General features: G+C 57.1%; 54 protein-coding genes and 1 riboswitch (2 of these 55 cut by a window edge). Of the genes, 26 read left to right on the plus strand and 28 right to left on the minus strand.

Annotated features, from left to right (window positions below):
• The 3 genes in view from bioF to bioD are tightly spaced (each overlapping or abutting the next) and all read left to right on the plus strand, a layout consistent with a single transcriptional unit that may run on beyond the window.
• Positions 1-720, plus strand: partial view of an 8-amino-7-oxononanoate synthase gene (gene bioF / locus LBF07_RS17840; RefSeq protein ID WP_094934365.1) — the 3' portion only. Its footprint begins 438 nt before the window's first position; the window shows 720 of its 1,158 coding nt (coding positions 439-1,158); its start codon lies beyond the left edge, outside the window; the stop codon is at positions 718-720.
• A complete protein-coding gene (gene bioC, locus LBF07_RS17845) occupies positions 704-1,459 on the plus strand; it encodes a malonyl-ACP O-methyltransferase BioC (RefSeq protein WP_206461976.1) in 756 nt (251 codons plus the stop codon). The genes bioF and bioC overlap by 17 nt, the downstream gene beginning before the upstream one ends.
• Positions 1,452-2,153, plus strand: coding sequence for a dethiobiotin synthase (bioD, locus tag LBF07_RS17850; protein ID WP_167818311.1), 702 nt, complete (start codon positions 1,452-1,454; stop codon positions 2,151-2,153). The genes bioC and bioD overlap by 8 nt, the downstream gene beginning before the upstream one ends.
• On the opposite strand, the gene LBF07_RS17855 is transcribed toward bioD, so the two are convergent.
• Positions 2,116-2,838: an ABC transporter ATP-binding protein gene (locus LBF07_RS17855; RefSeq protein ID WP_094934362.1), complete on the minus strand. Its 723-nt coding sequence runs from the start codon at positions 2,836-2,838 to the stop codon at positions 2,116-2,118. The genes bioD and LBF07_RS17855 overlap by 38 nt on opposite strands.
• Positions 2,839-3,591: 753 nt before the next feature.
• On the opposite strand from LBF07_RS17855, the gene uvrB reads away from it, so the two are divergent.
• The gene (gene uvrB, locus LBF07_RS17860; protein WP_029742168.1) at positions 3,592-5,607 is read left to right on the plus strand and encodes an excinuclease ABC subunit UvrB; all 2,016 of its coding nucleotides are present in this window, start codon (positions 3,592-3,594) and stop codon (positions 5,605-5,607) included.
• A 531-nt stretch (positions 5,608-6,138) separates the two neighbouring features.
• On the opposite strand, the gene yvcK is transcribed toward uvrB, so the two are convergent.
• Complete coding sequence (gene yvcK / locus LBF07_RS17865; RefSeq protein ID WP_039261383.1) at positions 6,139-7,047, minus strand: uridine diphosphate-N-acetylglucosamine-binding protein YvcK; 909 nt, start codon at positions 7,045-7,047, stop codon at positions 6,139-6,141.
• 225 nt (positions 7,048-7,272) lie between these two features.
• Positions 7,273-7,406, plus strand: a riboswitch (molybdenum cofactor riboswitch).
• Here yvcK and moaA point away from each other — a divergent pair.
• From moaA to LBF07_RS17895, 6 genes are all read left to right on the plus strand, one after another.
• Positions 7,394-8,383, plus strand: coding sequence for a GTP 3',8-cyclase MoaA (gene moaA, locus LBF07_RS17870; protein ID WP_094934361.1), 990 nt, complete (start codon positions 7,394-7,396; stop codon positions 8,381-8,383). (Overlaps the previous riboswitch by 13 nt.)
• Positions 8,384-8,407: 24 nt before the next feature.
• Positions 8,408-8,920 carry a molybdenum cofactor biosynthesis protein B gene (moaB, locus tag LBF07_RS17875; RefSeq protein WP_094934360.1) on the plus strand — a complete coding sequence of 171 codons (513 nt, stop codon included), beginning with the start codon at positions 8,408-8,410 and terminating at the stop codon, positions 8,918-8,920.
• Positions 8,921-8,923: 3 nt separating this feature from the next.
• On the plus strand, positions 8,924-9,409 hold the full coding sequence (moaC, locus tag LBF07_RS17880; protein WP_008501142.1) for a cyclic pyranopterin monophosphate synthase MoaC: 486 nt from the start codon (positions 8,924-8,926) through the stop codon (positions 9,407-9,409).
• Positions 9,402-9,647, plus strand: a complete 246-nt coding sequence (moaD, locus tag LBF07_RS17885; RefSeq protein WP_025757247.1) for a molybdopterin synthase sulfur carrier subunit — start codon at positions 9,402-9,404, stop codon at positions 9,645-9,647. The genes moaC and moaD overlap by 8 nt, the downstream gene beginning before the upstream one ends.
• A 1-nt stretch (position 9,648) precedes the next feature.
• Entirely contained in the window at positions 9,649-10,101 is a 453-nt protein-coding gene (gene moaE, locus LBF07_RS17890; protein WP_029742165.1) for a molybdopterin synthase catalytic subunit MoaE, read from the plus strand.
• A gap of 64 nt (positions 10,102-10,165) precedes the next feature.
• Positions 10,166-10,873 carry a Bax inhibitor-1/YccA family protein gene (locus LBF07_RS17895; protein ID WP_094934359.1) on the plus strand — a complete coding sequence of 236 codons (708 nt, stop codon included), beginning with the start codon at positions 10,166-10,168 and terminating at the stop codon, positions 10,871-10,873.
• A 105-nt stretch (positions 10,874-10,978) separates the two neighbouring features.
• On the opposite strand, the gene LBF07_RS17900 is transcribed toward LBF07_RS17895, so the two are convergent.
• The 3 genes from LBF07_RS17900 to LBF07_RS17910 are packed head-to-tail and all read right to left on the minus strand — an operon-like array spanning position 10,979 to position 13,937.
• Positions 10,979-11,941, minus strand: coding sequence for a YbhN family protein (locus tag LBF07_RS17900; protein ID WP_094934358.1), 963 nt, complete (start codon positions 11,939-11,941; stop codon positions 10,979-10,981).
• A complete protein-coding gene (gene clsB, locus LBF07_RS17905; RefSeq protein WP_033144984.1) occupies positions 11,941-13,179 on the minus strand; it encodes a cardiolipin synthase ClsB in 1,239 nt (412 codons plus the stop codon). Before clsB ends, LBF07_RS17900 begins: the two co-directional genes overlap by 1 nt.
• Positions 13,176-13,937 (minus strand): endonuclease/exonuclease/phosphatase family protein, encoded by a 762-nt coding sequence (locus LBF07_RS17910; protein WP_023334979.1) that lies wholly within the window; start codon positions 13,935-13,937, stop codon positions 13,176-13,178. Before LBF07_RS17910 ends, clsB begins: the two co-directional genes overlap by 4 nt.
• Positions 13,938-14,070: 133 nt before the next feature.
• On the opposite strand from LBF07_RS17910, the gene LBF07_RS17915 reads away from it, so the two are divergent.
• Entirely contained in the window at positions 14,071-14,481 is a 411-nt protein-coding gene (locus LBF07_RS17915) for a YbhQ family protein (protein ID WP_014883088.1), read from the plus strand.
• On the opposite strand, the gene LBF07_RS17920 is transcribed toward LBF07_RS17915, so the two are convergent.
• The 5 genes from LBF07_RS17920 to cecR are packed head-to-tail and all read right to left on the minus strand — an operon-like array spanning position 14,443 to position 20,083.
• On the minus strand, positions 14,443-15,549 hold the full coding sequence (locus LBF07_RS17920; protein ID WP_023310860.1) for an ABC transporter permease: 1,107 nt from the start codon (positions 15,547-15,549) through the stop codon (positions 14,443-14,445). The genes LBF07_RS17915 and LBF07_RS17920 overlap by 39 nt on opposite strands.
• A gap of 9 nt (positions 15,550-15,558) precedes the next feature.
• Positions 15,559-16,692: an ABC transporter permease gene (locus tag LBF07_RS17925; protein ID WP_087822210.1), complete on the minus strand. Its 1,134-nt coding sequence runs from the start codon at positions 16,690-16,692 to the stop codon at positions 15,559-15,561.
• Positions 16,682-18,421: an ATP-binding cassette domain-containing protein gene (locus LBF07_RS17930; protein WP_094934357.1), complete on the minus strand. Its 1,740-nt coding sequence runs from the start codon at positions 18,419-18,421 to the stop codon at positions 16,682-16,684. Before LBF07_RS17930 ends, LBF07_RS17925 begins: the two co-directional genes overlap by 11 nt.
• A complete protein-coding gene (hlyD, locus tag LBF07_RS17935; RefSeq protein ID WP_094934356.1) occupies positions 18,414-19,409 on the minus strand; it encodes a secretion protein HlyD in 996 nt (331 codons plus the stop codon). The genes LBF07_RS17930 and hlyD overlap by 8 nt, the downstream gene beginning before the upstream one ends.
• Positions 19,406-20,083, minus strand: a complete 678-nt coding sequence (gene cecR, locus LBF07_RS17940; protein ID WP_064672132.1) for a transcriptional regulator CecR — start codon at positions 20,081-20,083, stop codon at positions 19,406-19,408. Before cecR ends, hlyD begins: the two co-directional genes overlap by 4 nt.
• A gap of 207 nt (positions 20,084-20,290) precedes the next feature.
• On the opposite strand from cecR, the gene rhlE reads away from it, so the two are divergent.
• Together rhlE and dinG are read left to right on the plus strand one after the other, a co-directional pair.
• Complete coding sequence (gene rhlE / locus LBF07_RS17945; protein ID WP_033144989.1) at positions 20,291-21,676, plus strand: ATP-dependent RNA helicase RhlE; 1,386 nt, start codon at positions 20,291-20,293, stop codon at positions 21,674-21,676.
• A gap of 97 nt (positions 21,677-21,773) precedes the next feature.
• The gene (dinG, locus tag LBF07_RS17950; protein ID WP_094934355.1) at positions 21,774-23,951 is read left to right on the plus strand and encodes an ATP-dependent DNA helicase DinG; all 2,178 of its coding nucleotides are present in this window, start codon (positions 21,774-21,776) and stop codon (positions 23,949-23,951) included.
• Here the strand turns inward: dinG and LBF07_RS17955 are convergent.
• The 5 genes from LBF07_RS17955 to LBF07_RS17975 form a co-directional block, all read right to left on the minus strand.
• On the minus strand, positions 23,938-24,441 hold the full coding sequence (locus LBF07_RS17955; protein ID WP_094934354.1) for a fimbrial protein: 504 nt from the start codon (positions 24,439-24,441) through the stop codon (positions 23,938-23,940). The genes dinG and LBF07_RS17955 overlap by 14 nt on opposite strands.
• Entirely contained in the window at positions 24,438-25,430 is a 993-nt protein-coding gene (locus LBF07_RS17960) for a fimbrial protein (protein ID WP_047061877.1), read from the minus strand. The genes LBF07_RS17955 and LBF07_RS17960 overlap by 4 nt, the downstream gene beginning before the upstream one ends.
• Positions 25,431-25,450: 20 nt before the next feature.
• The gene (locus LBF07_RS17965; RefSeq protein ID WP_094934353.1) at positions 25,451-27,994 is read right to left on the minus strand and encodes a fimbria/pilus outer membrane usher protein; all 2,544 of its coding nucleotides are present in this window, start codon (positions 27,992-27,994) and stop codon (positions 25,451-25,453) included.
• A gap of 25 nt (positions 27,995-28,019) precedes the next feature.
• Complete coding sequence (locus LBF07_RS17970; RefSeq protein ID WP_087822216.1) at positions 28,020-28,694, minus strand: molecular chaperone; 675 nt, start codon at positions 28,692-28,694, stop codon at positions 28,020-28,022.
• A 68-nt stretch (positions 28,695-28,762) separates the two neighbouring features.
• Entirely contained in the window at positions 28,763-29,299 is a 537-nt protein-coding gene (locus tag LBF07_RS17975; RefSeq protein WP_033144993.1) for a fimbrial protein, read from the minus strand.
• 266 nt (positions 29,300-29,565) lie between these two features.
• On the opposite strand from LBF07_RS17975, the gene ybiB reads away from it, so the two are divergent.
• Entirely contained in the window at positions 29,566-30,528 is a 963-nt protein-coding gene (ybiB, locus tag LBF07_RS17980; protein ID WP_094934352.1) for a DNA-binding protein YbiB, read from the plus strand.
• A gap of 115 nt (positions 30,529-30,643) precedes the next feature.
• Here the strand turns inward: ybiB and ybiJ are convergent, their stop codons facing one another.
• From ybiJ to mcbA, 3 genes are all read right to left on the minus strand, one after another.
• Positions 30,644-30,904 (minus strand): DUF1471 family protein YbiJ, encoded by a 261-nt coding sequence (gene ybiJ / locus LBF07_RS17985; RefSeq protein ID WP_023310874.1) that lies wholly within the window; start codon positions 30,902-30,904, stop codon positions 30,644-30,646.
• A gap of 285 nt (positions 30,905-31,189) precedes the next feature.
• Positions 31,190-31,456, minus strand: coding sequence for a DksA/TraR family C4-type zinc finger protein (locus LBF07_RS17990; RefSeq protein WP_039261413.1), 267 nt, complete (start codon positions 31,454-31,456; stop codon positions 31,190-31,192).
• 122 nt (positions 31,457-31,578) lie between these two features.
• Positions 31,579-31,845, minus strand: coding sequence for a DUF1471 family periplasmic protein McbA (gene mcbA / locus LBF07_RS17995; protein ID WP_032661263.1), 267 nt, complete (start codon positions 31,843-31,845; stop codon positions 31,579-31,581).
• A 243-nt stretch (positions 31,846-32,088) separates the two neighbouring features.
• Here mcbA and rlmF point away from each other — a divergent pair, with 243 nt between their 5' ends.
• On the plus strand, positions 32,089-33,000 hold the full coding sequence (rlmF, locus tag LBF07_RS18000; protein WP_048976788.1) for a 23S rRNA (adenine(1618)-N(6))-methyltransferase RlmF: 912 nt from the start codon (positions 32,089-32,091) through the stop codon (positions 32,998-33,000).
• Positions 33,001-33,046: 46 nt separating this feature from the next.
• Here rlmF and ybiO read toward each other — a convergent pair whose 3' ends face one another.
• The 6 genes from ybiO to rhtA form a co-directional block, all read right to left on the minus strand.
• Positions 33,047-35,260, minus strand: a complete 2,214-nt coding sequence (ybiO, locus tag LBF07_RS18005) for a mechanosensitive channel protein (protein WP_094934350.1) — start codon at positions 35,258-35,260, stop codon at positions 33,047-33,049.
• Between the two features lie 124 nt (positions 35,261-35,384).
• Positions 35,385-36,107, minus strand: coding sequence for a glutamine ABC transporter ATP-binding protein GlnQ (glnQ, locus tag LBF07_RS18010; RefSeq protein ID WP_094934349.1), 723 nt, complete (start codon positions 36,105-36,107; stop codon positions 35,385-35,387).
• A complete protein-coding gene (gene glnP / locus LBF07_RS18015) occupies positions 36,104-36,763 on the minus strand; it encodes a glutamine ABC transporter permease GlnP (RefSeq protein WP_003858462.1) in 660 nt (219 codons plus the stop codon). The genes glnQ and glnP overlap by 4 nt, the downstream gene beginning before the upstream one ends.
• An 84-nt stretch (positions 36,764-36,847) precedes the next feature.
• The gene (gene glnH, locus LBF07_RS18020) at positions 36,848-37,591 is read right to left on the minus strand and encodes a glutamine ABC transporter substrate-binding protein GlnH (protein ID WP_023310880.1); all 744 of its coding nucleotides are present in this window, start codon (positions 37,589-37,591) and stop codon (positions 36,848-36,850) included.
• Positions 37,592-37,953: 362 nt separating this feature from the next.
• Positions 37,954-38,457, minus strand: a complete 504-nt coding sequence (gene dps, locus LBF07_RS18025; protein WP_010428924.1) for a DNA starvation/stationary phase protection protein Dps — start codon at positions 38,455-38,457, stop codon at positions 37,954-37,956.
• Between the two features lie 299 nt (positions 38,458-38,756).
• Positions 38,757-39,644 (minus strand): threonine/homoserine exporter RhtA, encoded by an 888-nt coding sequence (rhtA, locus tag LBF07_RS18030; RefSeq protein WP_023334998.1) that lies wholly within the window; start codon positions 39,642-39,644, stop codon positions 38,757-38,759.
• Positions 39,645-39,998: 354 nt separating this feature from the next.
• Here rhtA and ompX point away from each other — a divergent pair, with 354 nt between their 5' ends.
• The gene (gene ompX, locus LBF07_RS18035) at positions 39,999-40,517 is read left to right on the plus strand and encodes an outer membrane protein OmpX (protein ID WP_023310884.1); all 519 of its coding nucleotides are present in this window, start codon (positions 39,999-40,001) and stop codon (positions 40,515-40,517) included.
• Between the two features lie 157 nt (positions 40,518-40,674).
• Here ompX and LBF07_RS18040 read toward each other — a convergent pair whose 3' ends face one another.
• Both LBF07_RS18040 and mntS read right to left on the minus strand, forming a co-directional pair.
• The gene (locus tag LBF07_RS18040) at positions 40,675-42,258 is read right to left on the minus strand and encodes a phosphoethanolamine transferase (protein WP_064672137.1); all 1,584 of its coding nucleotides are present in this window, start codon (positions 42,256-42,258) and stop codon (positions 40,675-40,677) included.
• A 283-nt stretch (positions 42,259-42,541) separates the two neighbouring features.
• Positions 42,542-42,670, minus strand: coding sequence for a manganase accumulation protein MntS (mntS, locus tag LBF07_RS18045; protein WP_048979635.1), 129 nt, complete (start codon positions 42,668-42,670; stop codon positions 42,542-42,544).
• A 183-nt stretch (positions 42,671-42,853) separates the two neighbouring features.
• Between mntS and mntR the strand changes: the two genes are divergently transcribed.
• The 9 genes from mntR to LBF07_RS18090 all read left to right on the plus strand — a co-directional run bounded on the left by mntR (position 42,854) and on the right by LBF07_RS18090 (position 53,494).
• Complete coding sequence (gene mntR / locus LBF07_RS18050) at positions 42,854-43,327, plus strand: manganese-binding transcriptional regulator MntR (RefSeq protein ID WP_023310887.1); 474 nt, start codon at positions 42,854-42,856, stop codon at positions 43,325-43,327.
• The gene (locus tag LBF07_RS18055) at positions 43,324-44,433 is read left to right on the plus strand and encodes an anion transporter (RefSeq protein WP_033145002.1); all 1,110 of its coding nucleotides are present in this window, start codon (positions 43,324-43,326) and stop codon (positions 44,431-44,433) included. Before mntR ends, LBF07_RS18055 begins: the two co-directional genes overlap by 4 nt.
• 101 nt (positions 44,434-44,534) lie before the next feature.
• The gene (locus tag LBF07_RS18060; RefSeq protein WP_039261431.1) at positions 44,535-45,629 is read left to right on the plus strand and encodes an HlyD family secretion protein; all 1,095 of its coding nucleotides are present in this window, start codon (positions 44,535-44,537) and stop codon (positions 45,627-45,629) included.
• Complete coding sequence (locus tag LBF07_RS18065; protein ID WP_033145003.1) at positions 45,626-47,197, plus strand: DHA2 family efflux MFS transporter permease subunit; 1,572 nt, start codon at positions 45,626-45,628, stop codon at positions 47,195-47,197. Before LBF07_RS18060 ends, LBF07_RS18065 begins: the two co-directional genes overlap by 4 nt.
• Entirely contained in the window at positions 47,197-48,720 is a 1,524-nt protein-coding gene (locus LBF07_RS18070; protein WP_094934348.1) for an efflux transporter outer membrane subunit, read from the plus strand. The genes LBF07_RS18065 and LBF07_RS18070 overlap by 1 nt, the downstream gene beginning before the upstream one ends.
• Before the next feature lie 102 nt (positions 48,721-48,822).
• Positions 48,823-49,863, plus strand: coding sequence for an aldo/keto reductase (locus LBF07_RS18075; RefSeq protein WP_094934347.1), 1,041 nt, complete (start codon positions 48,823-48,825; stop codon positions 49,861-49,863).
• 148 nt (positions 49,864-50,011) lie between these two features.
• A complete protein-coding gene (locus LBF07_RS18080) occupies positions 50,012-51,388 on the plus strand; it encodes a glycoside hydrolase family 1 protein (RefSeq protein ID WP_045887588.1) in 1,377 nt (458 codons plus the stop codon).
• Positions 51,389-51,439: 51 nt separating this feature from the next.
• Positions 51,440-52,762 carry a PTS sugar transporter subunit IIC gene (locus LBF07_RS18085; protein ID WP_045355721.1) on the plus strand — a complete coding sequence of 441 codons (1,323 nt, stop codon included), beginning with the start codon at positions 51,440-51,442 and terminating at the stop codon, positions 52,760-52,762.
• A gap of 15 nt (positions 52,763-52,777) precedes the next feature.
• Complete coding sequence (locus LBF07_RS18090; protein WP_048976797.1) at positions 52,778-53,494, plus strand: GntR family transcriptional regulator; 717 nt, start codon at positions 52,778-52,780, stop codon at positions 53,492-53,494.
• Between the two features lie 42 nt (positions 53,495-53,536).
• Here LBF07_RS18090 and ldtB read toward each other — a convergent pair whose 3' ends face one another.
• Positions 53,537-54,457, minus strand: coding sequence for a L,D-transpeptidase (gene ldtB / locus LBF07_RS18095; protein WP_023310896.1), 921 nt, complete (start codon positions 54,455-54,457; stop codon positions 53,537-53,539).
• Positions 54,458-54,679: 222 nt separating this feature from the next.
• Here ldtB and LBF07_RS18100 point away from each other — a divergent pair, with 222 nt between their 5' ends.
• On the plus strand, positions 54,680-56,275 hold the full coding sequence (locus LBF07_RS18100; RefSeq protein ID WP_039261438.1) for an ABC-F family ATPase: 1,596 nt from the start codon (positions 54,680-54,682) through the stop codon (positions 56,273-56,275).
• 91 nt (positions 56,276-56,366) lie between these two features.
• Here LBF07_RS18100 and LBF07_RS18105 read toward each other — a convergent pair whose 3' ends face one another.
• Positions 56,367-56,744 carry the 3' portion of a glycoside hydrolase family 31 protein gene (locus LBF07_RS18105; protein ID WP_126327545.1) on the minus strand. It continues 1,986 nt past the right edge of the window, so 378 of the gene's 2,364 nt are visible here — the last part of the coding sequence; the start codon falls outside the window, past its right edge — the gene reads right to left on this strand; the stop codon is at positions 56,367-56,369.

The following is a 56,744-nucleotide window of genomic DNA, read 5'->3' on the forward strand; positions in this document are numbered from 1 at the left end:
CTGCGCCGCTTTGCCCATAACGATGCGGAGCAGCTCGCCGCGCTGCTGGATAAACCCTGCGACGGACAACAGCTGGCGGTTACGGAAGGGGTGTTCAGCATGGACGGCGACAGCGCGCCGCTTGCCGCGCTGCACGAGGCAGCAAAGCGGCAAAACGCCTGGCTGCTGGTCGACGATGCCCACGGCATTGGCGTAATGGGCGACGAAGGTCGCGGCAGCACATACCAGCAAAACGTGAAGCCCGAGCTGCTGATCGTCACCTTCGGCAAAGGCTTTGGCGCCAGCGGCGCCGCCGTGCTGTGCAGCGAGTCCGTCGCTGACTATCTGCTGCAGTTTGCCCGACACCTGATCTACAGCACCAGCATGCCCCCGGCGCAGGCCGTGGCTCTGTCTGCGTCGCTGGCGGTGATCCGCAGCGCAGAAGGGGATGAACGTCGTCAGCGGCTGGCAGAGCATATCTCCCGCTTCCGCAAGGGGTTAGCGGCGCTGCCCTTCCACAGTCCCGATTCGCAAAGCGCCATCCAGCCGGTGATTGTCGGCGAAAACGGCCGCGCGCTGGCGCTGGCACAGGCGCTGCGCGAGCGCGGCATGTGGGTGACCGCCATTCGCCCGCCAACGGTCCCGCCGGGTACCGCGCGGCTGCGTTTAACCCTGACGGCGGCGCATGACGCTCGGGATATCCAGACGCTGCTGGAGGCGCTCCATGACGCCGGTGAATAAGCAGGCCGTCGCGGCGGCATTTGGTCGGGCCGCGCAGAGCTATTCTCAGCACGATGAACTGCAGCGTCAGAGCGCGGAGGGGCTTCTGGCCGCGCTTGGCGACAACCGCTTTCCGCAGGTGCTGGACGCGGGCTGTGGTCCCGGCAGCAACAGCCGCTACTGGCGCGGGGCGGGAAGCCAGGTCACGGCTATCGACCTCTCGGACCAGATGCTCGACGAGGCGCGACAGCGGCAGGCAGCGGACCATTATCTGCTGGCGGATATCGAGGCGATCCCGCTGGCGGATGCGCAGTTCGATCTGGTCTGGAGTCATCTGGCGGTCCAGTGGTGCAGCAGCCTGCCGCAGGCCTTGCGCGAGCTTTATCGCGTGGCGCGACCGGGCGGGAAGGTGGCCTTTACCACCCTGCTGGAAAGCTCGCTGAAGGAGCTGAATCAGGCGTGGAAAGCGGTGGATGAGCAGCCTCACGCTAACCGCTTTTTATCGCATGAGCAGGTGATGCAGGCGCTGGCAGGCTGGCGTTACCGCAGCACGGTGCAGACCATCACCCTCAATTTTGGCGATGCGTTCAGCGCTATGCGTTCGCTGAAGGGCATCGGCGCCACGCACCTGCACGCCGGACGGGAGAAAAAACCGCTGACCCGGGGCCAGCTGCAGCGTCTGGAGCTGGCCTGGCCGCAGCAGCGGGGACATTTCCCGCTCTCTTATCAACTTTTTCATGGGATTATCGAACGTGACTGAACGTTATTTTGTTACCGGCACGGATACGGAAGTGGGCAAAACGGTGGCCAGCTCGGCGCTGCTGCAGGCGGCACGACTGCTCGGAAAAAACACCGCCGGATATAAGCCCGTTGCTTCCGGCAGCGAGGTGACGGCGGAAGGATTACGCAACACCGACGCGCTGGCGCTCCAGCGTAACAGCACCCTTGAACTCGCCTATTCAGCGGTCAATCCGTACACCTTTGCCGAACCGACCTCGCCGCACATCATCAGCGCTGACGAAGGTCGTCCGATTGATTTCACCGTGCTGTCAGCCGGGTTACGGACGCTGGAAAGCCAGGCCGACTGGGTGCTGGTGGAAGGTGCAGGCGGCTGGTTTACGCCGCTTTCGGACACGCAGACGTTTGCTGACTGGGTGCAGGCCGAGCAGCTTCCGGTCATTCTGGTCGTCGGCGTCAGGCTGGGCTGCATCAATCACGCCATGTTGACCGCGCAGGCCGTACAGCAGGCCGGGCTGACGCTGGCTGGCTGGATAGCCAACGACGTGGTTGCGCCGGGTAAACGACATCAGGAGTATCTGGCGACGCTCAGGCGCGTACTGCCCGCCCCGTGCCTGGGGGAAATTCCCTGGCTTGCTGAGGGTGCGGAAAATGCCGACACCGGGCGTTATCTCGATCTCAGCGTCTTGCTTCCCGCGACATCCAGTGCGCGATAAGCTCGTCATCCAGTTCGTTAACGTGGCCCTGCGCCACGTTACGCCCGCGATAGAGCATGCAGAAACGGTCCGCAACCCGGCGGATAAACGACAGCTGCTGCTCCGCTAGCAGCACCGTCATACCTAACTCCCGGTTTAAGCGCACCAGCAGCTGCCCCAGCTTCTGGGCGAAGCTGTGTCCTGCGCCGTGCAGGGGCTCATCGAGGATCAGCAGGTTCGGGCGGTTCACCAGCGCGTTAGCCAGCGCCAGCTGATACTGATCGTCCGGAGAGAGCGTATTGGCGCGGGCCTGCCGCAATGCGTAGAGCGCCGGAAACAGGTCGTAAACGTCACTTTTCGCCTCCGGGTTGGGTTTCCCCATCGCCCGCATGGCGATATGCAGATTCTCCTCAATCGTTAGCTGGGAGAAGATCCGCCTGTCCTGCGGGACATAGCCTATCCCCGGTCCTGAACGCTGTTCTGGCGGCAGGTTAAGCAAATCGCGCGGCGGCGCGCCCGCCTCGTGCCAGATGATGCTGCCGCTTTCAACGGGCACTCTCCCGGCGATGCAATTCATGAGGGTGGTTTTCCCCATCCCCGGCAGGCCAACGACGCCTGTACACATCCCTTGCGGAAAATCCAAATTCACGTTCCATAGCGTATGTTGGCTTCCGTAAAACTGATTCACAGCACGCAGACTCAACATCTTTTTCTCCTTAAAAATGTGTGTAGGTGAGGCTCATGTTTGAATCTGCAAAACCCCTGCCAGAAACCGAAAAGTGTTCAAAAAAACGGCTTTTTTAGGAATGAATCACCAGAAAGCGGTTTTATAAAAAACCGGATTGCACAGCGACGGTGCTGGAAGTGGTGAGTTGTGGTGCAGAACCCAAAATGATGAAAATGTGAGCAAGATCCCATCGGCTGGTTATGAATGACGCAACTGTTAATCATCAAAAAATAGCTATAAAAATTTTTTACTGCCGTCTCGTGGGAAAAACCGGGAATTTGCCGAGCGCCAGTCTGTATGGGCTGGAAGCAGTTATCCACTATTCCTGTGGATAACCATGTGCATTAGAGTTAGAAAACACGCGATAAGCGAGAGAAGACGCGGCTTACGCCCAAATTGGCGCGAAACGCGGCTTTAGAAAATATCGTTTATTATTTAATTGCTTAGATAAAAGCAATTCCCGTCATGAAAGTGTCACTCGTTGCCACAAAACTATCATTACCTGGCTTGACAAATGTTAAAAAAGAAAAAGTTCTGGGGATAACCTGACCTGACTGGTGTTTTATATTGTCACAGTCCAAATTTTGGCTGTTATCCCACTTATCATTCAGGCGCTATGCTAAATATCCTGACATGCCACTGGTTTTTCATCCAGTGTTTTTTACTGGCATTCCTGGCAACAACGAGTAAAATTACTCACCTGCCGCTTATAACGTCATCAGGTCGTCGCCCATGAGTAAACCGTTCAAATTGAATTCTGCTTTCCGTCCATCTGGCGATCAGCCTGAGGCGATCCGTCGTCTGGAAGAGGGGCTGGAAGACGGGCTGGCGCACCAGACGCTGCTGGGGGTAACCGGCTCGGGTAAAACGTTCACTATCGCCAACGTGATTGCGGATCTCCAGCGTCCAACGATGGTGTTGGCACCCAACAAAACCCTGGCCGCACAGCTTTACGGCGAGATGAAAGAGTTCTTCCCGGAAAACGCGGTGGAGTATTTCGTCTCCTACTACGATTACTACCAGCCTGAAGCCTACGTACCGAGCTCTGACACCTTCATCGAGAAGGATGCCTCGGTGAACGAACACATCGAGCAGATGCGTCTGTCGGCCACGAAGGCGCTTCTGGAGCGTCGCGATGTGGTCGTCGTCGCGTCGGTGTCCGCGATCTACGGTCTGGGCGATCCGGATCTCTATCTCAAGATGATGCTGCACCTGACGCAGGGGATGATTATCGACCAGCGCGCCATCGTCCGTCGTCTGGCAGAGCTGCAGTACGCCCGTAACGATCAGGCGTTCCAGCGCGGCACCTTCCGCGTACGCGGAGAGGTGATCGACATCTTCCCGGCGGAATCGGACGATATGGCGCTGCGCGTCGAGCTGTTTGACGAAGAGGTTGAACGCCTGTCGCTCTTCGACCCGCTGACCGGACACGTTGAGTCAGTGATCCAGCGCTTTACCATCTACCCGAAAACGCACTACGTGACGCCGCGCGAGCGTATCGTGCAGGCGATGGAAGAGATTAAAGTGGAGCTGGCCGAGCGCCGTAAGGTGCTGCTGGCGAACAATAAGCTGCTGGAAGAGCAGCGCCTCAGCCAGCGCACCCAGTTCGACCTTGAGATGATGAACGAGCTCGGCTACTGCTCCGGCATTGAAAACTATTCGCGCTTCCTCTCCGGGCGCGGGCCGGGCGAGCCGCCGCCGACGCTGTTTGATTACCTGCCGGCAGACGGTTTGCTGGTGATCGACGAATCCCACGTCACGATCCCGCAGATCGGCGGGATGTACCGCGGTGACCGGGCGCGTAAAGAGACGCTGGTGGAGTACGGCTTCCGCCTGCCGTCGGCGCTGGATAACCGTCCGATGAAGTTTGAAGAGTTTGAGGCATTAGCGCCGCAAACCATTTACGTCTCGGCCACGCCGGGCAACTACGAGCTGGAGAAATCCGGTGAAGACGTTGTCGATCAGGTTGTGCGTCCGACCGGGTTGCTGGACCCGATTATCGAGGTGCGTCCGGTGGCCACGCAGGTGGACGACCTGCTCTCGGAAATCCGCGCCCGTTCCGCCATCAACGAGCGCGTGCTGGTCACCACGCTCACCAAGCGTATGGCGGAAGACCTCACTGAATATCTCGAAGAGCACGGCGAGAAGGTGCGCTATCTGCACTCGGATATCGACACCGTGGAGCGCATGGAGATTATCCGCGATCTGCGTCTGGGCGAGTTTGACGTGCTGGTGGGGATCAACCTGCTGCGAGAAGGTCTGGACATGCCGGAAGTCTCGCTGGTGGCAATTCTGGATGCGGACAAAGAGGGCTTCCTGCGTTCTGAACGCTCCCTGATCCAGACCATCGGCCGTGCGGCGCGTAACGTCAACGGTAAAGCGATTCTGTACGGTGACAAAATCACCCCGTCGATGGCGAAAGCGATTGGCGAAACGGAGCGCCGCCGCGAGAAACAGCAGCGCTACAACGAAGAGCACGGCATTACCCCGCAGGGGCTGAACAAGAAGGTCGTGGATATTCTGGCGCTGGGTCAGAACATTGCCAAAACCAAAGCGAAGGGTCGCGGCAAAGCGCGTTCAGTGGTGGAAGAGGATACCGTCGTGCTGACCCCGAAAGCGCTGCAGCAGAAAATCCACGAGCTGGAAGGGCAGATGATGCAGCACGCGCAGAACCTGGAGTTCGAAGAGGCGGCGCAGATCCGCGACCAGCTTCATCAGCTGCGGGATCTTTTCATCGCGGCATCGTGAGTAAAGCGTTGTTTTCTCCCTCTCCCGGTGGGAGAGGGATCCCCAGTAATTTTTGAACAGAAGCAATAATGTTGTTTCAGAGCGATTGAAGGCTATCAGCGATGCTCTGGTCCGGCTGTAAATCGCTGAGGCGTTTCCTGCAGGCCGGGGCGAGGCGCAGGGATGCGCCGAGAAGGGACGTTACCTCCGCCCGTACCCGATAAGCCGGAAGGAATAAGCCGATGACAAAATTGCCGGGAGCAATTTTGGACAGCGCTTGCGCTGGCCCCGAAGGGGTGAGCCCCAGGGATGGGGCGAACAATCCGCGCAGCGGCGATTTACCGCCGGGAGCCCGGGTCGCCAGGGTGGTGGCGATTGAGCCACCCTGGCACGTTCACCGGTCATGTCGTTACAGAGTAGCAAGGAACATAAAGTGAACGGAATGACCACCAGAGTCGTATGTTCCCCCCTCACCCCAGCCCTCTCCCTCAAGGGAGAGGGGGTCGTCCGTGCGGGCATTATTATGAGGGCATCAGGCCGCACAAAACGAACCTAGCCCAGCGCCTGAATCGCCTTCTCCAGCGCCTCGCGCAGCAGGTGACGGTCATGGCGATATTTAATATCACTCGCTTCTAGCGGCTCCTGCACCACCAGACGATTGCCAATCCCTGACACATCCACTTTTGGGCCCACGACTACGCCGTCAATGATTTTCTTGCCGACGTAATGCTCCATTAATTCCAGTTTGTCCGCCAGCGACAGGCTCGCCGCCGCCGGGCTCAGCTCACGTCCCAGGTTACCGATGTAAACCATCGGGGCAGGAGTGCGGCGCAGCGCCTGCGCCAGCTCTTTTACCAGCAGAATGGGCATCAGGCTGGTGTAAAAACTGCCTGGGCCGATCAGGATAAGATCCGCTTCCCCGATGGCCTCCACCGCTTCTCGCGTGGCGGGCACGCTCGGATAGGTCATTAACTCCGTTGGCGGCAGGATGAGCTGGTCGATATTCACCTCGCCGTAAACTTCATGCCCTTCGGCGTCGATGGCCATCAAGTCTACCGGTTGTTCTGACATGGGGATCAGGAATGCGTCCACTTTGAGCAGATTACGGATTAAGTTGATGGCTTCCAGAGGCCGTACGCTCAGGTGATCGAGCGCCTTTAACATCAAATTTCCGAGGTTATGCCCGGAAAGTTCGCCATTACCGCCAAAACGGTACTCAAACATCGCCGACGCGACGCTCGGCTCGGTAATTAACTGGTTCAGGCAGTTGCGCATATCTCCCCAGGCAATGCCGCCTTCGGCACGTCGAATGCGCCCGGTTGAGCCGCCGTTGTCGGTGGTAGTTACTATCCCTGTCAGCCTTGAGCCGAGTGACGACAAAGAGGACATAACCCGGCCTAAGCCGTGTCCTCCGCCAAGAGCGACCACTCGGTCAAGATCCGCAAAAGTGCGATTGCGCATACGTATTCCTTATCACGTTCGATCGCGTAACAGTAACCTAACTACCCCTAAAAGACGATGCCTCACCCCATGCAAAATGACGTATATCAATGTGAAAATGCGGTTTTTAGGTATTCTGTAGCGAAAATGCAGGAACGATTCGCTATATAGATAATTATATAGCGTGAAGCGATAATGGCGTCGTCAGAATTTCCGCGCTACTATCGCCCTAACCACGTTTTCAAAATTGAAAACATACACTCTAGCCCTTGTGCCTGTGTCGAAAGATATGGCGCTCTGGCCGTGGCGAATTTGCCACCAGGGTACAGAAAGAAATGACTGTGCCTCCCGATCTGGAAAGGTGTACATGGCTTCACAACTTACTGATGCTTTCGCGCGTAAGTTTTATTACTTACGTCTGTCGATTACCGATGTGTGCAATTTCCGTTGCACCTACTGCCTGCCCGATGGCTACAAACCGGGCAGCGTCACTAATAACGGCTTTCTCTCCGTGGATGAAGTGCGCCGCGTCACGCGCGCCTTCTCTGAGCTCGGCACCGAAAAAGTGCGTCTGACCGGCGGCGAACCCTCCCTACGCCGCGATTTCCCCGACATCATTGCCGCCGTGCGTGAAAACGAACGCATCCGCCAGATTGCGGTGACCACCAACGGTTACCGCATGGCGCGTGACGTGGCGAACTGGCGCGATGCGGGGCTGACGGCGATCAACGTCAGCGTCGATAGCCTGGATGCCCGTCAGTTCCACGCCATTACCGGCCAGGATAAATTTCAGCAGGTCATGGACGGCATCGACGCGGCATTTGCGGCCGGGTTCGAGAAGGTCAAAGTCAACACAGTGCTGATGCGTGATGTGAACCATCACCAGCTCGATACCTTCCTGGCGTGGATCAAATCCCGCCCTATACAGCTGCGTTTTATTGAGCTGATGGAAACCGGCGAGGGCAGCGAGCTGTTTCGTCGCCATCACATCTCCGGCATGGTGCTGCGCGACGAGCTGCTGAAACACGGCTGGATCCATCAAATCCGCCAGCGCAGCGACGGCCCGGCGCAGGTCTTCTGCCACCCGGATTACGAAGGTGAGATTGGGCTTATCATGCCCTATGAGAAAGACTTCTGCGCCAGCTGCAACCGCCTGCGCGTCTCCTCCGTTGGCAAGCTCCATCTTTGCCTGTTCGGCGACGGCGGCGTGGATCTCCGCGATCTGCTGGAAGACGATGCGCAGCAGGCCGCGCTTGAAGCACGCATTTCTGACGCGCTGACGCATAAAAAACAGACCCACTTCCTGCATCAGGGCAATACCGGTATTACTCAGAACCTGTCCTACATCGGCGGGTAATCAGGCTTAAGAAGGAATCAGAAGATGAGTCAGGTAAGCGCAGAATTTATCCCGACACGCATTGCTATCCTTACCGTTTCCGACCGCCGTGGCGAAGAGGATGATACCTCCGGCCACTGGCTGCGCGAGGCGGCCCATGACGCGGGGCATCACATCGTCGATAAAGCGATCGTGAAGGAGAACCGCTACGCCATTCGCGCTCAGGTTTCGCAGTGGATTGCGAGTGATGAGGTGCAAGTGGTGCTGATCGCCGGCGGCACCGGCTTTACCGCAGGCGATCAGGCCCCTGAAGCGCTGATCCCGCTGTTCGACCGCGAGGTGGAAGGCTTCGGCGAAGTGTTCCGCATGCTCTCCTTTGAAGAGATTGGTACCTCCACGCTCCAGTCGCGCGCCGTTGCCGGGGTGGCTAACAAAACCCTGATTTTCGCTATGCCGGGCTCGACCAAAGCCTGCCGTACCGCGTGGGAAAACATCATCGCCCCGCAGCTGGACGCCCGTACCCGTCCGTGTAATTTCCATCCCCATTTAAAGAAATAAGCTATGTCACAACTGACCCATATTAACGCCGCCGGCGAAGCGCATATGGTGGACGTCTCCGCCAAAGCGGAAACGGTGCGCGAGGCGCGCGCCGAAGCGTTCGTCACCATGCTGCCGGAAACCCTGGCGATGATTATCGACGGCAGCCATCACAAGGGCGACGTCTTTGCCACCGCCCGCATCGCCGGTATTCAGGCCGCCAAACGGACCTGGGATCTCATTCCGCTGTGCCATCCGCTGATGCTGAGCAAGGTGGAAGTGAACCTGCAGGCGCAGCCGGAGCATAATCGCGTGCGCATTGAGTCACTCTGCCGCTTAACCGGCAAAACCGGCGTGGAGATGGAGGCGCTGACGGCGGCCTCAGTCGCCGCGCTGACCATCTACGACATGTGCAAAGCGGTGCAGAAAGATATGGTGATTGGCCCGGTTCGCCTGCTGGCAAAAAGCGGCGGCAAATCCGGTGATTTTAAGGTGGACAGCCATGATTAAGGTGCTCTTTTTTGCGCAGGTGCGTGAGCTGGTGAATACCGACAGCCTGACGCTGGATGCGTCCTTCGAAAACGTCGCGGCCCTGCGCGCGCATCTGGCGGCACAAAGCGACCGCTGGGCGCTGGCGCTGGACGAAGGCAAGCTGCTGGCCGCCGTTAACCAGACGCTGGTGGAATTCACCCATCCGCTGAAGGCAGGAGATGAAGTGGCCTTCTTCCCACCGGTGACAGGGGGCTAAGATGGCTGAAACCCGAATTCTGGTGAGTCCCGAGCGTTTTAACGTGGGGACCGAATACAGCTGGCTGGCGGAACGTGATGAAGACGGCGCGGTCGTCACTTTCACCGGCAAGGTGCGCAACCACAACCTCGGTGACAGCGTGAAGGCGCTGACGCTGGAGCACTATCCGGGGATGACCGAGAAATCGCTGGCGGAGATTGTCGACGAGGCGCGAGGCCGCTGGCCGCTTGGCCGCGTCACGGTTATTCACCGCATCGGCGAGATGTGGCCTGGCGAGGAGATTGTCTTCGTCGGGGTGACCAGCGCGCACCGCAGCAGCGCGTTTGCGGCAGGGGAGTTCATTATGGATTACCTCAAAACAAAAGCGCCGTTCTGGAAGCGCGAAGCCACGCCGGAAGGTGACCGCTGGGTAGAATCGCGCGACAGCGATAAACAAGCCGCCAGCCGTTGGTAGTCGGTTTACGTGGATGTGTTAATCTTAACGTGTGTGTCTACTTAATCTTAATCAGGAGTGAATCATGGACCGATTTCCGCGTTCCGATTCAATAGTACAGCAGACCCGTAGCGGCCTGCAGACGTATATGGCTCAGGTGTACGGCTGGATGACGGTTGGCCTGCTGCTTACCGCGTTTATCGCGTGGTATGCGGCAGGTTCAGAGGCAATCACTGAATTGCTCTATACTAATCGCTACTTTTTCTTTGGCTTGATTATTGCCCAACTTGCAGTTGTGTTCGTTTTATCTGGGTTGATTCATAAGCTCAGCGCGGGACTTTCAACCACGCTTTTTATGCTCTATTCGGCATTAACTGGCCTGACGCTCTCCAGCATTTTTATCGTCTACACTGGTTCATCTATCGCTAGTACGTTTGTTATAACCGGCGGGATGTTCGGTGCGATGAGCCTGTACGGTTACACCACGAAGCGCGATCTGAGCGGTTTCGGCAGCATGCTGTTTATGGGGCTGATTGGGATTGTGCTGGCGTCGCTGGTAAACCTGTGGCTGAAGAGCGACGCGCTGATGTGGGCCGTGACCTACATCGGGGTGGTGATCTTCGTTGGGTTGACGGCGTATGACACCCAGAAGCTGAAAAACATCGGCGAGCAGATCGACGTACGCGACAGTTCGAACCTGCGCAAATACGCGATTCTGGGCGCGCTGACGCTGTATCTGGACTTCATCAACCTGTTCCTGATGCTGCTGCGAATTTTCGGCAACCGTCGCTAAGGTTGTTTTGCCGGGTGGCGGTGCGGTCTGGTGCCCTCACCCTGACCCTCTCCCACGGGAGAGGGAACAAACACTAAAAACGGCAACATCGTTGCCGTTTTGCTTTTATTTCGCTAACGCCTTCTCGTTCTTCGCTCTCAGCTTTTTCGCCCGACTCTCCAGCACCAGATAACACACCGTTGCCAGCGCCAGCGGCAGGAAGTAATACAGCATGCGGTACGCCAGCAGTGCGGCGATAATCGTTCCCTGAGAGATATGCTCCCCGGCCAGCAACGCGATAAACACAGCCTCCAGCACGCCGATCCCCGCCGGAATATGCACAATCACGCCCGCAATACTGCTCACCAGCAGCACGCCCAGCACGAAGAAGTAGTTCACATCCTCGCCAATCAGCAGCCAGATAATCGCCCCCATCGCCATCCAGTTGGCGCTGGAGACGGCCATCTGCAGCACCGCAAACTTCCACGAGGGCAGTACCAGCTTTTGCCCCTTAATGGTCATATGGCGGCGTCTGGCAAACGCGCAGGCCCACAGATAAACGGCGATAATCAGCAGCAGTACGATGCCCAGAATGCGCAGCGTGGCCTCATCGATATACCAGTGCGCGGGCAGCTGCACCACGCCGATGGTGAAGATCACCCCGCCGAGCAAAATATAGCCCAGCCAGTTGGTGGTGATGCTTAACGAGAAAATGCGCGTGATGGTCCCGCCCGGCAGGCCGAGCCGCGAGTAGAGGCGATAGCGCATGCCAATGCCGCCGACCCAGGTGCTCAGCGTCAGGTTGAAGGCGTAGCAGATAAACGACACCAGCATAACCTGACGTTTGGCCAGCTTGTGGCCGCAGTAGGCACGGCCCAGCAGGTCATAACAGCCGTACATCAGGTAGCTGACAATAACCAGCCCCACAGCGCCCAGCAGCACCATCCGGTTATAGTTGCGGATGACTTTCCACACCTCTTCCCAGTCAACTTTCTGCGCGTAGACCACCAGCAGAACCGCGACCGCAATAAAAAATAGCCAGGTCAGGATCTTTTTTGCCAGCCGCCAGCGTGGATGCGATTTCGACATCAGGGTTTGCCTCCGTCTTCCGCTTCAATACGGTCCTGGGTTTCCATTTCGGGTTGTACCGGCGGGTCCACCTGCGCAAGCTTAGGCGTATGCGCCGGCAGCCAGCCGACCATGGCCGGGAAATGACGCAGAAAGTGGAACACCACCACGCTGATGCCCAAGTTCCACCAGGTGCGTTTGGGGACCATGGACTCGTCCACGCGCACGCAGTCGTTAACGATCAGCGCCTGCAGGTTATCCCGCAGGGTCTGGTTAAACTGGCGATCGTGAATGATCAGGTTAGCTTCGAGATTGAGCGATAAGCTCAGCGGATCGAGGTTACTGGAGCCCACGGTGGCCCAGTGATCGTCCATCAGCGCCACTTTGCCGTGCAGCGGTCGGCGACGATATTCGTAGATCTGTACGCCACCCTTCACCAGGTAGTTATACAGCAGGCGTGCGCCCACTTTGACTATCGGCATATCCGGCTCGCCCTGCACAATCAGCTTCACGCGAACCCCGCGCCGGGCCGCATTGCGCATGGCGTGCAGCAGACGATAGCCGGGGAAAAAGTAGGCGTTAGCAATAATCACTTCGCGCTTCGCGTTGGCGAGCATCTTGAGATAATGACGTTCAATGTCGTCCCGGTGCTCGCCGTTATCCCGCCAGACGAAAAGGGCCTGCGCTTCGCCGGGCTTCCGGTTCTCTTCCGGGCGATGGCGGCGTCTCCACCAGCGGCGAACGGCCTCTTTACCCGGCAGGTTCTCCAGCTCAAACAGTAAGATGTCCTGAACCACGGGGCCTTCAATGCGAATAGCGTAGTCCTGCTTCGCCTCCGGGCCGTAGTCGGACATATGCTCAGCGGAGTAGTTAATGCCGCCGACAAACGCCACCGTCTCGTCCACCACCACTATTTTGCGATGCATCCGGCGGAAAAGATTGGTGCGCATGCCGAACAGGCGAGGGCCGGGATCGTAGTAGCGGAACACCACGCCTGCGGAGGTCAACTCATTCACAAACGTATCGCTGAGATCCGGCGAGCCATAGCCATCAAGCAATACTTCAATTTTGACGCCGCGCCGGGCGGCGCGCAGCAGCACGCCATGCAGCTGTTTGCCGACGTCGTCTTCGAACCAGATAAAGGTTTCGAGGATCACCTTCTGCTGTGCATGGTCAATCGCTTTAAACACGGCCGGATAATACTCGTCCCCGTTGACCAGCAGCGTGATTCGGTTGCCTTCCTGCCAGGAACATTTCATAGGTGGATCTCCGCGCTGAGCGGGGCATGGTCGGAAAGATGTCGCCAGTTAAGGAGCGCCAGGGCGGTCGGGCTGCTGGCGTGGGCATTTTTCACGTAGATGCGGTCAAGCCGAAGCAGCGGGAAACGGACCGGGAAGGTGCGCGCAGGCCTGCCGTTGGCGCGAGTAAAAATCTCTTCCAGCCCGGCATCTACTTTCAACGGATGGTTTGCCCTCTGTCTCCAGTCGTTGAAATCGCCCGCTACCACCACAGGTTCGCCTTCGGGAAGGGCGTTGGCCCATTCGGCCAGCATTTTCAGCTGCGCCTGACGATGGGCTTCGCGAAGGCCCAGGTGAACACAGCCGACATGGACAGGTCGCTCGAGGTCTGGCGGCGTAATGCGGCAGTAAAGCAGGCCGCGTTTTTCGCTTTCCCCGACGGAAACGTCGCGGTTTTCGTAATGTTCAATGGGGTAGCGGGACAGCACCGCGTTTCCGTGATGCCCTTCCGGATAGACCGCGTTGCGGCCATAGGCGTAGTCACTCCACATGGTGTCGGCCAGAAATTCATAGTGCGGCGTGTCGGGCCAGTTCTCAAAGTGGAGCGGATGCACTTCGTGTGCGCCCATCACCTCCTGCAGGCAGACAATATCCGCGCTGACGGTGCGTACCGCGTCGCGCAGCTCCGGTAAAATGAAGCGGCGGTTAAATGCTGTGAAGCCCTTATGAATGTTTATCGTCAGCACCTTAAGCGAGAAATGCTGCATTTTTTGAGTCATAAGCTCCTTCCTGAGTGACTATCCCAATGAAAATAAAGTGTAGTCGTCGTCACAAAAAGATGCGGCGTTACGGAATTTTCCGTAAAGTGCGGTAGTCTGATTAAGCAGAGAAAAATCCTTCAGGAGAGAAGCCATGAAGTGGCAACAACGTGTTCGTGTCGCAACTGGCCTGAGTTGCTGGCAGATAATGTTGCATTTACTGGTCGTGGCCGTACTGGTGATGGGCTGGATGAGCGGTACGCTGGTGCGTGTTGGCCTGGGGCTATGCGTCCTTTATGGCGTCACCGTGCTGTCGATGCTGTTCTTACAGCGCCACCATGAAGCGCGCTGGCGCGAGGTGGGTGATGTGCTCGAAGAGCTCACCACCACCTGGTATTTTGGCGCGGCGATGATCGTGCTTTGGCTGCTGTCGCGCGTGCTGCAAAACAACCTGCTGCTGGCCCTGGCGGGTCTGGCTATCCTCGCAGGGCCTGCGGTGGTCTCGCTGCTGACCAAAGAGAAAAAGCTACGCAATGTTGCGTCTAAACATCGCGTACGCCACTGAGCCCGTCGTGGCCGCTATGACCAGTAGCGGCCACAAACTTCCCCAGACAATATCCAGACTCGCATCCTTCAGATAGATTTGCTTGGTGATGTCCGTAAAGTGCCGAATCGGGTTTACCCACGTCAGATCCTGAAGCCACACCGGCATGTTCTCGACGGGTGAAACATACCCCGAGAGCAAAATCGCGGGCATCATAAAGACGAACACCCCGATAAACGCCTGCTGCTGCGTCGAGCAGAGCGCCGAGATCAGCAGTCCAAACCCCACCAGCGACAGCCCGTAAATGACCATCGTGAAGTAAAACAGCGCCAGCGAACCGGCGAACGGGATCTGATAGGCCCAAATTCCCACCCCCAGCACGATGGTGGCCTGAAACGTCGCGACGATCAGCGCCGGGACCGCTTTGCCGACGAAAATTTGCCAGGTGGCGAGCGGGGAGACCAGCAGCTGGTCCAGCGTGCCCTGTTCGCGCTCGCGGGCGACGGAAAGGGAAGTCACGATCATCACCCCGATAGTGGTGATCATGGCGATTAGCGACGGCACCACGAACCACTTGTAGTCCAGGTTCGGGTTGTACCAGTTACGCACAACCAGCTCGCTGTTGTTGGGCTTCGGTTTGCCCTCCATCAGCTCCTGCTGGTAATCCTTCACCACCTGCTGCAGGTAGTTGGCGGCTATCTGGGCGCTGTTGGAGTTACGCCCGTCGAGGATCAGCTGCATCGGCGCGGTCTGGAAGGTATCCAGATTGCGGGAGAAATCCGCCGGGAACCGCACCAGCAGCAGCGCTTTTTGCGTGTCGATGGTGGGCTGGATCTCCTGCGGGCTTTTCAGCAGCAGGATGTGGGTAAAGGCTTTTGCACGGGCAAAACGCTGCGTCAGCTCGACGGAATGTTTGCCGTTATCTTCGTTGTAAATGGCAATGGTGGCGTTGGTCACCTCAAGGGTGGCGGCAAACGGGAACAGTAAAACCTGGATCAGCACCGGCAAGACCAGAATGGCGCGGGTTTGCGGCTCGCGCAGCAGGGATTGCAGCTCTTTGCGTATCAACGTCCATAATCGGTGAAACATGTTCGCTCCTTAATCCAGTCGCCGTTTGGTTTTCATCCACGTCAACCCAATAAACATCGCCGCTGACGCCATTAAAAACAGCGTGTTGACGATCAGCACCACCGGAATATTCCCCGCCAGGAACAGGCTTTGCAGCGTGCTCACAAAGTAGCGCGCCGGAATAACATAGGTCACGGTGCGGATCACCGCAGGCATACTGTCTATCTGGAAGATAAACCCGGACAGCATAATCGACGGTAAAAAGGCGGCGTTGAGGGCCACCTGCGCGGCGTTGAACTGGTTGCGGGTGATGGTGGAGATGAGCAGCCCCATGCCCAGCGTGCTGAGTAAAAACAGGCTGGTGATAAAAAACAGCACCACCAGCGAGCCGCGATACGGCACGCCGAGGATAAAGACTGAGACAAGCATACAGAGCAGCATCGCCAGCATGCCGAGGAAATAGTAGGGGATGAGCTTGCACAGCAGCAGCTCGACGCGCGTCACTTCGGTAGAGAGCAGCGCCTCCATGGTCCCGCGCTCCCACTCGCGGGCGATCACCAGCGAGGTCAGGATCGCGCCAATCACCGTCATGATAATCGTCACCGCGCCCGGAATAATAAAGTGCTGGCTGATGGCGGCGGGGTTAAACCAGTAGCGCGTCTGCACGTCGATCAGCGGTTTAAATTCTTCACCCCGGTCCTCCGCGCGCTGCATCTGCCACAGCTGCCAGATCCCCTCCGCGTAGCCCTGTACAAAGTTTGCGGTGTTTGGCTCGCTGCCGTCGGTAATCACCTGGATCGGCGCGTCGGTATTCGCCCGCGCCATATTGGCGGCGAAATCCACCGGAATGACGATCAGGCCGCGAATTTTCCCGGCCTGCATTTTCTGGATCAACTCCTGCCTGTTATCGCTGATAGTGGCGTCAATGTAGGGCGATCCGGTCATGGCGTGAGTAAAGTCCAGCGCATCCTCACTCTGCTGCTCCAGCAAAATCCCGACCCGCAGCTTGCTGGAGTCCAGGTTAATGCCGTAGCCAAAAATAAACAGCAGCAGCAGGGGGATGACTACCGCAATCAGCCAGCTGCTGGGGTCACGCACGATCTGCCGCGTCTCTTTAATGCACAGCGCGCGCACCCTGCGCCAGGAAATGGCATTACTGCGCATGGGCATTCTCCTTATCCCAGTCGTGGATGAGGGTGATAAACGCTTGCTCCATGGTCGGATCCGGAACCTCATCGTCGGCGGCCTGGTTTTTCAGGTCGTCCGGGGTACCGTGGGCAATCAGCTTGCCGCGATACACCAGCCCGATGCGGTCGCAGTACTCCGCCTCGTCCATGAAGTGGGTGGTCACCATCACGGTCACCCCTTTTTCCACCATGCTGTTGATATGCAGCCAGAACTCACGGCGGGTAATGGGGTCAACGCCTGATGTCGGCTCATCAAGAAACAGAATATCCGGCTCGTGCATCAGCGAGCAGGCCAGCGCCAGCCGCTGCTTAAAGCCGAGCGGCAGCTCGTCGGTGGCGTGGGAGGCAATGTTGGTTAAGGCGAAGGCGTCGCTCATGCGGCGGATTTTCTCGTTCTGTGCCCGCCCGCGCAGGCCGTACACGCCGGAGAAAAAGCGCAGATTCTGTTCGACCGTCAGGTTGCCGTACAGCGAAAACTTCTGCGCCATATACCCGAGATGCTGGCGCGCCTTGCCGGAGCTGACCTTCAGGTCCATATCCAGCACCAGCGCCTTGCCGGACGTCGGCACCAGCAGGCCGCACATCATCTTAAAGGTGGTCGATTTTCCCGCGCCGTTCGGCCCGAGCAGGCCAAAAATCTCCCCGCGTTTTACCGAAAAATTGACGTTATCGGTAGCGGCGAAATCCCCGAACTTTTTGGTGAGGGATTTGGCTTCAATCACCGTTTCGCCCGGCGTGCCTTCCACCGTATGCAAAATGGCGGCAAGCGGCGACTCTGAGGTACCCGCGCCGCCCAGCAGGTCGATAAACGCGTCCTCAAAGCGCGGCGCGGTCTCTTCCATCTCGATCTCAGGCATGCCGGGCGCCTGGCGAATATCGTCGACGGTGGCCTCTTTTTTGAGGATCACCCGTACCGAGCGGCCCTGGATCATCCCGTCGCTGACCTGCGGCAGCCTGAGCACCCGCTGCAGCAGCCTGCGGTTAGACTCCTGCGGGCTGTGCAGCAGGAAGCTGCGCCCGGCCATGCTCTGCGTCAGCGTCGTCGGCTCGCCCTGATAAAGCAGTTCGCCTTCGTTCATCAGCAGCACGTCCCGGCACTGTTCCGCTTCGTCGAGGTAGGAGGTGCTCCAGAGGATCAGCATCCCGTCGCCCGCCAGCTCGTGCACCATCTGCCACAGTTCGCGGCGCGAAATCGGGTCTACGCCGACGCCGGGCTCGTCCAGCAGCAGCACTTTCGGCTCGCCAACCAGCGTGCAGGCCAGCCCCAGCTTCTGCTTCATCCCGCCGGAGAGCTTGCCCGCCAGCCGGTCGGTGAACGGGCCGAGGGAGGTAAACTCCAGCAGGCGCGCGAAGGTTTTCTGCCGCGTTTCGCCGGTGACGCTGCGCAGGTCGGCGTACAGGTTCAGGTTTTCCATCACCGTCAGGTCTTCATACAGGCCAAACTTCTGCGGCATATAGCCGAGCATGGCGTGAAGGGCTCCGTCATCCTCGATCGGGTCAAGGCCGAGCACGCTGGCCGTGCCTTCATCCGGCTTGAGCAACCCCGCCAGCATCCGCATCAGCGTGGTTTTACCGGCGCCGTCCGGACCGACCAGCCCGGTCACATAGCCTTTCTGGATAGTGCAGTTCAGCGGCGCGACGGCCGGTTTGTCCATTCCCGCGAAGCGTTTAACCAGATTGTTGAGCTGAATAACCGCGTCATTCATGTCGTTCCCCGTTGTTCACTTTTACGGTGACGGGCATGCCCTGACGCAGCGCGTCGTCCGCATCGGTCACGATGATGCGCAGGCGATACACGAGGTCGGTACGCAGATCAGGTGTTTCAACGGTTTTCGGCGTGAATTCGGCAGTAGGGGAGACAAAGCCCACTTTGCCGTGATACGGCTTGTCCGGGCGACCGTCGGTATAGAGCAGCAGCTCGCGGCCCGGCTGCATCTGGCCGAGGTTCGGCTCATCAACGTAGGCGCGTACCCAGACCGGACGGGTCAGGGAGAGCGTTAAGACTGTGCTGCCGGCGCTGAGCATGCTGCCCGGCTCCACGGCGCGGGTCATCAGCATGCCGTCAGACGGCGCGATTAAGGTGGTGTCGTGCAGATCCAGCTCTGCCTGAGCCAGCTGCGCCTGCGCCTGTTCAAGGCTGGCTTTCGCCTGGGCGATATCCTGCGGGCGGTTACCGGTGTGGTACTGGCTTAATTTATCCTGCGCGGACTTCAGCGTGGCCTGCGCCTGGTCGCGGGACGAGCGCGCATTTTCCAGATCGTTGGCGGAAATGGTGCGGCTTTTCCACAACCCCTGCTGGCGCGCGTAGAAGTTCTGCGCGTAGTCATAGGCGGCTTGCGCCTGCTTAACGGTGGCGGCGGCCTGGGCGATCTCTTCGTCGCGATAGCCTGCCAGCATCAGGTCATACTGCGCCTGGGCGACGGACACCCCCGCTTTGGCCTGCAGCAGCGCATTCTCATAGGACGCTTTATCCAGCATCCCCAGCGTCTGCCCGCTTTTAATGGCATCGCCTTCGTCAACGCTCAGCGAGGCGAGACGACCGCCCACGCGGAAGCTCATGTTCACCGTGCGAATATCCACGTTACCGTACAGCGTCAGGCCTTTATCCTGATGGCTCTGATACCACAGCCATCCACCGACTCCGGCAGCAAGCAAAACAACAACCACCAGAATGATGGCGACAGGTTTTTTCATGACTTCAGGCTCCTTTGCGTTAAGCCTTGCAGGATTAGATCGACGTGACAGGCGATGACCTTACTAATCTGCGCGGCTTTATCCTCATCAAATTGTGTCCAGCCGGTGCGTAACAGGATGGTTTCCCTGCCCAGACGGAAGGCAAGAATTTCACCCAGCAGGGCGTGGGTATGCAAAATTGTCTCGGTATCACTGGCGTCCCGCCCGGTATAGGCGGCGATCAGCCGGGTCAGGTGCGAGTGCATTGGCTCAATCACCCGATCGTGTACCCGCTGGTAGGCGACGGTCGGGGAGAGCTGCTCCCGGGAGATAAACTTGCTCAGGTTGAGCGTATCGTCGTGCGTCAGCAGGCGGATCATATCGTGGCAGGCATTGAGAATAAGCTGGCGAACGGCGGCGCGATCGGGCGACGGCTGGCCGAGCAGCGCGGTGGCTTCCTCAACGTGCGGGTGAAACTGCGTGCCGATAAAATCGGCGATCCACTCGGCGCAGGCGAGGTATAAATCCTCTTTTGAGCCAAAATAGTAGGTAATCGCCGCAATGTTCTGCCCGGCCAGCGCGGCAATATCGCGGGTGGTGGCATGCAGCCCGTACTCACCAAACTGCGCCAGCGCGGCGGCGATAAGCTGATTTTTGGCCTGTTCACCTTTGGTTGTGGTGGGGGTCGTATTCATGGCGGCATTAAGAATTAATCAATCGATTGATTAAGATTATGCCTGATTCACGCTAACGTCGAGGGAACGCTGAGGGATATTTTATGCGCCACGTCACAAAAGCTGCTACACTCCGCTCCTTCGCGACATTGTGGTTTTTGTCCTCCCCTATTCGTTATATCTCCCTGAAAACTACACCTGTGATGGTCGGGGCGGTTCGGAGTTTTTATGTCTTTTGATTCCCTTGGCCTGAACCCGGAAATTCTGCGCGCGATCGCAGAGCAGGGCTACGTTGAGCCAACCCCAATCCAGCAGCAGGCGATCCCCGCCGTTCTTCAGGGCCGTGACCTGATGGCGAGCGCCCAGACCGGTACCGGCAAAACCGCGGGCTTTACCCTGCCGCTGCTGGAACTGCTGGTAAAAAACCAGCCGCACGCCAAAGGCCGTCGTCCTGTCCGCGCCCTGATCCTTACCCCAACCCGCGAGCTGGCGGCGCAGATTGGTGAGAACGTGCGTGACTATAGCCGCTATCTCAACATTCGTTCGCTGGTGGTTTTCGGCGGGGTAAGCATCAACCCGCAGATGATGAAGCTGCGCAGCGGCGTCGACGTTCTGGTTGCGACTCCAGGTCGCCTGCTGGATCTGGAGCACCAGAATGCGGTGAAGCTGGACCAGGTTGAAATTCTGGTGCTGGACGAAGCCGACCGCATGCTCGACATGGGCTTTATCCACGATATTCGTCGCGTGCTGGCCAAGCTGCCCGCGCGTCGTCAGAACCTGCTCTTCTCCGCGACCTTCTCCGACGAGATCAAGGCGCTGGCGGAAAAGCTGCTGCATAACCCGCTGGAAGTGGAAGTGGCGCGCCGCAACACCGCCTCCGAGCAGGTGACGCAGCACGTTCACTTTGTGGATAAAAAGCGCAAGCGGGAACTGCTCTCCCAGATGATCGGCCAGGGCAACTGGCAGCAGGTGCTGGTCTTTACCCGCACCAAGCACGGCGCCAACCACCTGGCGGAACAGCTGAACAAAGACGGCATTCGCAGTGCGGCGATCCACGGCAACAAGAGCCAGGGCGCGCGTACCCGTGCGCTGGCTGAGTTCAAATCCGGCGACATCCGCGTGCTGGTGGCGACCGACATCGCCGCCCGTGGCCTTGACATTGAAGAGCTGCCGCACGTGGTGAACTACGAGCTGCCGAACGTGCCGGAAGATTACGTTCACCGTATCGGCCGTACCGGCCGCGCGGCGGCAACCGGTGAAGCGCTCTCTCTGGTCTGCGTGGACGAGCACAAGCTGCTGCGCGACATCGAGCGCCTGCTGAAGAAAGAGATCCCGCGCATCGAAACCCCGGGTTACGAAGTGGATCCGTCGATCAAAGCCGAGCCGATTCAGAACGGTCGTCAGGGCGGCGGTGGACGTGGTCAGGGCGGCGGCGGTCGCGGTCAGCAGCCGCGTCGTGCCGAAGGCGGCGCGCCGAAATCATCCGGCAAACCGCCGCGTCGTAACAACGACAGCAAACCGGCGGGTGAAAACCCGTGGCGCAGCGGCGAAGGGAAACCGGCAGGAGAAGGGCAGCGTCGACGCCGCCCGCGCAAGCCTGCTAACCCGCAGTAATCTGGAAGCCCGGTCGTAAAGCCGGGCTTTTCTTTTTGCGGCAGCGAAGAGAAAGTGCCACAATAGTGGCTGTTTATACAGTATTTCAGGTTTTCCAATGGCTTTAACCGCTGCGCTCAAGGCGCAAATTGGCGCATGGTATAAGGCGCTACAGCAGCAGATCCCCGACTTTATCCCCCGAGCGCCGCAGCGGCAGATGATTGCTGACGTGGCAAAAACGCTCGCCGGGGACGACGGGCGACATCTGGCGATTGAAGCCCCAACCGGCGTCGGGAAAACCCTGTCGTATCTCATTCCCGGCATCGCGATTGCGCGGGAAGAGGACAAAACGCTGGTGGTCAGCACCGCCAACGTGGCGCTGCAGGACCAGATCTTCAGCAAGGATTTACCCCTGCTGCGCAAAATCATCCCCGACCTGCGGTTTACGGCAGCCTTTGGGCGCGGGCGTTATGTATGCCCGCGCAACCTGGCGGCGCTGGCCAGCAGCGAGCCGAATCAGCAGGATCTGCTCGCGTTTCTGGATGACGAGCTAACGCCAAACAATAAGGCCGAGCAGGAGCAGTGTGCAAAACTCAAAGTCGAGCTCGACGGCTATAAGTGGGACGGCCTGCGGGATCACACCAGCCAGGCCATCAGCGACGACCTGTGGCGCAGGCTCAGCACCGACAAAGCGAGCTGCCTGAACCGCAACTGTCACTACTACCGCGAGTGCCCGTTCTTTGTCGCCCGGCGCGAGATTCAGGAGGCGGAAGTGGTTGTGGCAAACCACGCGCTGGTGATGGCGGCGCTGGAGAGCGAAGCGGTGCTGCCGGAGCCCAAAAACCTGCTGCTGGTGCTCGACGAAGGCCACCATCTGCCGGACGTGGCGCGGGATGCGCTGGAGATGAGCGCCGAAATCACCGCTCCGTGGTTCCGCCTGCAGCTGGATCTCTTCTGTAAGCTGGTGGCGACCTGCATGGAGCAGTTCCGCCCGAAAACCACGCCGCCGCTGGCGGTGCCGGAGCGGCTGAGCGACCACTGTGAAGAGGTCTATAGCCTCATCTCATCCCTGAACAACATCCTGAATCTTTATCTTCCGGCAACCCAGGAAGCCGAACACCGCTTTGCGATGGGTGAGCTACCGGAAGAGGTGATGGAGATCTGCCAGCAGCTGGCGAAACATCTGGAAAAGCTGCGCGGGCTGGCGGAGATGTTCTTAAACGATCTCAGCGAGAAAACCGGCTCGCATGACGTGGTGCGTCTGCACCGCGTTCTGCTGCAGATGAACCGCGCGCTGGGGATGTTCGAAGCGCAGAGCAAGCTCTGGCGGCTGGCCTCGATGGCGCAGGCGTCCGGCGCGCCGGTCACCAAATGGGCCACCCGCGACGTGCGGGACGGGCAGGTGCACCTCTTTTTCCACTGTGTGGGCATCCGCGTGGCAGATCAGCTGGAAAAGCTGATCTGGCGCAGCGTGCCGCACGTGGTTGTCACCTCTGCCACGCTGCGTTCCCTGAACAGCTTCTCAAGGCTGCAGGAGATGAGCGGGCTAAAAGAGAAAGCGGGCGACCGTTTCGTGGCGCTGGACTCGCCGTTTAACCACTGCGAGCAGGGCAAGCTGGTCATTCCGCGCATGAAATTTGAGCCGCTCATCGGCAACGAAGAGCAGCACATCGCGGAAATGGCGGCCTACTTCCGCGAGCAGGTCGAGAGTAAAAAGTACCCCGGTATGCTGGTGCTGTTTGCCAGCGGGCGGGCGATGCAGCGCTTCCTCGAACACGTCACCGATCTGCGTTTACTCCTGCTGGTGCAGGGGGATCAGCCGCGCTACCGGCTGGTGGAAACCCACCGTAAGCGCATTGATAACGGCGAGCGCAGCGTGCTGGTGGGGTTGCAGTCGTTTGCTGAAGGTCTGGATTTGAAAGGCGACTACCTCACGCAGGTGCATATCCATAAAATCGCCTTCCCGCCTATCGACAGCCCGGTGGTGATCACCGAGGGGGAGTGGCTGAAAAGCCTCAACCGCTATCCGTTTGAGGTGCAGAGTTTGCCTGCGGCGTCGTTTAACCTGATTCAGCAGGTCGGGCGCTTGATTCGTAGCCACGGCTGCTGGGGCGAGGTGGTGATTTATGACAAACGTCTGCTCACCAAAAATTACGGCCAACGGCTCCTGAACGCGCTGCCGATCTTCCCGATCGAACAGCCGGAAGTGCCCGAGGTAAAAAAACCGCCGGTCAAACTGACCGCAGGGCGCAAGAAAAGCCTCCGTGCTAAGGGGCGCGGTCCTACTGGTAAATGAAGGTCACCTGCACCACGCTGCTGAACGTTCCTGCCGTGACCGGCAATGAGGTGGCGTAATAGCGGGCGGCCAGCGGGAAATCCGCCGTGTGATTGTCCTGGTTGATCAACACGCTGAAGCTGGCGTCCGGGGCAAGCGAGATCTGATCCTGCGGGTCGGCAAGCTCCAGCGCCAGTCCTTTCGCGGTTCCGGTGCTGGCGAATTTAGTCGGATGAATGCTGTCTGGCTGACCGTGAAAGGTGGCCGTGGCCAGCACGGAAGTGGTTGGGCATTTCGACAGGGTTAAGTCGAATGAATGCCATTGTCCGGTATCGCCCACATCCTTAAAATCGCCGGTATTCGTTTTGCCCAGATTGACCGTCAGGTTCTGGCTGGCGCTGTCTACCTGGCAGGCGTTGGCGTAAATGTTTCCGCGAATATCGAGCTGAATCTCTTCCGCCAGGCTCTGGCTGGCGACTCCAAGGAGTAAAAGGGCTAATAAGGTTTTCATTTGTAGGCTACCGTAATGGTTGCGACGGCATTCGCCGTTCCGGGCGTCACCTCCGAACTGGTTTGTTCGTAAGAGACGCTGAAGGGATATTGCGAGCGGATATTGGCATAGGCGGTAAAGGTATCCATGTATTGCCCGAAAACAGGCATCTGACCGTTAAAGAGCATTCTCACCCCCACGCCGGTCGCCACGCCGTTTTCCGGCGTTAATTTGATCACGCCAGGAAAATTCGTTTCATAGCCATTGGCGCTGGTGACCATCATTTCCGGCTGTACATCCTGATCGCAGAGCATGTCGATATTGAATACCGACTGGGAGACCAGGGTTCCCGGACCGGTAAAACGGCTCACCGGAAAATCCCCCAGCGTGACGGTCAGAGATTTGGGTGATACGGTGCAGGTGACTGCTTTAACCACCACGTTACCTGAGTAGGAGAGGGTGTTTGGATAACTCAAGCTTTCTACTTGCTCAACACCAAAGCCAAATTGTGTGTTACTGGATGTGAGTGTACCGGCGGTTACCACCTCGCTGGTTTTCACCAGTTCCAGCGAGACGTCGAAGCTAAACGCAAATGAACCATCGCTACCGCTCGAATCAGACACTTGACCCACAGAAGACTTAGTTGTGCAGATTTGGTCTGCTGCTCCCATCACACGCTCCCCTTTACTGTTTCGGAGCGACACGCCGATCCCGGCAACACCCGACTCATAAACACCAGGGATATTGGGAGTCTCTCTACCCAGGCCGTGGTAACAGGCAATGATCTGACGGCCTGCGTCTTCGGCTGTATAGCAGCCCCCCGCAATGTGAGCCGAACGTTCCGTTCCCGGGATGGTCTCTCCCACGGGAAGGCTGGTAGGCACTGAAATAGACGCTAACGATAGCAGCGCTGGTAAATTTGGTGAGACACAGTTGGCCTTTGCGTGCGGCATGAAGAGTGCTGCCGTCGCCAGAACTAAAAGTAAGAAAAACGATTTTGCTATCTGCATTATGATCGGTCCGGTGTTAATCAGTGACACTGCGCGGCAGCGTTAATAATGTTGGTGTCATCCTTCTCTTGCGTCAGGGCGTAATCGGCGACGCAATGCTCGCTCGCCTCCTTGCCCCACGAAACGAAAAGGCGTCCTTGCTGCGGCAGTCCGGTGAGATACACCAGGCCGTCGTTACCGACGATAAATTCGCTGCTCTTGTCTTCCGTGGTGACCGTTGCGCCAAAGGGCAGCGGTTTGTCTTTCCAGGCCAGCGTCATTAAGACGCGGTTGCCCACGCGAGTATCGAAGCTGGCGCGAACTATCGCGCCGCGCGTTGGTGTCACCGTCTGCGAGGCGTGTGTCACGTCGGCATCGTCTGGCAGCGTCTCGGTATCCAGCGAAATTGGGTTGTGACGCCACGGAGTGACAAAGGGCACCAGCGTATAGCCGCGATAGTCCGTTTCCACGCCCGTCTGGTTGGCAACGTGCGTGCCGTGCGTTCCCGGCGCTTTAATCAGCACCACGGTTTCGCCCAGGGTCTGACCGAAGGTGACGCCGTCAGAGTGGGCGATGATGCCGCCCTGGATCCCGGCGTTCACGGTGTGCTGATGGCTGTCCTGGCTTACGCCGCCGCGCACTTCACCGTAGGTGCCTTTGTAATCCGCATTCATACTGGTGGAGGTGTTGTTATTAGCGCTGTCCAGTCCCTGCTGAACGTTCCAGCTCAGCTTGTCTCCCTCCAGCGCGGTACCATTCAGGCCCAGGTTGTGGGTGGTGCCGTCTTTACCGTTGTTCAGGCTGTAGTTTGCCCAGGTGTTAGGCAGCCAGCGGTCGAGCGGAACCGACACGTTAAGGCCGATTTGTCGGTCATAGCTGATGGATTTACCGTCTTCGTCCGTGTCGTCGCTGTTTTTATTGATGCTGTAGCTCAGGCTATAGCTCACGCCGTGCCAGCTATTGTTGTAGTTAACGCTCAGGGAGGTCATATCCTGACGCTGGCTCCAGTAACTCTCTTTCACCAGGCTTAGCGTCACCGAACCCCACTTTTCGCCCAGCGTCTGGTCGACGGTGGCCTCCGCCCGTGCGCGGCGCTGCTGTGGAGCGGACCAGTCGTTTGCACTGGTCCAGGACTCCATGGTGTCCTGCAGGGTGTAAAAGCCTTTGCTGTTGTAGCGATAACCCGCCAGCGAAAAGTGAGTGCCGGTCGCGATAAAATTTTTGCTGTAGCGCAGACGAAGGGATTGCCCTTTGCTGGTTTTGCGCTTTTTCAGTAACGCTTTGGCGCGGGTAACGTCTACGGAGAACGCGCCGAGGTCTCCAACGTTTTTCCCTGCGCCGAGCGCAGCGGAGTGGTAATGCGAACTCTGCTGAGTACCGCCGTAAACGGTGACGCCGTGTGGCAGGCCATAGATGGCGCTGCCCTGGGCGAAAGGGGTCTTCTCAACCTCTTTATCATATGAACGGTAGCGCCCTGCAGCGACGCTGTACTTGAGGTGTTTTTCCCGCTGCAGCACCGGCACTGAGGCAAACGGCACCACGAAATGACTCTCGCTGCCGTCGGTCTCTTTTACCGTGACGTTCAGATCGCCGCTGCTGCCGGTGGGGTAGAGATCGTTAATCTCAAACGCGCCGGGGGCGACGGTGTTTTGGTAGATAACGTAGCCATTCTGGCGAACCACCACCTGGGCGTTACTGTGCGCCGTACCGCGTACCACCGGGGCATACCCGCGCTCGCTGTCCGGCAGCATGTCGCTTTCGGTAGCCAGCTGCGCGCCAGTGTAAGAGACACTGTCGAAAACGTCGGCCTGGGTGCTGCTCTGTCCCACGGTCAGCTCGCTCTTCAGCCCCACGATATCGCGCTGGGCATAGGTATAGACCGGGGTCAGCTTGCCGTCGCCCTGACCGCCATCCGAATTGTGGTTCCAGGTGCTGTAATTTCGCACGCGCCAGGCACCGGTGTTAAAACCGGGGCGCAGGTTAATAAACTGGCTGCTGTTGTCCGCTTTTCCATGCTGGCGGGCGTGGCTTTGGCTGGCGTTAACGCTATAGTTCAGGATGCCCGCGGTGATCCCCTCGTCATACTCTTTCGGATCGATGTAGCCGCGAGGCACCTGGCCCAGCGCCGACTGGGGAATACTCAGCAGTAGTTGCTGGTTTTTGATGCGGAAAGTCGCCGAGGCCGAAGGGATGGCGCTGAGATCCGCGCATTCCCCTTTTGCCGCCAGCTTTGGATAATCTTTGGTTTTGATGCCCAGATGCGTTAATTCATCCAGACTCAGGCATGGCTGCAGGGAATCATCTCCCTGCGCATCTTTTTGTAATATAAAAAGGACGTCACGAGTGTCGATTTTATTGTTATTGACGAACATCGTGACCTGATATTTACCTGGCGCCTGACCGGGACCGTTTTCATAAACAGAGAGATCGGTCTTTGCCTGCTCTGGATTATCAATATCCAGCAGGGCAGGGTTAAAATAATCATCAGCGTGGGCCTGCAGCGCGCAGCATGTCACCGCTATCCCACAAAAAGTGGGCAGCATTTCACGCAGTCGACGTAATAGCGGCTTAGTTGTGCTGTACATGATTATCCAGGCGTTGAATAGAGTATTAACGAACGGGTGCAGACCAGGTTTTACTGATGCTTCCGTAATCGTTAATGACCGACCAGCTTACGGTGTTACCGTTCATATTTGCCGGAAGGGCAAAGCGGGTAGAGGTATCTGGCACAGCCCAGGTAGCTTTTGCCACTTTTTGGCCGTTCAGCGTTACGCTCTGGAAATTCATATAGAAAGGCGTGGGGTTGTTTACCACCAGATCATTGCCTTCGCGGTGCCATTCCAGTTTATCAGCCACTGCTTCGGGTTTACCTTTAATCGATGCAGGGCGATACAGCAATTTAATACGGGTATTAATGGCTATTTGTAATGTATTAACGCCCTCTTCATGGCTTGAAGAAGGAATGGCTTTAATATTTAACCAGTACAACGACTCGCGATCTTCTGGCATATTTCCGCCGGTGCGCACCACGCGCAGCACGTTATCTTCTTTAGCGTTCAGACGGAACAGCGGCGGGGTAATCAGAAATGGCGCTTTACCGCCTTTTTTCAAACCGGTATCCACCCAGGACTGTACCAGATAGTTAATATCATCCGGATTGGAAATCCCAATCGAAGACTCTTTTTTCTCTCCCTGATAAACCAGTCGGGTGCCATTAATAATCACACCTGCATGGGCTGTTACTGCGGTCAGTAATAGCGCGCTTAATAAATAACTGTGTCGCATAAATCTGTCTCAAAGAAAGAGGAGATATTAACCTTCGCGTGAAGGCGAATATCTCCTTATTGATCGTATCAGTTATAAATAACTGTAAAAGTAGACGCTGAGTTAGCCTGGCCGGCAGTGATCGATGCCTGAGTCTGTATATAACGTGCGCCAAACTCCAGATTATTTACCGTCGTGCCAGCAGCTAAAGGATACTGCTTCGAAGGCGTATATAAACTGACGGGCTGTTCGGAAGAATCCACCAGCTGAATCGCCACGCCAGTTGCCGTCGTCGCACCCGGGGTCAAGGCCAGCGTGGTGTTATTATCCGCATCTGGCGTACCACCGAAGTTGATGGCTGCTGATGTGACCGTTTCCGGGCAGTTTTTTAACTGAATATCAAATTTCGTTAAGGTGCTGGTAGAGCCTGCGCCGGTAAACGCTGTTTTGGAGACTTTGCCCAGCGCAACATTCAGCGGACTGCTTAAGCCATTAACCACCTGACAGGCGGAATCGATAATTTCACCTGTGAAGTTAATTTGCCCTTCACCGGTGGATGCTGCGAAAGAAGATGCAGAGCATCCCAAAGCGGCAGCAATGAATAAACCTAAAGTGACTTTTTTCATATTTAAACCTGTATGTTTCTCCTTTCGACCTTTGCATCCCGCATTATTCGAAGTTATGTCTCAACTACTCACCGCCGACTATTTAATCAGAAAATTCAGGCCGGGAAAGGTCCCGCGCGGCTTCCAAATAATTCAATTAATTCTTGAAAAATAATTTTTCTTACTAAAACAACTGATTATAAAAAACCGCAGGGTGGGTAAAAAAACTAACAGCGGAGTCATCATCAGGGCTATATTGTTGATAACCTGCTGTAAGGAGAAATGTCGTGGATTATCGTAAAATTATCAAAGAGGTAGGCAGAGGTAAAAACCACGCCCGCGATCTGGACCATGAAACCGCGCGTGCGCTTTATACCCGCATGCTTAACGGCGAGGTACCGGAGCTGGAGCTGGGCGGTATCCTGATTGCGCTGCGTATTAAAGGCGAAGGTGAAGCGGAGATGCGCGGCTTCTATGATGCCATGCAGGCGCAAACGCTGCGCTTAACGCCGCCGGTGGCGAAACCGATGCCGATTGTGATCCCGAGCTATAACGGCGCGCGCAAGCAGGCAAATTTAACCCCGCTGCTCGCTATCCTGTTACACAAGATGGGGTTCCCGGTTGTGGTGCACGGCGTTAGCGAAGACCCCACCCGCGTGCTGACGGAGACCATTTTCGGGATGCTGGGCATCGAGCCAACGCGTCATGCCGGCCAGGCGCAGGCTAAGCTGGATGGTCATCAGCCTGTTTATATCCCGGTCGGCACGCTCTGCCCGCCGCTGGAAAAGCAGCTCGATATGCGCTGGCGCATGGGCGTGCGCAACAGCGCGCACACGCTGGCGAAACTGGCCACGCCGTTTGGTGAAGATGCCGCCCTGCGTCTTTCCAGCGTCTCGCACCCGGAATACGTGGCGCGCGTGGCGCAGTTCTTTGAGGCAATTGGCGCAAGGGCGTTACTGATGCACGGCACGGAGGGCGAGGTTTATGCGAACCCGCAGCGCTGCCCGCAGGTGATGCTGATTGATTCTGCAGGCACGCGCGCCATTCTTGAGCGCGGGGAAGAGAATACCGGTGTGATACTGCCTGAGGCAAAAGATCCGCATACTACAGCCCACTGGATTGAGCAGTGCCTTGCCGGAAATGTTCCTGTTCCGCATTCGATCAAGCTGCAGATGGCCTGCTGTTTGCTGGCTACCGGAGAAGTGGAATCCGTTCAGGCCGGGCTTGAACGCGTGGCGCAGGCGTTTTAGACAAAAAAAGCCCGTCCAGTGGCGGACGGGCAAGCAAGGGTAACAACAACAGGGTCAATGAGGGTGGAGCAGCTCACCAGAGGGTATGGCGAGGGTACAGCATTCGTTCAGTCGATTATTTGTAGATAACCGCGGTACCGCTCAGCTTGTTATTGCCGTTAGCGGAGGTAATGGTGTATCCGCTTGCACCGGCAGCAGCGGCTTTCTCAGCCAGTTTGGCTTCCAGGCCGTCCAGCGTGGTGGCGCCATCAGCACTCACCACACCGACTTTGTTCATGTTCTGTGCCTGAGTAGAAGAGACAGGCTCTACGGCGAAAGCGCCGAAAGACAGAGCGGACAGGGCAACAGCAGCTACAGCATATTTGATGGTTTTCATAATTAATCTCTCGCAGGTGTTTCTGTTAAGGGGACGATGTTCCGTCGATGTGATAAGTATCACGGTTTTTTGCGAGTGATAAAATCGAAGAGAATTGACGTGGTTGCTCAAAAAAATTGAATGACAAATAACTTATTGAATACTAATAAATTCAAAGCACCCCTTTACACTTCTTGCGGATGCGCTTTACAGAAGCGATACGAAGGGCACGTTTTGCTACGCGTCTGGCTAAAAACCGTGAGCGTAAAGGAACGTGCAGGCTCGGTTAGCCTGGGTAAAGCAAAGTCAACGTAACTGGCTGTCTTTCGAACCTCTGCGATTATATCCCGAGTGTGATGCATTTTTTGAATCTTTATGCTGCTGGCAGGCAATGCAAAGCCGCACGCCGGGGATGGCTTTTCGACGCGCCTCCGGAATGGGTTCTCCGCATTCTTCGCATTCCGTTAAGCTTTCGCCGCGCGGAATTTCACCGCGGGCACGCGCAACCGCATCTTCAATGGTACTGTTGATCTGTTCGTTAACAGCGTCGTCATTTGCCCAGCCGGAAGCCATAGCGTCCTCCTGAAATCGGTTTAGGTCATATGGTTACTATGGGGTTAAAAAATGAACAATCAAGGCGAAGGGAGAAGAGAACTGCACCCGTTGGGCAGATGCAGTCTTGTGGAAGAGACAGGTTATTTATAGATAGTCGCAGTGCCGTACATATGGTTATCTCCGCCAGCGGAGTTCACTACGAATCCTTTTGCACCTTCCTGACGGGCTTTTTCGGCGAGTTTAGCCTGTAGGTCGTCAAGGTTACTGGCACGGCTTACCGAAACGGTGCCCGCAGGGCGTAGCTGGCTGGTGTCAGTACTCTGGGTGAGTGACTGGACGGCCATGGCAGAGAAGGACGCGGTCGCCAGGGCGGCTGCGATAACAGCAAGGGTCAGGTACTTTTTCATAATCACATCCTCATGAGGAAACAACAGGTGATTCCCTTTAAGTTTAGAAGCCTGACGAGTGTGACTTAGCGCAAATATTTGATGATGATATGCTTATTTTTTGAACGATATAAATTGACAATTCGCTGACGGATCATAGACATAAAGGTGTTTGATTTATGGCGGTTTTTTGAGCGTCGCAGAGAAAGATTTACCGTTGGGCCTGCAAAGGGTATCTTACGCCGCTGTTTAAAGGAGAATGCCATGACTGCCCAAAAGCCGGGATTGCACCCGCGAAATCGCCACCGCAGCCGCTACGACATGAACGCGTTATGCCTGAGCTGCCCGCCGCTGCAGGACTATCTTGTTCAGACCCCAGCGGGTGAGCCTTCGGTCAACTTTGCCGACCCGCAGGCGGTTAAAATGCTGAACAAAGCCCTGCTGGCGCATTTTTACGGTGTGGCTCACTGGGATATTCCGGAAGGCTTTCTCTGTCCACCCGTGCCGGGCCGCGCGGATTACGTTCATCACCTTGCCGACCTTCTTGCCGAAGGCAATGAGGGTGTCGTTCCACAGCAGGCCACCATTCTGGATATTGGCACCGGGGCGAACCTGATTTACCCGCTGATCGGGGCGCATGAATATCAGTGGCGCTTTACCGGAAGCGAAATCGGTGACGAGGCCTTTGCCAGCGCCCAGGCGATTATCAGCGCTAACCCGGGATTAAGCCGCGCCATTCGCCTGCGTCGTCAGAAAGACGCGGCGTCGATCTTCAACGGCATTATTCACAAAAATGAAAGCTATGACGCCACGATGTGCAACCCGCCGTTCCATGATTCGGCGGCATCGGCCCGTGCGGGCAGCGAGCGCAAGCGCCGTAACCTGGGTCAGGCTGAAGACGCCGCGCTGAACTTCGGCGGACAGCAGCAGGAGCTTTGGTGTGACGGGGGCGAAGTGGCGTTTATCCTGCGCATGATTGCGGAAAGCAAACAGTTTGGCCGCCAGGTGAAATGGTTCACTACGCTGGTTTCCCGCGGGGATAACCTGCCGCCGCTCTACCGCGCGCTGACCGAAGCGGGCGCCGTAAAAGTGGTGAAAAAAGAGATGGCGCAGGGCCAGAAACAGAGCCGGTTTATCGCCTGGACGTTTATGGACAATAACAAACGTCGCAAATAGCACCCTGTCATAGGCCGGGTAAGGTGAAAGCCGCCACCCGGCTCGGTTACAGCGTCGGCTCCTGCGGCGGGAGCGGCGATGCGGGCGGCGGCAATACCTGATACGTCTGCACGGGCATCCGCACGTTCGCCAGATCGAAGTGTTTTTTCACCATGCTGTCGAGGGCAAAGCGCACCGTCCACTGCTTCAGCGGCTGGGTGGTGAACGACACGCGCAGGGTAAACGCCGTGTTCGTCAGCCCGACGATGCCGGCAAATGACGGCTCTCCGATCACCAGCCCGCGGATATCCTCCATCTCCATCAGTTCTTCTACTGCATCGCGCAGCGCCTGCTTCGCTTTATCTGCATCCTCGTGGCGATCCACATCATAGTTCGCTACAACGGAACCAATCCCGCGCACAAAGTTGGCGAAGGTGGTGATCGAAGACCAGGGGATGATGTGGTAGGCCCCGGTGTCCTGACGCACGCCAACCGAACGGATGGACATCCTCTCTACCGTACCGGTTAACGGTCCGATGGTCACCAGATCGCCCGTGTTCATCCCGTTCTCAAACTGAATGAAGATGCCGGTAATAATATCCTTCACCAGCGTTTGTGAGCCGAAGGAGATGGCCAGCCCCAGGGCACCGGCACCCGCCAGCAGCGGAGCAATATTCACGCCGATTTCTGACAGCACGATCATGATGGTGATGGTGCTGATAATCACCGCCAGCGCGTTGCGGAACAGGGTGAGCAGCGTTCTTGCCCGGGCGCTGGGCAGGGGCCTGCCGTGAATATCCGACACCAGGCGGTTCTCAATAAGGCTCGCCAGCAGCGTCCAGCCGACGGCGGAGAAGAACAGGATCAGCGCGATGCGAATCAGGATGTCGACCGTTTTTTCACCCGCACCGTTGTGCAGCCAGTTCCAGAAATCAAACAGGCTCCACGCATTCAGAAGCAGCATAATCGCCACGCAGACGGTGAGAATGCGCGCCACTTTGAGCGATACCGACATCCAGCCGTTTACCCGCTTTTGCAGTTCCGGGTAATTACGCTGCACCTGCGGCGACAGGGTGATGGTTTTCGAGATCCATCGCGACAGCAGCCCCGACACAAACGCCGCGATGCCGATAATGGCCAGGCTTTTGAACGTCGCCCCCATCATAAATTTCAGGCTATTGCCCGGGTCAAACAGCGAGAAGAAGCACAGCACGATGAAGTAAGCGCTTGCCAGCCAGTGCCACACCAGGGCGAACGCGCGAATAAAGAGGCTAAAGAACGAGAGGGAGCGATCGGCCAGATTCAGCAGGCTTTGGGTAATGGTTTTTTTGTTGTGGAAGATCAGATACAGCGACCAGACGGTAATGCAGATCATGATTAGGACGTTTGCCAGCGCGCCAAACTGGACGTTCACCTGGTTGGAGATGATCGGCACGGCAACCAGCAGGCCGTAGCCAATCAGCCCGCTGAGCACGCTCAGGCGCAGCGCCCAGTACTTCGCGCTCGCATCCCGAATGGAGAAGGGACGCAGCTCCGGCACGTGCGGACAAAAGAGTAACCGCAGCAGCGCCTTGAAGAACTCGATCAGGGCAAAGGCATTCAGGAAAAGCGACTGCTGGAAGGCGATGGTTTTGTTGCCTGCATTCAGCCTGTCGGCCAGCATCTGGCCTAAAAACAGCGTCAACGCCAGCAGCAGTAAATCGATGATAAACGCTGAGGCTATCATCAACGGCAGGTGCAGCCAGCTGCTTTTATGCTGATTCTTCCTGCGTCCCCATTGCCCCATTTTGCGGTACAGCGGCCACGCGCACAGGCGTACCAGCCAGTAAAAAAGAAATACCGCACCCGCCAGCATCAGGAACTGCGTGGCGGCGGTGGTAAACGTTTGCGGGTTAAACGGCTTGTGCGGGGAGCCAATCAGGTTGCGGTAAAGCTGAGCGAAGCGTGAGGAGAGCGCTTCCCCATAGTGGCGGCTCACGTCGGTGACGTTTTCCAGCACCGTTTTTTGCTCCTCAACCTGCGGCGGGGTGAGGGTTGGCACCGACTCCTGCGTCGGCGTGGCGGCGGCTTTGCGCAGCTGGCCAATGAGCTCCTGCCGGGAGGTGTCGTTTTCAAGGACGTCGGCAAGCGCACCGTAGGCGGCTTTTTTCTGTTCAACATCGGGTTCCGGAGGCGGCGTATTTTGCCGGGTCGCAGGGGTTCCGGTGGTGACGCCGGGGATCGCGACGGCGAACGAAGGCGCACTAAACAGGCTAATCAACAGCAGCAGGATCCACGGCACGGCGTCCTCCGGTGAAAATGTCGAACAAAATGATAAGTATAGAAGTCGAGGCGAGGAGGGGGATTTTTGGGAACAATCTGGCGTAAAAAAGCCGGGCAAGCCCGGCTTAGCGTAAAGCGATAGATCAGGAGACGTGCTGCAGGAACTCCTGCAAACGCTGGCTCGGCGGGTTCGCAATCAATTCCTGCGGGTTACCGTCTTCCGCGATACGGCCTTTATCAATAAAGATCAGGCGGGACGCCACTTTCTCGGCAAAGCCGATTTCGTGGGTTACGATAACCATCGTCATCCCTTCTTCCGCCAGATCCTGCATGACTTTCAGCACCTCGTGGCGCAGCTCCGGGTCGAGTGCGGACGTAGGCTCATCAAACAGCATTATTTTCGGTTTGACCGCCAGGGCGCGGGCAATCGCCACACGCTGCTGTTGACCCCCGGACAGCTCGGAAGGGAAGTGGTGCGCACGTTCTGCCAGGCCGACTTTCGCCAGCAGATCTTTTGCCAGCGTTTCTGCCGCCGCTTTGCTGGCACCGCGCACGCGCAGCGGGCCAAACATCACGTTTTCCAGCGCCGTGAGGTGCGGGAACAGGTAGAACTGCTGGAACACCATGCCCGCTTCCTGACGAATCAGACGGTCGTCCACTTTCGGGTCGTTTACCTTCAGGCCGTCGACGATCAGATCGCCGCTGGTGATCTCTTCCAGCTTGTTGATGCAGCGCAGCAGGGTGGATTTACCGGAGCCGGATGGCCCAATAATCACCACCACTTCACCCTGTTTAATGTTCAGATCGATATTGTGCAGCACCTGGGTTGGGCCAAAGTGCTTGGAAACGTTTTTAAATTCAATCACAGGATTTTCATCCTTCTTTCAAGACGACGCAGAACGAAGCTCAGAACCAGAGTAATGATCAGGTAGACAACGGCTACCGCACTCCAGATTTCCAGCGCGCGGAAGTTGCCAGCAATGATCTCCTGCCCCTGGCGGGTCAGCTCTGCCACGCCGATAACAATGAACAGCGACGTATCTTTAATGCTGATGATCCACTGGTTACCGAGCGGCGGCAGCATGCGACGCAGCGCCAGCGGCAGAATAACGTGGCGGATCGTTTCGCGACGAGAAAGACCTAGCGCCAGACCGGCTTCACTGAAACCTTTATGAATCGACAGCACCGCACCGCGGGTGATTTCCGCAATGTAGGCGCCTGAGTTGATCATAATGGTGACGACGGCTGCGCTGAACGGGTCGATGCGCAGGTCGGTGAACGCCATTGGCAGGGCGAAGTAGATGAACATGACCTGCACGACAATAGGCGTGCCGCGGATCACTTCGATGAAAACCAGTGCGATGTGGTTTGCGATCCAGCCGCCGTAGGTGCGGGCGAAACCGGCGACAAGACCGATAATCAACCCACCAACCAGACCCAGGACCGAAATCCACAGGGTCATTTTAGCGCCTTCAAGCAAGAGTGGAATGGCAGGCCAGATGGCGCTCCAGTCAAACTGCATGATAATTTCCTGTTACTGTTACCGTGTTTCAAAAATAGCAGGGGCGAAAGGTCGCCCCCGAGTGAACGTCATTTTTACGTCTTATTATTTAGGCTCGGTACCGAACCATTTTTTGTAGATTTCGTTATAGGTGCCGTTCTCTTTCAGCGTTTTCAGCGCGCCGTTAACTTTCGTGCGCAGGTCGTCGCTGCCTTTCGGGAACGCGATACCGTACTGCTGTGCTTCCAGAGACTCGCCAACGGCTTTGAACTTGCCGTTACCGGCTGTCTTAATGAAGTACAGGATGTTAGGCGTGTCGTGCAGAACAGCGTCAGCACGGTTGGTGCCGAGTTCCATGTACGCGTTGTCGATGTTCGGGAACTGACGCAGGTCTTTGGTTTTGATATTTGCTTTCGCGTAATCAACAGAACCGGTGCCGCTCTTCACTGCCACCACTTTGCCGTCGAGATCTTTCACGCTTTTTACGTCGTTATTATCGGCTTTGACCATGACCAGCAGGCCGCTTTTGTAGTAGCCGTCAGAGAAGTCGATCGCTTTTTTACGTTCATCGGTAATGGTGATGCCTGCCAGTGCCAGATCAACGTTTTTGGTTTGCAGTGCCGGGATGATGCCGCTGAAGTCCATAGGCTTCAGGGTGTAATCCAGCTTGAGTTCTTTTGCGACAGCGGCCCACAGATCCACATCAAAACCAACGTATTTATCACCCTGTTTGAATTCAAACGGAACGAACGCCGTGTCGGTCGCCACAACCAGTTTGTCGGCAGCCTGAGAGGACACTGCAAAAGCCAGGGTAAGTGCAGCCAGTGAAACTTTTAATACAGACTTCATAGCATTTCCTTTTATATCCACGGGGCGATCCCCTGCGAGAACAGGTGGCACAATGAAAAAATCGTGCCAACTTTACAAGCTATTGTTTTGCAAAGGGGATGATGTCATGCATTGCACAATAAATGGGGCAATGAGGCTTTATTGCACCAAAGTGGAGCACCGTTTTGGTGCGCTTCGTTTGGCTCAACTGACGGGGAGATATTTAGCGTAAATTCTGACGAAAAAACAATCTTCCGTTAACGGTTGTGTGAGGTGATTATTACATTTCGTTCACTTTTGCAGGTGTGCAGACAAAAACTGTGCACCATAGTTGTGCAAAACCCTCACCGGAGGGCGAGGGTTTGATAGAAAATTCGTATGAATTATTCGATGTTAGATTCGATAAACCACAGGAACTGGTCCAGGTCGCGGGAGGCGGCAGTGAAAATGTCTGCGGTATCTTCGTCTTTGGCTTCGCCGATCGCTTTGCGCACGTCATTGGCCACAATCGCGTAGCGGTCCGCCAGCTCTTTCAGGTGATCCTGAACGGTATGGATATCCAGCGGATAACTCTTCAGTGGCGTTTTGCTGTTGATCACCTGCGTGGTACCCAGCGCCACGCCGCCTAACTGAACGGCACGTTCAGCCATCGTATCGAGGTGGGTCACGAGTGCTGTGCGGAAGCCATCCAGCATTTCATGAACGGCAATAAAGTTTGCACCGCGCATATTCCAGTGGGCCTGTTTGGTGATCAGCGAAAGATCGATGAACTGGATCACCTGGCGATTCAGCAACTCAATGGTCGCCTTTTTGTCGCTATCCGATACATCGTTACGGGTATAAAGCAGATTAGACGCTTTCGTTTTCACCAGTTTAGCGGTACTCATAATCTCATATCCTCTTGATGTTTATGTCCCAGGTAATTACGGAACTAAGTATAGCACCGGATTTTTTCTCTGCGGTTTGGCTGTGCCTATCGGTTTAATAGCGAGAAGTGGCTTGTGAATTTAATTCATTGAAATGAATGGGTAATTTTAAAATTGATACAGATCAATCTTAATTGCTGGATGGGGATGTAAACGCAGAGGGATATTTCGGAAATAGAACAAAGTGTGTAAGAAATTATAACGACTGTCTTTCTGGCCTTTATTCTGCATGGCATGGAAGCCATGCAGAATATATGGCCTTAGCTGATATCCACTTTCTCAACTTTAGGTTCCGGGCGCATGGTGAGCGTCGAGCCCATTGATGCCGCGATAATCGAGCAGAGCGCCAGCGTCTGGGTCAATGTCAGGGTTTCGCCGAGAAACACCATTCCGGAAATGGCGGCTAGCGCAGGCTCCATGCTCATCAGGGTGCCAAATATACGCGTCGGCAGACGCGTAAGGGCAATCATCTCCAGAGAGTAGGGGAGTGCGGTAGAGAGAATCGCGACCGCCAGCCCGATGGGCATGACGGACCATTGCCAGATAGATTCGGTCGCCTGCGCCATGCCGATAGGCACGAAGACGATGGCTGCGATCAGGGAACCTAACGCGACGGTCGCCGGACCGTGCTCTTCTCCTGCACGCTGGCCCGTAAGTATATAGACGGCCCAGCAGGCGCCAGCACCCAGCGCCAGGGCTGCGCCCGTCAGATCGATCTCAGCGACGCTCTGGCCCAGCGGCAGCAGGAACCATAAGCCCAGAACGGCTAACACGACCCAGATAAAATCGACCGGACGTCGCGAGGAGAAAAGCGCCACCGCCAGCGGGCCGGTAAACTCCAGCGCGACGGCGATCCCCAGCGGTATCGTCTGAATAGAGAGGTAGAACAGATAGTTCATTGCCCCGAGGGAAAGTCCATAAAACAGCAGGGGTAAACGCTGCTCCTTTTTGAAGCGCAGACGCCAGGGTTTGAAAATGACCACCAGTATCGCCGTGCCCAGCACGATACGCAGGGCAGTCACGCCTGGCGCACCAACCAGCGGGAAAAGTGATTTTGCCAGCGAAGCACCGCTTTGAATGGACAACATGGCAATGAGTATGACTGCCACCGGCAACCAGACCGACGACGTGCGGGATAACCCAGGCATCCTTTCTCCTGTCAGCTTATGTCAAATGAGGTAAAGGTTGCAGTGTAAAGGAAATAAGCGGCAACGGTTGAGGCGCTGTTGAAAAAAAACCGTGTCAAATCCGTAAAATGGTTAAGCGCTGGTGGATTTATCGCCTGATAGATTAGGAATAATCTGGATGAATGTAACGGCGCGTACGCGCAATATGCGCTTTTAGTAGTGAAAATTGCATGTGATTTGAAAGAGATAGCTGATGCTGGAAACGTTCTGTTACAGGAAAGGTTTCATTAGACATCACGAATCACAAAGAGTTTCGCAAATTTTTTTGATATATTTAAAACTTACGGACTTACTTGAAGCACATTTGAGGTGGTTATGAAAAAAATTGCATGTCTTTCAGCACTGGCCGCTGTACTGGCTGTTTCCGCAGGTACCGCTGTAGCTGCTACTTCTACTGTTACTGGTGGTTACGCTCAGAGCGACTATCAGGGCGTGATGAACAAAGCTAACGGTTTCAACCTGAAGTATCGCTACGAGCAGGATAACAACCCACTGGGCGTGATCGGTTCTTTCACCTACACCGAGAAAGATCGTTCTGAAAACGGCGCATACAACAAAGGCCAGTACTACGGTATCACCGCTGGTCCAGCTTACCGTCTGAATGACTGGGCGAGCATCTACGGTGTTGTAGGTGTTGGCTACGGTAAATTCCAGCAGACTGAAAACCAGAGCGAAAGCCGCACTGCAAGCAACAGCGACTATGGCTTCTCCTATGGCGCAGGCCTGCAGTTCAACCCAATCCAGGACGTTGCTCTGGACTTCTCCTATGAGCAGAGCCGTATCCGCAACGTTGACGTTGGCACCTGGATCGCGGGCGTAGGTTACCGCTTCTAATCACTCCGGTGAGCTAATAAAAAATCCGCCCAATGTGGCGGATTTTTTTTTGAAGGTAAAAGCAAAACGGCAACCCCAGGTTGCCGTTTTTAGTGTTTGTTCCCTCTCCCCGTGGGAGAGGGCCAGGGTGAGGGCATCAGTCCGCACGAGACGGCAATTACTTACTCTTAATATCAAAAATATCCGTACCCAGATGGTTGTAGTCAACTTTCTGTAACTTGAAGTTGGTAACGTACACTGGGGGAGCTTTCTTGTTTGAGACAAACGGGTAAGCCGTTTTTATCTGCTCGGCTGTAATCCCCGTCCACTGCGAGAAGAACTGCAGGAAATCATTAGCCGAACGGCGCGCTTTAATCACGCGATGCGTTTTATCATCACTCGACAGCACCATAAACGGCACCTGGAAGTTCTGCTGGAACTTGTCATCGTGCGCCAGGTACTGCACCTCTTTACCACGCTCTTTAAACGCCAGCCCGTGATCCGAGAAATAGACCATGGAGAAGCTGTCGCCCGTATTGCGCAGCTGATCGTACAGCTTGCTCAGCAGCTCATCGGTTTGCGTCATGGTGTAGAGATAGCAAGAGGTCTCTTTGGACTGCACGAACTCCGCGTACTTCCCGCCGGTGCGATCGCAGGCTTGCGGGTGCGACCCCATCAGGTGCAGGACGATCAGCTGAGGCTGGGTGCGCGGAGTGGCGAAAACCTGTGCCGTCATTTTCAACAGCGCTTCGTCTTTGGTGTTTTTGTCGGCTTCAAAGTCGCCGTTCTTCAGGAACTGCACTTCGTCGGCACGTTTGGCGATACTGGCGATGGCCGTATCGTATTCGCCAATTTGCCCCTGATTGGAGAACCACCAGGTCTGATAACCCGCGCGGTTTGCCAGGGTGACAAAATTATCCTGATACTGGGGTTTGCCGTCGACGACACGGTTTAGGGTCAGGCCGAGCGATTTCTGCGTCGAGCCGCTGGCCGCGACATAATCGGTAAACAGCGTGCCTTTAACCGAACTGGCAAACGGTGTGTTATCCCAGTGTCCGCCGAAGGCTCCCATTGCATCGCGACGGGCACTTTCGCCAATCACCACTACATAGGTATGATATTTTGGCTTAACGGCCAGCACGTTCCAGGTGTCTTTCATATTGGAAAGCTCAGCCATGCGCGCCTGCTCGTCGAGAACCTCTTTATTATTGACAACGACGTCCTTCACGAAGCGGAAAACCGGATAGCCGATATTGGTGAGCCTGAGCTTACCGTCCCAGGGAATATTCTGGATGGGAGCGACAAACGCCACGGCAACGCTGAACACCAGACAGAGTATTTCGATCTTACCCCAGGGTTTTTTCTCGCCCGGCTGACGGCGGATGGCGATAACGCCCAACGCGAAGATAAAGATCCCGACCACGTAGCTGTACCACGGGAAGATCGTCAGGATCTCCGTTGACTCTTCCATATTGGTCGAGTGCAGCGCCAGCAGGGTATTAAAGTTTGGCGCGCCGTAAGCCTGGCCAAACGGGAAATAGAGTGCAGCGACCAGCGAGCAGATCCCGATTAACGCTTTTTGCACGCGCGGTGCGGATCGCCACAGCACATGCAAAACGCAGGTGAACGCCACCGCGTAGAGCAAACTAAAGGGATAACCCAGCGCAAAGTTAATCAGTAATGACTGCAAAAAGTAAAAACCCGTCCACGGGCTTAAGGCCCGGCTGCGGGTCACAACGGTATCTATCAGGGTTACATTCATAGGTCACTATCATGGATGAAAACGCCATGTGCTCACCCTGGCGTCAAGGGTCATAACCTGCCTGACAGTGCGTGGAGAGGGAATGAGGGTCCGCTTCAGCGAGCCGCAAATTGTGCAGGGCTGCAAGAAGATAGTGCGAGCGCTAAATAATATCAACAGTTGCTAAGCAGATGTTTTGCGAAGGGGACTGCAAATCCGTAAAAAAGATCGGGAATAAGGCGGCTGGAAGCCAGTTTACAGCGAGATTGTGACGGGAAAATGAAGCGGCGTACCGCAACGCCGCTTAGTGGGTAGGTTTGTCGTCCTGATGCGGTTTGGTGTTAAACATATCGCACAGCATGTTCAACAGCATTAAGCGCACTTTAAAGGGAGAGTGGGTAAACACGGTCATGCACCTCTTGAATTCGTTCATAAGACCTCCTGAGTTTTGATCCCTTCGATCCGTGAAGGGTGACTGCATTACATACAGATATAGCACAGGCTATATTGTATAGCTATGGCTATTTCGTTAATTTTTTGTGCTTGCGGAGCTATGGTTTACAATGTGCGCTCTCGAATCCGGGCGCTGGAAGCGTCACCCCACTGAGGAAGTACAATGAACCGTCGCGCAGGTCATCCGACAATGAGGAAAACGACGCAACTGGTGAATGTTGAAGAACATGTCGAAGGTTTTCGCCAGGTCCGTGAAGCGCACCGGCGTGAACTGATTGATGATTATGTTGAACTCATTTCCGATCTGATTCGTGAGGTCGGTGAAGCGCGCCAGGTCGATATGGCCGCCAGGCTGGGGGTTTCACAGCCAACTGTCGCTAAAATGTTAAAACGCCTGGCTTCCGTGGGCTTAATTGAAATGATCCCCTGGCGCGGTGTTTTTCTGACGCCGGAAGGGGAGAAACTCGCGCAGGAGAGCCGCGAGCGCCATCAGCTTGTCGAGAATTTTTTGCTGGTGCTGGGCGTCAGCCCGGAAATCGCCCGCCGGGATGCGGAAGGCATGGAACACCACGTCAGCGAAGAGACGCTGGTGAAGTTCCGCGAATTTACCCTTAAATATGGTCCCTCCGCTGAATGAAAATCCCCGGACTGCAGGCCCTGGCACGCGATCGTTTCTTCCATCTCTTATTAATCATTGGCGCAGCGTTAAGCCTCTTTGTGCCTTTTGCGCCACACGCCTGGCCCGCCGCAATTGACTGGCGCACCATCATTACCCTGAGTGGCCTGATGATGCTCACCAAAGGGGTCGAGCTGAGCGGCTATTTTGACGTTCTGGGCCGCAAAATGGTGCGCCGCTTTGCCACCGAGCGCAGGCTGTCCCTGTTTATGGTGTTCTCCGCCGCGGTGCTGTCGACGTTTCTGACCAACGATGTGGCGCTGTTTATCATCGTGCCCCTCACGCTCACGCTGCGTAAGCTGTGCGAGATCCCCGTCAGCCGGCTGATCATCTTTGAAGCGCTGGCCGTCAATGCGGGCTCGCTTCTGACGCCAATCGGCAACCCGCAAAATATCCTTCTGTGGGGACGGTCCGGGCTGTCGTTCGCCGCCTTTACCTGGCAGATGGCCCCTCTGGCGCTGGTGATGATGCTGTCGCTGATGGCGGTGTGCTGGTTTGCGTTTCCGGATAAAAAGCTGCAGTACCACAGCGGCACAACCGGCCCGCAGTGGCAGCCGCGCCTGGTGTGGAGCTGTCTCGGGTTATACATCGTCTTTCTGTTCGCGCTGGAGCTGAAGTATGAGCTGGCGGGCGTCCTGCTCGTTGCCGCAGGCTTTGTCGTCCTGGCGCGTCGCGTGCTGGTGAGCGTGGACTGGACGCTGCTGCTGGTCTTTATGGCGATGTTTATTGATGTGCATCTCCTTATCCAGCTTCCGGTGCTGCAGAACGTTCTGCACAGCGTCAGCACGCTGTCTCAGCCGGGACTGTGGCTGACGGCGATTGGCCTGTCGCAGTTTATCAGCAACGTGCCGTCCACCATTCTGCTGCTCAACTATGTTCCGCCCGATACGCTCCTGGCCTGGGCGGTGAACATCGGCGGGTTTGGGCTGCTGCCCGGCTCGCTGGCAAACCTGATCGCTCTGCGCATGGCCAACGACCGTCGTATCTGGTGGCGTTTCCACGTCTGGTCGATTCCGATGCTGGTTTGGGCCGCGGCGATCGGTTTCGGAATATTCCTTCTCATATAGTGCGCAATTTGTCAGTTTTTCCTGGCAAACGTATAGCAACGTCCTAGCTTTAGTGAACGGCATAGTGTGATGCCGCTCACTGACAGGACCGTTGCTGAACTATGGCTGAAGATCAAAACCCGCCTGCTGACGAGCAGGACAAAAACAATAATGAGCGTAAGCGCCCGGGCAAGAAACCGTTAATTATCCTCGGCATTGTCGTGGTGGTGATGGTCGTCGTGGCGCTGGTCTGGTGGTTTTTAACCCGTAACGAAGAGACGACCGACGACGCCTTTACCGACGGCGACGTGGTGACGATTGCCCCCAAAACGGCGGGCTACGTTACCGAGCTGCGCGTGCGCGATAACCAGCGCGTGAAAAAGGGCGATCTGCTGGTGGTTATCGATCCGCGGGACACCACCGCGCAGCGCGATCAGGCTCAGGCCCAGCTTGGGCTGGCTATCGCGCAACTGCATCAGGCGCAGGCGCAGCTGGCGCTTTCAAAAGTCCAGTATCCCGCCCAGCGTGACGAAGCCAAAGCGCAGGTGCTGAGAGCGCAGGCCGATCTGGCGAACGCGCAGGCAGAGTACCGTCGCCAGCGCGGCGTCGACCCGCGTGCGACCACTCAGCAAAGTATCGATTCCGCGAACGCACAGCTGCGCAGCGCACAGGCAGGGCTGGCCAGCGCTCAGGCGCAGCTGGAAGTGGCAGAGCAGGTCCAGCTGCAAATCCGCCAGCAGGAAACCAACGTTGAAGCGCGCGAGCGTCAGGTCGATCAGGCTAAAGCGCAGCTGGAAACCGCCAACCTTAATCTCTCCTATACCGAAGTCCGCGCCCCGTTCGACGGCGTTGTCACCAAACGCAACGTGCAGCCCGGCACGCTGGTGCAGGCGGGGACGGCGCTGTTCTCGCTGGTTTCCCCGAACGTGTGGGTGGTCGCGAACTTTAAAGAGTCGCAGCTTGAACGCATGAAGCCTGGCGATAAGGTCACCGTGTCCGTCGACGCGTGGCCGGATATGGAACTTGAGGGCCACGTCGACAGTATCCAGCAGGGCAGCGGCTCGCGCTTCTCCGCCTTCCCGGCAGAAAATGCCACCGGTAACTTTGTCAAAATTGTGCAGCGCGTGCCGGTCAAAATCGTGATTGATAAGGGCCTGGATCCAAACAAACCGCTGCCGCTGGGGCTGTCGGTTGCACCGAAGGTGACGGTGGAATGACGGATCACAGCCACGACAGCTGGAAACCCGCCAGCAATCCGTGGGCGGTGGCGATTGTCGTCACCCTGGCGGTATTCATGGAAATTCTGGACACCACCATCGTCAACGTGGCGCTGCCCCACGTGGCAGGCTCGCTCTCGTCCAGCTATGACGAATCCACCTGGGTGTTAACCAGCTATCTGGTCGCGAACGGCATCGTGCTGCCCATCTCGGCGTTTTTGAGCCGGGTGTTTGGCCGCAAGCAGTTCTTCCTGATTTGCATCGTCATGTTCACCGTCTGCTCGTTCCTGTGCGGGATTGCCACCGAGCTGTGGCAGATCATCCTGTTCCGCGTGATGCAGGGCTTTTTTGGCGGCGGGCTGCAGCCCACGCAGCAGTCGGTGCTGCTCGACTACTTCAAACCCGAAGACAGGGGCAAAGCGTTTGGTCTGTCCTCCATTGCGATTATCGTTGCGCCGGTGCTTGGCCCGACGCTGGGCGGCTGGATCACCGATAACTACTCCTGGCGCTGGGTGTTCTTTATCAACATTCCGGTGGGGATTGTCACGGTGCTGGCGATCTACCAGCTGCTGGAAGATCCGCCGTGGGAGAGCAAATCAAAAGAGAAGCTGACTATCGACTGGACGGGGATCGGCCTGATCGCGCTGGGGCTGGGCTGTCTGCAGGTGATGCTCGACCGGGGAGAAGATGAGGACTGGTTCTACTCGAACTTTATCCGCACCTTCGGCGTGTTGACGCTTGTCGGCATTATCGGCGCCATCTACTGGCTGGTGTATGCCAGAAAGCCGGTGGTGGATCTGCACTGCATGAAGGACCGCAACTTTGCCATCTCCAGCCTGCTGATGGCGGGGATGGCGATGATCCTGTACGGCAGTTCGGTGGTGATCCCGCAGCTGGCGCAGCAGGACCTGGGCTACACCGCTACCTGGTCGGGGCTGGTGCTGTCGCCCGGGGCGGTGCTGATTGTGTTAACCATTCCGCTGGTGCTGAAGCTGATGCCGGTGGTGCAGACGCGCTGGATTATCGCCTTTGGCTTTACCTGTCTGGCGGTGTCGTTCTTCTGGTCGCGAACGCTGACGCCGGATATCGACTTCGAAACGCTGGTGCTGTTTCGCAGCGCCCAGTCGATAGGGTTGGGGTTCCTGTTTGTGCCGCTCACGACGATTGCGTTTATCTCAATACCGAGGCGGCTGAATGCCGATGCGGCGGCGCTGTTTACCATGTTCCGCAACGTCGCGGGCTCGATTGGCATATCCCTTTCGACGGCGGCCATCACCGAACGCGCCCAGGCGCACAGCGCGCACCTTGCGTACCACGCCTCGCCGCTTAACGAGCAGTTCCAGCAGGCGATACGCGAAAGCGCCCAGGCGATCCAGAACTTCACCACCCAGGTGGGCGACCCCACCGGCATCGCCACCGGACGCATGTACCAGACCATGATCGAGCAGTCGCGCTTCCTGGCCTACATCGACGTCTTCACCATTCTGAGCGCGGTGGCCTTGTTACTGATTCCATTTTGTTTGTTGCTCTCGCCGGTTAAGAGCGAGGGGAGTGCAGGAGCACATTGATGATACACAGACGTTTACACCCCCTGATGATAATGATGCTGCTGGCGGGCTGCGCCGTTGGGCCTGACTACAAGCAGCCTGCGCCGCCCGCCGTTACGCACTGGAACGATAAGGGCGACAGCGCGGTGAAATCGCAAACTACTTCCGCTGCGACCAATCCGCGCTGGTGGAAGACCTTCGGCTCGCCGCAGCTCGACAGCCTGGTTGAGCGCGCCATTGCCGGAAACCTGACGCTGCAGCAGACGGTGCTGCGCATCGCCGGGGCGCGAGAGCAGATTAACCAGGCGGGCGGGGCGTTTTATCCGTCGGTCAACGGCAATCTGCAGGCGACGCGCCAGCAGCTTGGCCTGGAAGGAGAGCTGAAATCTCACGGCGTGTACGACCAACTTGATAATGTCGATCCTGAACTGCGGGGCGCGTTAGGGCCGCTGACGCAGCCGATTAACCTCTACCAGGGCAGCTTCGACGCCCAGTGGGAAATCGACCTGTGGGGCAAGGTGCGTCGTCAGGTGGAAGCCGCCGAAGCGCAGCAGAAAGCGGCTATCGAGCAGCGTAACGACGCGCTGGTATCGCTGGAGGCCGAAGTGGCGCGCGCGTGGCTCCAGCTGCGCGGGGCGCAGAGCATTATCGCCACGCTGAACACCCAGATTAAAAGCGCGCAGCAGACGCTGGATCTCACCGAAAGCCGCCAGCGGGGCGGGCTGTCGCCGCAGATGGATGTGGAAAACGCCCGGGCGCAGTTAGGCAACCTTGAAGCACAGCTTCCGCAATATCAGGCGCAGGAGCGGCAGGCGATGAACGGCCTGGCGATCCTGCTCGGCAAGCCGCCAGGGGCGCTGGATGGCGAACTTCAGTCTGCGCAGCCGATGCCGGCGTTGCCGGATATCGTGCAGACCGGCATTCCGTCCACGCTGGCACGACGCCGTCCGGACGTGCGCGAAGCGGAGGCGAACCTTCATGCCGCGACGGCGCAAATCGGCGTCTCGGTGGCGGAGCTGTTCCCGAGCTTTACGCTCTCCGGGCAGTTTGGCCTACGCAACAGCGAAACCAACTGGCTGACCGACTGGAGCAGCCACTTCTACAGCTTCGGCCCGCAGGTCTCCATTCCCATCTTCCAGGGCGGTCGACTGGTCTCCAGCGTCAAGGTGGCGCGCGCGCAGCAGGGGGCGGCGGTGCTGGACTATCGCCAGACGGTGCTGACCGCGCTCGGCGATGTCGAAAACGCGCTGGTGAGCTATCGCACCGACCAGCAGCGTGAAGCGGGTCTCGCAAAAACGATCGACGCCCTGCAAAACGCCTTTGATTTAGCGAGCGACAGCTACCGGCAGGGGATCGCCAGCTTTATCGACGTGCTGGACGCCCAGCGACAGCTGGCGCAGGCCCAGCAGCAGCGCGCACAGGCGCAGGTGCAGAGCGCGCTCGATCTGGTGGCGCTCTACAAGGCCCTCGGCGGCGGCTGGGAGCCGTATCAGCAGGTGCAATTACCAGAATACAGCGTCTTTGGCGACGCCCCGCGCGGATAAATTCAGAGGATTGGGCAAGAAACGGACAGGAACACCACATTCGCGATGGCTGAGGGGCGGGTATAACTATCGGGTACCCAATCGACATGCGAGGAATAACTTATGCGTTATCAAAAACTGGGCAACACCGGTCTGTTTGTTTCTGAACTGTGCCTCGGCACCATGACCTTCGGCGGTGAGGGCGGCATGTGGGGCAAGATTGGCCAGCTCCAGCAAAGTGAAGCCGAGCAGCTGGTGGGCCGCGCGCTGGATGCCGGGATCAACTTTATCGACACCGCGGACGTTTACTCGGAAGGACGCTCGGAGGAGATCACCGGTCAGGCGCTGAAAAACCTGAAGATCCCTCGCGAGAACGTGGTGGTCGCGACGAAAGTGTTCGGCGAAACGGGAACGGCAGGGGTGAACTCGCGCGGCAGCTCGCGCTATCACATCATCAGCAGCGTGAAGGAGAGCCTGCGCCGCCTGCAGCTCGATCATATCGATCTCTACCAGCTTCACGGCTTCGACCCCGCAACGCCGATTGAAGAGATGCTCTACGCGCTGGATAACCTGGTGCAGCACGGCCACGTGCGCTACATCGGCGTCTCTAACTGGGCGGCGTGGCAGATTGCCAAAGCGCTCGGTATTTCTGAACGTCTTGGGCTGGCGCGTTTCGCGTCGCTGCAGGCGTATTACACCATTGCCGGGCGCGATCTGGAGCGCGAGCTGGTACCGATGATGCAGAGCGAAGGCGTCGGGCTGATGGTCTGGAGCCCGCTGGCAGGCGGTCTGCTGAGCGGAAAATATGGCCGCGACGGTCAGAGTGAAGCCGGCGGTCGTCGTCTGGAGTTTGACTTCCCGCCGGTGAACAAAGATCGCGCCTTCGACTGCGTGGACGTGATGCGCACTCTCGCCGAAAGCAAGGGCGTCTCCGTCGCGCAAATCGCGCTGGCCTGGCTGCTGCATCAGAAAGCGGTGACCAGCGTCATCATTGGCGCGAAACGCGTCGAACAGCTGGACGACAATATCGCCGCGACCGGGATCCGACTGAGCGAAGACGAGCTTAAGCAGCTTGATGCGGTGAGCGCGCTGCCGCGCGAATACCCTGGCTGGATGCTGGAGCGGCAGGGGGAATATCGCCGCAATCAGCTCGCGCAACAATAACCTTCCTCGCCCCGGTAGTGCATCGCTAACCGGGGCTTTTTTTCCCGCATTGCTCACAAAAAACGATCCTCCTCTTTGATCCCCATTTCATCTTCGCCTATATGACTAGTCATGAAATTTTAAATGACTAGTCATATAGGGAGAGAGCATGAACAATTCGCTGCCGGCCAATTTTTTATGGGGCAACTCGGTGTCCAGCATGCAGACGGAAGGGGCATGGAACGAGGGCGGGAAAGGGATGTCGGTTTACGACATTCGCGAAGCCGGGGAGAACGTCTCCGACTGGAAAGTCGCGACCGACTCCTACCACCGCTACCGGGAAGATTTCGACCTGATGCAGGATCTGGGCATGAACTGCTATCGCTTTCAGATCTCATGGAGCCGCGTCTGCCCGCAGGGCGACGGCGCGTTCAACGACGAGGGCATCGCGTTTTACGACCGCTTTATTGACGATCTCATCGCCCGCGGCATCGAACCGATGGTCTGCCTGTACCACTTCGATATGCCGCTGGCGCTGGCGCAGGAGTACAACGGCTTCAACGACCGCCGCGTGATGGAGGCCTTTATCCGCTACGGCAAAAAGATGATCGACTGCTATGGCGACCGCGTGAAGTACTGGCTGACCTTCAACGAGCAGAACATCTTCCATATGCCTGAAGCGTTCCGCATTTCCGGCTATATGCACGGTGAGAAAACCCTGCGCGAGCTGTACGAGCTGCAGCACCATACGATGGTGGCGCACATGGCGCTGACCGAGTATCTGCATCAGACCAGGCCCGGCCAGCTGATGGGCGGCATGCTGGCGCACCAGCTGATCTACCCGGCCACCTGCAAACCGCGCGATATCTTCTGCGCCCAGCAGTACGACGAGTTCCTCAACCAGAACCTGCTGCGCGTCTTCGCAGGGCAGGGCTACAGCCCCGCGGTTATGGCGGTGGTGGAGCAGGAGGGCTTTGGCGATATCTACCGCGCCGAGGATTTAGCGCTGCTGGCGCGGACTAAAAACGACTATATGGCCTTCAGCTACTACGCCAGCAAAACGCTGGACAGCGATGCGATCCCGGAAGGCACGCCGGTGAACTATTACCTGCTGCACGGCGAGAAAAACAATCCGTACCTGAAGGCCACCGAGTGGAACTGGCAGATCGATCCGCTGGGCTTTCGCACCATCATCACCCGCTACGCCAACGACTGGCGGATGCCGGTCTTCCCGATCGAAAACGGCATCGGGGTGATTGAGTCCTGGGACGGCGTCAATCCGATCGAGGACACCTACCGCATCGACTACCACCGGGCGCATATCAATGCCATGAAGGAGGCGATGTTCGAGGACGGGGCAGAGGTGATCGGCTACCTCGGCTGGGGGTTAATTGACATTCTCAGCTCCCAGGGCGACATGCGTAAACGCTACGGCGTGGTCTATGTCAACCGTGAAAACCATGACCTGAAAGACCTGAAGCGCGTGCCGAAGAAGAGCTACGCGTGGTTAAAACAGGTTATCCATACCAACGGACGCGAGATGTAAGCCGTACGCTGCCGGGCCGTTTTTGTGACTGATTGATGGGAACTATCCGCTATGTCTGAAACAAAAATAACACCGCACATGCAGTCTTTTGTCGATAAATTTGTAGAGTTCTCGGCGCGCCTGGCAAATCAGGTGCACCTGCGCTCCCTGCGCGACGCTTTCGCCACGGTGATGCCGATTTTCATCCTCGCCGGTCTGGCGGTGCTGGTGAACAACGTGGTATTTCCGTGGATTTTTCACGGCGACACGCTCGCGCAGTTTAAGGTATGGGGCGAGGCGATTATCAACGGCACGCTGAACATCGCCGCGCTGCTGCTGGCTCCGATGATTGCCTGGTCGCTGGCGCGCAACAAAGATTTCGACAATCCGGTCTCGGCAGTGGTTATCGCCGTCAGCAGCTTCATCATCATGATGCCGATGCGCCTGCAGATTACGCCCGTCGGCAGCGATGCCGCGGTGAACGTCACCCAGGTGCTGACGTTCGCCAATATTGGCTCAACCGGGATTTTCGCCGGTGTGCTGATCGGGCTGCTCTCAACGGAAGTGTTTATCGCCATTTCGCGCCTGAAGGCGCTGCATATTTCCCTCGGGGAAAACGTGCCTCCGGCGGTGAGCAAATCCTTTACCGCGCTGATCCCAACTATCCTCACGCTCTCCCTGTTCGCGGTGCTGGCGGCGATACTGGCAAACGTGCTGCACACGGACCTGATCCATCTTATTACCACCTTTATCCAGCAGCCGCTGCGGCTGATCAACACCAGCCTGCCGGGGACGATTTTCATCTACAGCTTCGGCAACTTCCTGTTCACGCTCGGTATTCATCAGTCAGTCGTTAACAGCGTGGTGCTGGAGCCGTTCCTGCTGATCAACACCAACGAGAACATGCTGGCCTTCGCCAACGGCCAGCCCATCCCGCATATCATCAACAACATCTTCGTGCCGACGTTTGGCATGGTGGGCGGCACGGGCAGCACGATATCGCTGCTGATCGCCATCTTTATCTTCTCCCGACAAAAATCGGCGAAGCAGGTGGCGCGTCTGTCGCTGGCGCCCGGTCTGTTCAACATCAACGAGCCGGTGATTTTCGGCCTGCCGATCGTGTTTAACCTGCCGCTGATGATCCCGTTTGTGCTGCTGCCCGCCATCGGCATTTACTTCGCCTGGCTCTGTACCACGCTGGGGTTAATGTCGCGCTGCGTGGTGATGATCCCGTGGACCACGCCGCCCATTCTCAGCGCCTGGCTGGCCACGGCAGGGGACTGGCGGGCGGTGGTGGTGCAGTTGGCAATCATCGTATTTGGTGTATTCTTCTACCTGCCTTTCCTCAAGATTGCCGAGAGAGTGGCGTTGAAAAACAGCGGGATAGAAAACTAACTGAAAGGAAGAACGATGGCGGCGAAGTACATCACCATAGCGCGGGAAATTAAGAAACGCATTATCAGCCAGCAGTACGCCGCCAACGAACCCCTGCCGGACCAGTTTGCGCTGGCGGCGGAGTTCAACTCCAGCCGGATGACCATTCAGCAGGCGATGCGCCAGCTCATCGTCGAAGGTCTGGTCTATACCCGCCAGGGCCAGGGCACGTTCATCCGCAAAAACTTCCTTCAGCTCTCGCAGTGGGACCTCTCCGGCAGCGACTACTTTGGCGCGACCAAAACCTGGGCGCATCTGGGCACGGTGACCAGCCGGGTAGTGCATTTCGAGCTGCGCTTCCCGAACGAAAAAGAGCAGGCGTCGCTGATGATTAACGCCGATGCGCCGATCTATGACTTCATTCGACTCCGTCTGCTGAACGGCGAACCGATGTCGCTGGATTCCACGGTGATGCCGATGAATCTGGTGCCGGGCCTGACGAAAAACCATCTTGAAGGTTCAGTGTTCCAGTACGTGCAGGAGACGCTGGGGCTGAAAATTATGGGGTCGTATCGGGTTGTGAGGGCGCTTAAGCCCAACGCGCTGGACAGGGAGCATCTGGTCTGCGAGCAGACCGATCCCGTCCTGGAAGTGGAGCAGGTGATTTATCTGGAGGACGGCACGCCGCTGGAGTATGCCCACTGCCACTATCGGTACGACCACGGCGGGATCGTGATCGTGAATAACGGATAAAAAAAAGCGGGCAACGAGGCCCGCTTTTTTAATGCTTCGCTATCAGTTCAAACGCACCGGCATACCGGAGCGGTTCTGCACGGCCTGGTCAACAATCGCCGTTTCTACGTCTGGCTGAGAAGTCACCGCCTGCACCGCGCTGTTCAGCGTAACAGGGACGATTTCGTTGTTGTTGATCTGGTCTTCGCTGGTGGACAGCGGGTTGTGCACTTCGATGTAGCGGCTGCCGTCTGGCTCAGAGGTCGCCTTCACCGGTTCGTTGATGAACTGCACGCGCGTACCGACCGGCACGTTTTCGAACAGGAATTTGATGTCGTCGTTACGCAGGCGCACGCAGCCGTGGCTTACGCGCAGGCCGATACCGAAGTTGGCGTTGGTACCGTGGATAGCGTAAAGACGACCAATGTACAGCGCGTACAGACCCATTGGGTTATCCGGGCCTGCCGGTACAACGGCTGGCAGCGGTTCGCCCGCAGCGATGTATTCCGCGTGCATTTTGGCAGTCGGCGTCCAGGTTGGGCCCGCTTTCTTACGCTCAACTTTGGTGGTCCAGTTCATTGGGGTGTCTTTACCCAGCTGGCCGATACCGATTGGCAGCACGATAACGGTGTTGGTGCCTTTCGGGTAGTAATACAGGCGCATTTCGGCGCTGTTAATCACGATACCTTCATGAACGGTATCCGGCAGGATCAGCTGCTGAGGAATATTCAGCACGGTGCCCGCTTTCGGCAAATACGGGTCAACGCCCGGGTTCGCTTCCAGCATGTTAGACAGGCCCAGCTGGTACTGCGCAGCGAAATACTCCAGTGGCTGAGAGTTACCTTCTGGTACCGTCACAACCTGGTTCTGGCCTACCAGACGGCTACCGTCGGTTGGCAGGGGATACGTCACCGCAGACGCGGTCTTACAAAAACCTACTACGGCTAACGCCGCCGCTAAAAGCGTTGTTAATTTCATGTTCATGTTGTGCGAGGTATCTAAGCCATTCTGGCGATGAGTTGATAAGTCTGAATCTGTGATGGGAGCGCATTATATGTGCATTCCCGCTAACAGGGAATTCAGATGTGTACGAAATCACATTTTTTTCGATTTTGTTAAAGTTTAGTGGATTGCCGCAACACGGGATCTCAATTCGGAATTGTGGCATAATGCCGTGTTTATCACACTTTTCGCAGGAATCTCCCCGTGTTAGTTACCAGCAACGTCACTATGCAGTTTGGCAGTAAGCCGCTGTTCGAAAACATTTCCGTCAAATTTGGCGGCGGCAACCGTTACGGCCTGATTGGTGCCAACGGTAGCGGAAAATCCACCTTTATGAAGATCCTCGGCGGTGACCTGGAGCCGACGCTCGGTAACGTATCGCTCGACCCTAACGAGCGTATCGGTAAGCTGCGTCAGGATCAGTTCGCCTTCGAAGAGTTCACCGTGCTCGACACCGTGATCATGGGGCATGGGGAACTGTGGGAAGTGAAGCAGGAGCGCGATCGCATCTACGCGCTGGCCGAAATGAGCGAAGAAGACGGCTATAAAGTGGCCGACCTGGAAACGCAGTACGGCGAGATGGACGGCTACTCTGCGGAAGCGCGCGCGGGCGAGCTGCTGCTCGGCGTGGGCATTCCTGTCGAACAACATTACGGCCCGATGAGCGAAGTGGCGCCAGGCTGGAAGCTGCGCGTGCTGCTGGCACAGGCGCTGTTCTCTAACCCGGACATCCTGCTGCTCGACGAACCGACGAACAACCTGGACATCGACACCATCCGCTGGCTGGAGCAGACGCTGAACGATCGCGACAGCACCATGATCATCATCTCGCACGACCGTCACTTCCTGAACATGGTCTGTACGCACATGGCGGATCTGGACTACGGCGAGCTGCGCGTTTATCCGGGCAACTACGACGAGTACATGACGGCGGCTACCCAGGCGCGTGAACGTCTGCTGGCGGATAACGCCAAGAAGAAAGCGCAGATTGCTGACCTGCAGTCCTTCGTCAGCCGCTTCAGCGCCAACGCCTCTAAGTCGCGTCAGGCGACCTCGCGTGCCCGTCAGATCGACAAAATCAAGCTGGACGAAGTCAAAGCCTCCAGCCGTCAGAACCCGTTCATCCGCTTCGAGCAGGACAAGAAGCTGTTCCGTAACGCGCTGGAAGTGGAAGCCCTTGAAAAAGGCTTTGAGAACGGTCCGCTGTTTAAAAAATTCAACCTGCTGCTGGAAGTGGGCGAGAAGATTGCCATCCTCGGTGCCAACGGCGTGGGTAAATCCACCATGCTGAAAACCCTGGTCGGTGAACTGCAGCCGGATAACGGCACCGTGAAGTGGTCTGAAAACGCGCAGATTGGCTACTACGCGCAGGACCATGAATATGAGTTCGAAAACGACCTCACCGTCTTCGACTGGATGAGCCAGTGGAAGCAGGAAGGCGATGACGAGCAGGCGGTGCGCAGCATTCTGGGTCGTCTGCTGTTCAGCCAGGACGACATCAAAAAGCCGGCTAAGGTGCTCTCCGGTGGCGAGAAGGGACGCATGCTGTTCGGCAAGCTGATGATGGAAAAACCAAACATCCTGGTGATGGACGAACCGACTAACCACCTGGACATGGAATCTATCGAATCCCTGAACATGGCGCTGGAGATGTATCAGGGTACCCTGATCTTCGTCTCTCACGACCGTGAGTTCGTCAGCTCGCTGGCGACCCGCGTGATCGAAATTACGCCAGAGCGCGTGGTGGACTTCACCGGTAATTACGAAGATTACCTGCGCAGTAAAGGTATCGAGAACTAAAAAAAAGCCGGGTGGCGGCTTCGCCTTACCCGGCCTACGTTCTGTTCCCTCTCCCCGTGGGAGAGGGTTAGGGTGAGGGCATCAGGCCGCACTAGACCACCCACTCGCCCCCTTCGACCCCGTTCACCAGCAGCGTACGTTTTTCCCCTGCAGGCAGCGACACCTTAAGCGATTTCCACGCCGGACGATAATCCCCGCGCGCGTTGACCTTCAGGTTGATGGTTGCGCCGTCGCACACCATTTCCCACTCCACCCACAGCGCGTTGCCGTTCTGGTAGCCCCAGCTTTCGCCGTCGTCTTCAAACAGCATTCCGGTGGTCGTGCCGACGCCCTTCACCGGGAACAGCTTCAGCTCGCGGGTCGTATCTTTTTCGGCATTCACATGCGTAATGCGTTCGCTCAGCGGCAGAGCGGCACCGGCGCGCACCAGCAGCGGCAGTTTTTCCAGCGGCGCGTCGAGGACGATCGA

The organism is Enterobacter cloacae complex sp. ECL352, from assembly GCF_020149545.1.
Lineage (GTDB): Bacteria > Pseudomonadota > Gammaproteobacteria > Enterobacterales > Enterobacteriaceae > Enterobacter > Enterobacter asburiae_B.

What these genes read in the sequence shown, in the direction of transcription:
- yvcK (WP_039261383.1), bottom strand. Translation starts at nt 7,047, where the DNA reads ATGCGCAATCGCACTTTTGCGGATCTTGACCGAGTGGTCGCTCTTGGC.
- rlmF (WP_048976788.1), top strand. Translation starts at nt 32,089, where the DNA reads ATGACTGCCCAAAAGCCGGGATTGCACCCGCGAAATCGCCACCGCAGC.
- mntR (WP_023310887.1), top strand. Translation starts at nt 42,854, where the DNA reads ATGAACCGTCGCGCAGGTCATCCGACAATGAGGAAAACGACGCAACTG.
- LBF07_RS18085 (WP_045355721.1), top strand. Translation starts at nt 51,440, where the DNA reads ATGTCTGAAACAAAAATAACACCGCACATGCAGTCTTTTGTCGATAAA.
- LBF07_RS17970 (WP_087822216.1), bottom strand. Translation starts at nt 28,694, where the DNA reads ATGCGACACAGTTATTTATTAAGCGCGCTATTACTGACCGCAGTAACA.
- LBF07_RS17895 (WP_094934359.1), top strand. Translation starts at nt 10,166, where the DNA reads ATGGACCGATTTCCGCGTTCCGATTCAATAGTACAGCAGACCCGTAGC.
- cecR (WP_064672132.1), bottom strand. Translation starts at nt 20,083, where the DNA reads ATGAATACGACCCCCACCACAACCAAAGGTGAACAGGCCAAAAATCAG.
- rhlE (WP_033144989.1), top strand. Translation starts at nt 20,291, where the DNA reads ATGTCTTTTGATTCCCTTGGCCTGAACCCGGAAATTCTGCGCGCGATC.
- LBF07_RS17975 (WP_033144993.1), bottom strand. Translation starts at nt 29,299, where the DNA reads ATGAAAAAAGTCACTTTAGGTTTATTCATTGCTGCCGCTTTGGGATGC.
- LBF07_RS18065 (WP_033145003.1), top strand. Translation starts at nt 45,626, where the DNA reads ATGACGGATCACAGCCACGACAGCTGGAAACCCGCCAGCAATCCGTGG.
- ldtB (WP_023310896.1), bottom strand. Translation starts at nt 54,457, where the DNA reads ATGAACATGAAATTAACAACGCTTTTAGCGGCGGCGTTAGCCGTAGTA.
- LBF07_RS18055 (WP_033145002.1), top strand. Translation starts at nt 43,324, where the DNA reads ATGAAAATCCCCGGACTGCAGGCCCTGGCACGCGATCGTTTCTTCCAT.
- LBF07_RS18060 (WP_039261431.1), top strand. Translation starts at nt 44,535, where the DNA reads ATGGCTGAAGATCAAAACCCGCCTGCTGACGAGCAGGACAAAAACAAT.
- uvrB (WP_029742168.1), top strand. Translation starts at nt 3,592, where the DNA reads ATGAGTAAACCGTTCAAATTGAATTCTGCTTTCCGTCCATCTGGCGAT.
- LBF07_RS17915 (WP_014883088.1), top strand. Translation starts at nt 14,071, where the DNA reads ATGAAGTGGCAACAACGTGTTCGTGTCGCAACTGGCCTGAGTTGCTGG.
- LBF07_RS18090 (WP_048976797.1), top strand. Translation starts at nt 52,778, where the DNA reads ATGGCGGCGAAGTACATCACCATAGCGCGGGAAATTAAGAAACGCATT.
- LBF07_RS18080 (WP_045887588.1), top strand. Translation starts at nt 50,012, where the DNA reads ATGAACAATTCGCTGCCGGCCAATTTTTTATGGGGCAACTCGGTGTCC.
- LBF07_RS18075 (WP_094934347.1), top strand. Translation starts at nt 48,823, where the DNA reads ATGCGTTATCAAAAACTGGGCAACACCGGTCTGTTTGTTTCTGAACTG.
- moaA (WP_094934361.1), top strand. Translation starts at nt 7,394, where the DNA reads ATGGCTTCACAACTTACTGATGCTTTCGCGCGTAAGTTTTATTACTTA.
- moaB (WP_094934360.1), top strand. Translation starts at nt 8,408, where the DNA reads ATGAGTCAGGTAAGCGCAGAATTTATCCCGACACGCATTGCTATCCTT.
- LBF07_RS17965 (WP_094934353.1), bottom strand. Translation starts at nt 27,994, where the DNA reads ATGTACAGCACAACTAAGCCGCTATTACGTCGACTGCGTGAAATGCTG.
- dinG (WP_094934355.1), top strand. Translation starts at nt 21,774, where the DNA reads ATGGCTTTAACCGCTGCGCTCAAGGCGCAAATTGGCGCATGGTATAAG.
- LBF07_RS17960 (WP_047061877.1), bottom strand. Translation starts at nt 25,430, where the DNA reads ATGCAGATAGCAAAATCGTTTTTCTTACTTTTAGTTCTGGCGACGGCA.
- ybiJ (WP_023310874.1), bottom strand. Translation starts at nt 30,904, where the DNA reads ATGAAAACCATCAAATATGCTGTAGCTGCTGTTGCCCTGTCCGCTCTG.
- LBF07_RS18040 (WP_064672137.1), bottom strand. Translation starts at nt 42,258, where the DNA reads ATGAATGTAACCCTGATAGATACCGTTGTGACCCGCAGCCGGGCCTTA.
- LBF07_RS17920 (WP_023310860.1), bottom strand. Translation starts at nt 15,549, where the DNA reads ATGTTTCACCGATTATGGACGTTGATACGCAAAGAGCTGCAATCCCTG.
- clsB (WP_033144984.1), bottom strand. Translation starts at nt 13,179, where the DNA reads ATGAAATGTTCCTGGCAGGAAGGCAACCGAATCACGCTGCTGGTCAAC.
- LBF07_RS18070 (WP_094934348.1), top strand. Translation starts at nt 47,197, where the DNA reads ATGATACACAGACGTTTACACCCCCTGATGATAATGATGCTGCTGGCG.
- LBF07_RS17990 (WP_039261413.1), bottom strand. Translation starts at nt 31,456, where the DNA reads ATGGCTTCCGGCTGGGCAAATGACGACGCTGTTAACGAACAGATCAAC.
- mcbA (WP_032661263.1), bottom strand. Translation starts at nt 31,845, where the DNA reads ATGAAAAAGTACCTGACCCTTGCTGTTATCGCAGCCGCCCTGGCGACC.
- dps (WP_010428924.1), bottom strand. Translation starts at nt 38,457, where the DNA reads ATGAGTACCGCTAAACTGGTGAAAACGAAAGCGTCTAATCTGCTTTAT.
- LBF07_RS17925 (WP_087822210.1), bottom strand. Translation starts at nt 16,692, where the DNA reads ATGCGCAGTAATGCCATTTCCTGGCGCAGGGTGCGCGCGCTGTGCATT.
- LBF07_RS17930 (WP_094934357.1), bottom strand. Translation starts at nt 18,421, where the DNA reads ATGAATGACGCGGTTATTCAGCTCAACAATCTGGTTAAACGCTTCGCG.
- bioC (WP_206461976.1), top strand. Translation starts at nt 704, where the DNA reads ATGACGCCGGTGAATAAGCAGGCCGTCGCGGCGGCATTTGGTCGGGCC.
- glnH (WP_023310880.1), bottom strand. Translation starts at nt 37,591, where the DNA reads ATGAAGTCTGTATTAAAAGTTTCACTGGCTGCACTTACCCTGGCTTTT.
- moaE (WP_029742165.1), top strand. Translation starts at nt 9,649, where the DNA reads ATGGCTGAAACCCGAATTCTGGTGAGTCCCGAGCGTTTTAACGTGGGG.
- rhtA (WP_023334998.1), bottom strand. Translation starts at nt 39,644, where the DNA reads ATGCCTGGGTTATCCCGCACGTCGTCGGTCTGGTTGCCGGTGGCAGTC.
- mntS (WP_048979635.1), bottom strand. Translation starts at nt 42,670, where the DNA reads ATGAACGAATTCAAGAGGTGCATGACCGTGTTTACCCACTCTCCCTTT.
- hlyD (WP_094934356.1), bottom strand. Translation starts at nt 19,409, where the DNA reads ATGAAAAAACCTGTCGCCATCATTCTGGTGGTTGTTGTTTTGCTTGCT.
- LBF07_RS17955 (WP_094934354.1), bottom strand. Translation starts at nt 24,441, where the DNA reads ATGAAAACCTTATTAGCCCTTTTACTCCTTGGAGTCGCCAGCCAGAGC.
- LBF07_RS17910 (WP_023334979.1), bottom strand. Translation starts at nt 13,937, where the DNA reads ATGACTCAAAAAATGCAGCATTTCTCGCTTAAGGTGCTGACGATAAAC.
- moaD (WP_025757247.1), top strand. Translation starts at nt 9,402, where the DNA reads ATGATTAAGGTGCTCTTTTTTGCGCAGGTGCGTGAGCTGGTGAATACC.
- moaC (WP_008501142.1), top strand. Translation starts at nt 8,924, where the DNA reads ATGTCACAACTGACCCATATTAACGCCGCCGGCGAAGCGCATATGGTG.
- ompX (WP_023310884.1), top strand. Translation starts at nt 39,999, where the DNA reads ATGAAAAAAATTGCATGTCTTTCAGCACTGGCCGCTGTACTGGCTGTT.
- LBF07_RS17855 (WP_094934362.1), bottom strand. Translation starts at nt 2,838, where the DNA reads ATGTTGAGTCTGCGTGCTGTGAATCAGTTTTACGGAAGCCAACATACG.
- glnP (WP_003858462.1), bottom strand. Translation starts at nt 36,763, where the DNA reads ATGCAGTTTGACTGGAGCGCCATCTGGCCTGCCATTCCACTCTTGCTT.
- LBF07_RS17900 (WP_094934358.1), bottom strand. Translation starts at nt 11,941, where the DNA reads ATGTCGAAATCGCATCCACGCTGGCGGCTGGCAAAAAAGATCCTGACC.